The sequence below is a fragment of the uncultured Aquimarina sp. genome (assembly GCF_947495315.1).
Taxonomy (GTDB): domain Bacteria; phylum Bacteroidota; class Bacteroidia; order Flavobacteriales; family Flavobacteriaceae; genus Aquimarina.
In genome coordinates this window covers 115344-173014 of record NZ_CANLYD010000012.1, presented here as the reverse complement: position 1 = coordinate 173014, position 57671 = coordinate 115344, and the positions used below count along the sequence as shown (strand labels likewise).

The window sequence follows — 57671 nt, the reverse complement described above, 5'->3', positions numbered from 1 at the left end:
TAATTACCATACCACGAGAAATCTGAGTTTTCTCAATACCTCTTAATAAGATACCAGCATTATCTCCAGCTTCTCCTCTATCTAATATCTGACGGAACATCTCGATACCAGTAATAGTAGAAGTTAATTTCTCAGCTCCCATACCAATGATCTCTACAGGATCTCCAGTATTAGCAATACCAGTTTCGATACGTCCAGTTGCAACAGTACCACGACCAGTAATAGAGAATACATCTTCAATTGGCATTAAGAAATCTTTATCGATCTCACGTAATGGCTCTTCGATCCAAGCATCCACTTCCTTCATTAATTCTAAAACGGTATCAACCCATTTTTGCTCTCCATTTAGAGCTCCAAGTGCAGAACCAGAAATAACAGGTCCATTATCACCATCATACTCATAGAAAGAAAGAAGATCTCTAACTTCCATTTCTACTAATTCTAGTAATTCCTCATCATCAACCATATCCACTTTATTAAGGAATACAACGATTCTTGGAATACCAACCTGACGTCCTAATAAGATGTGCTCACGAGTTTGTGGCATAGGTCCATCTGTTGCAGCAACTACTAAAATTGCTCCATCCATTTGAGCCGCACCAGTTACCATATTCTTTACATAATCGGCGTGACCTGGACAGTCAACGTGCGCGTAGTGACGATTTTCTGTTTGGTATTCTACGTGAGACGTATTAATAGTAATACCTCTTTCCTTTTCTTCTGGAGCGTTATCAATAGTATCGAAATCCCTAGCCTCAGAAAGACCAGCATCCGATAATACCTTAGTAATCGCAGCCGTTAAAGTTGTTTTACCGTGATCAACGTGTCCAATAGTACCAATATTTAAGTGCGGTTTGGAACGATCAAAAGTTTCCTTTGCCATAATGAATTTATTTAATCTTAGTTATATATTAGTGTTCAATTAATGCTTCTGAACTAAGAGCCAATGACGAGATTTGAACTCGTGACCTCTTCCTTACCAAGGAAACGCTCTACCCCTGAGCTACACCGGCTTTTAAAAGTACACAATGATAAACCAGAGTCCTTCATTACATATCGAAAGAAAACCGATTCATCATTATTTTTGTTTTAAAAATCCAATGCTAATAATGCATCAAGATTAGCTCTGTATTTTTTAAGAGCGGGAGACCAGGTTCGAACTGGCGACATTCAGCTTGGAAGGCTGACGCTCTACCAACTGAGCTACTCCCGCGTTTACAATTTTGAAATCAAAATTGAAGGTTGTGGGGAGAGCAGGATTCGAACCTGCGAAGACGTAGTCAGCAGATTTACAGTCTGCCCTCGTTGGCCGCTTGAGTATCTCCCCAATTGAAATCATTATTTTAGAATGAACTTCTAAATTTTGAAAGCGCAAAAGTAATCAAATATTTTACAATTCAAAATTTTATAAAAAAAGGTTCTATTTTTTTTCAAAATCTTACCTTTTTAAGAGCCGATGGAGGGACTCGAACCCACGACCTGCTGATTACAAATCAGCTGCTCTAGCCAGCTGAGCTACATCGGCTTTTTGGTTACTTTTTTAAGCATAAAAAAGTCCGCTATTTCTAACGGACTGCAAATGTATAGAATTTATTTCTTACACAAAACAATTTTTAAAAAAAAATCATCAAACATGTGCATTTAATTTTTCCTTCCGTTTTCGCAATTGTCTTTCCAACGAACTAACACACTCATCCACACCTTCTTCAAAGCTTTTGTTTATTTTTTTTATTATAAACTCATCTCCAGGAACACTCAGTAAAATTTCGGTGATTTTATTTTCTTTACCACTTGTATTCATAACTTTCAAAAAAACATCAGCATGAATAATACGACTAAAATGATTTTCTAACTTATCCAATTTCGTCTGTGTAAAATCTACCAATTTCTGATCTACATTAAAATTAACGGATTGCAAGTTCACTTTCATAGGTGTTATTTTAATTGGTTAAACAAATATTTTAAAGTTCAAAAGACATAAGCACAACAATAAACACCTTACTTTTTACTCCTTGGGTGAGATTGCTTGTGCACTTTTGCTAATTGCGCAACACTATGATGCGTATATACCTCAGTAGAAGCTAAACTGGAATGACCAAGTAATTCTTTTACAGCGTTTAAGTTTGCACCTTCATTAAGCAGATGTGTCGCAAATGAATGTCTCAATATATGCGGGCTCCTTTTTACTTTAGAAGATGCCTCACTAAAATAACCATTTATGATTCGATACACAAGTGTTTCATAGATTTTAACTCCTTTTTCTGTTAACAATAAAAAAGGATTTTCAGACTCCACTACAACTTCTGGTCTTAATTCTAAATACCTTTTAATAGTAGCAAGAATTGACGGTATTAAAGGTATATACCTTTCTTTATTACGCTTCCCCAAAACCTTCACCTGCTTACCTAAGAGATCAATATTGCTTATCTTAAGATTAACTAATTCAATTCTACGCATTCCCGTCGCATAAAAAAGCTCAACAATTAACCTATCTCTAACACTTTTGAAATCCTCTCCATCTAACAATCCATTCAAAACCTTATCCACCTCAATATTTGAGAACGGAATTTGCAGTTTTTTCGAAACTTTTAATGCTTGATGTTTAGCTAAAGGGCTTTTGTTTATTTGCCCAGTTTTCAATAAAAATCTATAATACGCTTTAAGTGAAGATACTTTCCTATTAATCGACCTATTAGAAACTCCCTCATCAACCAAATTTACAATCCAGGAACGGATTTGAGCATAATTCGATCTTGAGATATCTTTTTCATCGTATTCTTTTTCATAAAACCTAGTATAAGATAGTAAATCTGTTTTATACGCGGTAACTGTATGAACTGAATACTTTCTTTCTAAAAGTAAATAATCTATAAATTCTTTAATAAACACAAAAAAACCATTAGAATACAAAAGTATAAAACTTTTGACATCTAATGGCTTAAAATTATATATACTGAAAAACGAAGTTTAATTCTTAAAAAAGAATTAAAACATACAACGTTTCAACATGTTGTTTTAAATTTCCTCTTGGTCTCTTAAGTGCTGAATGTATTGCGCTTTTTGAACCTGAGCTCTGCGCTCAACAGAAGGCTTTGTGAACGCCTGACGCTTACGCAGCTGACGCATAGTTCCTGTTCTATCGAATTTACGCTTAAAACGTTTTAACGCTCTATCTATATTTTCTCCGTCTTTAACTGGTATAATTAACATAGTGTTACCTCCTTTCTTTAAAAATTAGGGTGCAAAGATAACACAAAAGTATTATCTACAAAGCTTTTTTCAAATAACTTAATTATTATTTACTTATTTATTTTAAACCTCTTATAATCAAAGTAAAAAAAGACGGTTTTTATCTGCTTCAAAATGCTTTAACAGATAAAAAACCGTCTTATAAATTAAGAATAATCACTTCACTATTTTAGAGACCAAACAGTATATCCTTTTGGTGGTGCCTGAATTTTAACCCATTTCCCTCCTTGCGTAGTAGGCTCCCAACCAGAATTACCTGTATAATCTTTTATTGTTCTATTAGACCAATTAGTCTGAATCCATCTTTCTTTCCAAGAGTTAGAATTATTGATATACACAATCAGACCATTCTTTCCTCCACCACCATTTCTTCTGGCAATATACTCATCGTTATCTGTCCAAAGGTTCGATGTATTTCCTCCGGCAAGATTGTTATGAATCCAAATCAAGTTGTTCAACTTACTCTTACTTAACCATTCCTCATAATCTCTATAAAAAAGAGCAGGATACCCTTCGTGTGTTAAAATATACGCATACGCCAAAAGTTTATTTGTATAAATCTCATCAGTATCATGATTAGCTACAAACGTAACAGCCCTAGATGCGTTTCTTTTCCACAACATATCTCCACTAAGGGCATTAAGATTGTTTCCTACAAATGCATCTCTCATTTTATAATAACAAGCAAAATCAAATGCTGACATCTGAGCCTGATCTGTCCACCATTTTAATGTATTTGCGTTTCCATCCCAATATTCTCCAATACCAAATGCACCAGTAGATTGACGAAATTCTTTAGCAACCCAAGGAGCAAAACCTTTTACATAATCAAATCTATACCCATCAAATCCCATAGTATTCTTATAGTACTTAGCTACAGAGTTACTTCTTTTCCATAACCAATCCTGAACATATGCTTTATTATGACTTAAATCAGGAAACCCTCCAAAGAATCCACTGTCCGAATTATATGCTTCATTTGGATGAAAATCATATTTTGTCCTATCAAACTTATTAGATAGCGGATTAAACTTGGTATAGGTGTCTTTTCCTGCAAATTCATTTGGTTCTAAATCTCCTCCACTGTTGTGGTTGATTACGATATCTGCAATCACATTCAGCCCTTTATTATGAGCGCTAGAGATTAAAGATTCTAGTTCTGATTTGGACCCAAATCTTGTTTCAGTACTTCCCATTTGATTATACTGACCGAAATCGTAATAATCAAAAGGATCGTATCCCATAGAAAATGGCCCATTCTGAGCTTTACTTACTGGTGGTAACCAAATTGCATCAACACCTGCATTACTCCAGGAATTCACCTTTCCTTTTACCACATTCCACCAAGTACCACCAGCTGGAACATCCCAATAAAAGGCTTGCATCATTACTCCAGATCCTATAGATTTAAGACCTGCTCTAGTATAAATTAATTCTTCAGGCTTTACAGACTCCTGTTCTACGGAATCAAAAACCTCATCCTTACCGCACGATATCACTATAAACGATACCGCTAATAAAAAATAGATAAACTTAAAAGTTTTCATAAAAATAAGTGTTTGTGTGTTAAATTTCTTACAATGTAATATTTTTACTTACAACGAAAACGTTTGAATCAAAACTCAAACGTTTTCGTGTTGATAAAATTTTAGCATTTACACAAAAACAGTAATAAAAACCTGTTAATTCTTTACTTTTTTATGAGTTAATAAAAGAAATCCGCAAGACTTATTAGTTGCTTAACTATAAGCTGCGGATTTTATAAGGTTCTCAAAAAAAATCTTGTAAAATTAAGAAATTTTAGATAGCTGGTCTATATTCTTTATTGTCAATAACTATTTTAAATTACTCCTTAACAGCTGGTTTATACTCCTTCTTATCAATAACCATTTTGGCGAATTGAAAAAACAATTTTCGCCAAAATGCTATTTTAAATTATTCCTTAACAGCCGGTTTATATTCCTTCTTGTCAATAACTATTTTGGCGATAATCTCTCTTAAGATTTCAGAAGTTCCACCTCCTGTGAGTTCATTTTTCTTTTAGGGTCCAAAACTTAAATTCTTTATTTTACACTATTCATAATTGTAAAAAGGTAATTCCAACTTCCCAAAGAAAGTAAATCAGAAACCCCGAGGCAGAGCCATCGGGGAATCATAAATAGTAAACTTGGGGAAGGGATTTCAGGGCAATTACTATAGCTACTTACTGTAAATAAGTTCGATTGACTGGATCATGATACTCGAAAAACTATTATTTCAGTACTCTAATTCCGGAATAAATAGCTTCAAAATTATCAACCTCTCTAATTCTTCTATACACGTCTCTTCTTCTGGCATTCAAATCACTCAAATACATCATTAAATCGCCTTCTTCGTTAATGAGTAGGAGTTCTTCTTCACCTCCTAAAAAACGTATCACAGCCGCAGCCCTTATTTTATTAAAACTATCGTTACCTTCTTCTTTTAGTAATACTGATAAATTTTGTGTTGCTACATTACTCATAGCTGTACTACTGGAAAAAAGGTTTTGCATAAACTCAGGTGACCCACCAGAAAAAACAATAGAAGTCATTCTATTACCATCAGCTAAATTAGAAGGCAATCCTGCGGCTGCAAAAATACCCTCTGCCGAAAAGGGAAACGGAGAACTATTAGTACTCAAAATAGTCTCGATACTTTCAGTATTGGAAGCATAAACTCCAATCGGATTTGCATTATTTATATCAAAATTATCATTCACAAAAAACCTATGTGATCTAATCCCTCCTTTATCTGTAAGCACCACCGTATTTTCAGGAAATCCTTTATCAGTTTCAGTATGCTTGAAACCAGCTCCAACATTATCCAAATTACTAACTCCTAGAGGTCCGTCGGGATCATTATGATCAAATATCCCTAATACTTCTCCTAGTCCTGCATCATAAATAGCATATCTATCACCCGCATCATTATAGACACCTATTACTGCGCCATCTATATTAAAAGCGGCTCCTATACGATCCTCAGCACCGAAAATATCCACTAGATTTCGATAAGCTCTTAGCGGTAATTGTCCTTTTAACTCGCAAGTAGTTCTACCAAATTCTGTTGCTAGGTTTACACCTACGATTTGATCAGGACGTTCTACACTTCGTACTACATAAGAAATGGGCAATGCAAAACGTAAGTCAGAAGTTTGACCTAATGCTGAAGCAATATCTCGAATATTCGTTTCACCAATCAATTCAAAAGCACCACTAGAAGGGCCTCCATATGCAATAACTTTTATTTTTAAGTCGCTTAAGCTTTCAACAGAGGAAACATCTAAGCTTGCTGAAGCATTAACGGCCAGACCTGAAAAACTTGCATTGATACTTGCATCCATTTCCTGACGCGTAGAAGTCGATTCTATCAACATGTAAAAAACACGTCCAAAAGTTACAGAGGAAATAAATGTTGCCGGATTATCGGGCTGTACAAATGGCGCTAAATCTTCAGGAGTAACACTTTCGTCAAAAATTTGTCCGATATCTGTAGGCAAATCAAAACTCATCGTGTACATACTTTGGTCTAATTTAACTAGTGTACGATTAAATTCTTTTTCTGTACTAAAACTAAAATTGCTAGAAACATTTACTCTAAAGGCACGTACGTTAATACCTAACTCAACAGCCAGTTGTTCCTCAGACTCTACCTGTTCGATGTCTACTGTAAAATTTGCAGGTGCTTCTTCGCCAGAAGTACTGATAATTTGATTGATCGCATCTTGTATAGTACTTCGTTTTACCTCATCTACTTCTGCAGAGGATTGCAAATTTCCGTTATTAATATTTATAGAAATAGTTCCTCCTGCACGTTCAACCACAATCGGAGAAGGTGTAGGTTCTGACAATGTACTTCCTTGTAACAAATTTCCAGGAAATATGACTTCAGCATTCGTATCGAATAAATTAAACTTTCCTGTACCATCTCTTAAATTAACAGTTTCGGTAACACAAATAAATCTAGAAGTAGTACCATCTGCATTATCCTCATCTAAAGGTGCTTCTTCTACAGATACAATGTTTTCTATTCTTTCTTCATTAAAAGAAGGAATCTCATTTCCGATAGAAAACACATCATCATATGTTAAGGGCTCTCCTCCTACATTTGGGTCTTCGGGATTAACTGAATCATCATTACTACACCCCAAAGCGAGACATAATAAAATTAATACACTGAAATTGATAAAAGGTCTTGATAGCTTTTTCATAATACATTAATGAGTTTTAGATAAATGATTTATGGTGCAATACTACAAATGCAGTGAATGTTGAAAAAAAGAAATAAGATGAGGGCGAAAAAAAAGCGTTTAGAAGGAAAAAAAGCGGTTAAAAGGAATGCTTATTATTCCTTTAGATTTTGGGTTTATAGCACATATGTATCAGGTATACAATACATAACGAGTTTACCTGATTTGATTTACATTTCGAAATAAAAAGTGATCATCAACCTTTTTTTTGGATCAAAAAAGCTCGACAACTTCATATAGACACAAGATAATATGAAGAAAAAAAAGGTTTTTTGTTTGTCTTAAAACTATAGACAAACAAAAAACCTTTTAAAAATTCACAAGTCGGTAAGGTATCTTATTGATTATTCCTTAACAGCTGGTTTATATTCCTTCTTATCAATAACCATTTTGGCGAATTGAAAAAAACAATTTTCGCCAAAAAGCTATTTTTAATTATTCCTTAACAGCTGGCTTATATTCCTTCTTATCAATAACCATTTTGGCGAATTTAAAAAACAATTTTCGCCAAAAAGCTATTTTTGATTATTCCTTAACAGCTGGCTTATATTCCTTTTTATCAATAACCATTTTGGCGAATTGAAAAAACAATTTTCGCCAAAATGCTATTTCAAATTACTCCTTAACAGCTGGTTTATACTCCTTCTTATCAATAACCATTTTGGCGATAATCTCTCTTAAGATTTCAGAAGTTCCACCTCCTATCGGACCTAATCTACTATCTCTAAACAGTCTGGCAAGCGGATATTCCTCCATATAACCATACCCTCCTAATAATTGAAGACACTTATAAATTACCTCATCAGCTATTTTTGTAGAAAGCAATTTAGACATACTAGCTTCTTTTACTACATATTGTCCTTCATTCAATCTTTTGGCTACCGAGTAATTAAATTCTTTACACATTTCTAATTCACTCGCCATATCTGCTACCGTGTGTCTGAGCGCCTGAAACTTATCTATAGTTCTTCCGAAAGCCTCGCGCTCACCCATATATTTAATAACATACTCTAAAGCAAATTCTGTTCTCGCGTGTGCATTAATACCCATTATCAACCTTTCTAAGGCGAAATGTTGCATAATATAAGAGAATCCTTTGTTCTCTTCACCCATTAAATTTTCCAAAGGTATTTTTACATTATCAAAAGCTATTTCTCCTGTATCAGAAGCTTTCCAACCTAATTTATCTAATTTCGTTGCAGAAATCCCTGGCGTATCTCGATCCATAATAAAGATACTGATCCCCTTATTACCAAGTTCTGGAGTAGTTTTAGCTGCCACTACCAAATAGTCACTATATACTCCATTAGTTATAAATGTTTTAGAACCATTTATAAGATAAGAATCTCCTTCTTTTACAGCAGTAGTTCTCATACCGGCAACATCAGAACCTCCAAAAGGTTCAGAAATACATAAACATCCTATTTTTTCACCGGTGATACTTGTTTTAAGGTATTTTTCTTTAATTCTATGATCGCCTTCTTTATTTACATGAGTCATCGCCAGATACACATGTGCCCACATTGCTGCGGCAAAACCTCCTGAATTAATTTTCTGTAGTTCTTCTAAAAATATAACGGTATAAAAAAGGTCCAGGTCTAATCCACCATATTCCTCGGGATAAGAAATTCCGAAATATCCCATCTCTCCGAATTTCTCCCAAATGAAACGATCTATATCTCCAGTTTTCTCCCACTTTTCAATATGTGGAACTACCTCTTTTTGTAAAAAATCCTTAAGACTTTCTCTAAATAATTCGTGCTCTTCTGTAAAATACATGTTGTTTAGATGATAACTTTTAATTTATATATAGCAACATATTACTGTAAAGAAACAAACATCTTAAAACTTGAAATCAAATTTAAGTATTATCAATATTTACAGTAATTTTTTCCGATTTTTAATTTAATATCAAATATAACGCTATTCTATCTATTTTTTCTAAAGAAAAACCTTCAATTTTTCCTAATTCTTCAAAATCTGATATCCCGTTATTCTCTTCTATAAAATCCTTTATATCCAAAGCAGTTTCAAAATCAAAATAAGGAACCTCCATCAGTTCTTTTACCGAAGCCTTATTTATATTAACCCTTTCAATATCCTTCTTTGTTTTAACTGTGTATAAGGCCAGAATCTTATTTCGTTGATTCTCATAAAGCCCTATAATATCTTTAAGCTGAAGGTCACTTATGAATCCGCTCAAATTGTTTCTGTGTTTTATAATTCTTTCAGCAATAAAATCAGGAACTCCTATTGTCTCCTGAAGTTCAGCCGATGTTACCCTATTAAGATCTTCTTTCTGATCAAAAGATTTTACTGGGTATTTCCGTTTTTGGTAAGATTTAGAGTTCTTAGGGTTTTTAACCCAATCAGGGAATTTAAATAACGGAGAAATCACAGCCAATAGTGAATCAGAAACCTTAGTAATATTCTTAAACTCTGAAACAGAATTTATCCATTTATTTTCTTTCCTATGTATATAAAGTCTATCCAACTCTTCTGTCGACATTCCTAAAGTATATCCTTTATAATCAGTTATAAAATTAGGATTAAAAGGTCTTAGCTTATATGACTTTTTTTTCTTGATTGCTTCCTTTTTAAGAGAGTCAATTTGAGTTTGAAATCTTGCTAATTCTTCAAAGTTATTAGAACTATTTACAGAACCGGGATAGCAATACAAAGCTATAAGGAAAAGAAAAATCAATACTGCTAAAAGAAGAATCCCATTTCGGAAACGTCTGTGTATCTCGAAATGGGATTTTATAGATTTCATATAAGACGATAACTAATCTTAAATTTTAGAAGCTTTTATTGCATCAAAATACCTTACAAGTTGTTTTTTAACCACTGGGAACAAGAAGAACAGTCCAACCATATTAGGGAACACCATTGCAAAAATCATTGCATCAGAGAATGCCCAAATAGAGTTCATACTTGCTGCTGCACCAATAACAACAAAAGTTAAAAACAAAAGCTTATATACTAAATCTGCAGTCTTACCTCTACCAAATAAGAATTTCCATGACTGTAATCCGTAATATGACCAAGATATCATGGTAGACACTGCGAATAGCACAACAGCTATAGTCAAGAATATATTAGAGTATGGAATGAATTTACCAAACGCTTGTGCAGTAATTCCTGCTCCTTCATATGAAACTCCATCAATCAAAACAGCACCACTACCATCTCCTCCATACTGAAAAGCACCACCAGAATTAAAAATAATAATTACTAGTGCAGTCATTGTACAGATTACTACAGTATCAATGAATGGTTCTAGTAAAGCTACAAGCCCTTCTGAAGCTGAATATTTAGTTTTTACCGCAGAGTGAGCTATTGAAGCTGATCCCGCACCTGCTTCATTAGAAAATGCTGCTCTTTTAAACCCTACTAATAAAACTCCAATAAAACCTCCTACTCCTATTGCTTTTGGATTGAATGCTTCAGTAACAATCATACCAATAGCATCATCTATAAATGAGAAATTACTAAAAATTATATATAAACAAGCAATGATATACATCACTGCCATTAAAGGAACTACCTTTTCTGTAACAGAAGCAATTCTCTTAATCCCTCCAATGATAATAATTCCTACTAGAATTGCTAGTACAACACCAATAATCGTTCCTGCACCTGCACTTTCTAGCCCCATAAGCTCTTTTAACACAATCGTTGCCTGATTAGATTGAGCCGCGTTTCCACCACCAAAAGATCCTCCGATACAGAATATAGCAAAAATAACTGCTGCAATTTTACCAAGTGTAGCAAAACCTCTTTCTTTAAGTCCTTTACTTAAATAATACATTGGACCTCCATATACGGTTCCATCTTCTCCAACATCTCTGTATTGTACACCAAGTGTACATTCTACAAATTTGGTAGACATCCCCAATAATCCACAAATAATCATCCAGAAAGTTGCTCCAGGACCACCTAAAGCGATTGCCAACGCAACACCAGCAATATTACCATTACCTACAGTTCCGGAAACCGCAGTTGCCAAAGCCTGAAAGTGAGAAACTTCTCCTTCTTTACTTTCATCTCTAATTGTATCTCGTATATCGCCATCTACCGCAGCATCAGGATCACCTAAACCATGACCTTCTACATCGTCATACTTGCCTCTTACCACATTAATGGCTTTTGCAAAATATCGAATATTAGGAAATCCAAAATATAGAGTAAAGAAAATAGCACTTAACACCAATAAAATGATAACAAATGGTGCTCCGGAAAAAACTTCAAAAAAGATTACATTAGAGAAAAAATCGGAAACCGGTTGAAAAGCTTCATCTATTTTTTGATCCAGACCTTTTTCTGTGGTCTCTTGTGCGAATGTTATAAATGGAATTGTAAAAGCTAAAATTGAAAGAAGAATTCTCTTCATAATGTGTGAGTTAATTGAATTTAGTTTTTTAGAAGTGAGCAAGATGCTAAAAAAAACCATTGTTTACAATAATTTAACGGTTAAATCTTTTGTTATAGTCTAAATATTAAATTCTTTATTCAGTTGATTCACCTGTTCTGGACGACCTATGATTACTATCTTAGAACCCGGTTTTAAAAGTGTATCCGCTCCTGGATTAACGACATAATCTCCTTCTGGTGATTTGTACCCAATAATAGAACAACCTGTTTTGGATCGCATATCAATTGTTTTAATAGTTCTTTCTTTTTCATCATCAAACATATCTTCAAAAGAAACTTCTTCAATGTTTATGGATTTTTTTCCAACAATCGAAAGATTATCTAAGAACTCGATCAAATCCGGAACAACTACCAAAGAAGCCATATGATCACCTCCTATTCGGTCTGGCATAATTACGTTATCTGCTCCAGCCAATCTAATTTTCTTATAAGATGCATCTTGAGATGCTCTACTAATTATTTTTAAATTCTTATTAATTTGTCTTGCTGATAAAACTATAAACAAATTATCTGCATCCTCTGGTAATGTACAAATCAGAGTAGACGCCTTCTTAAGCCCCGCTTCAATCAACACATCATCTTCGGTAGCATTTCCTTTAAGGAATAGTAATGTTTCACTTTGGTATCGTTGAATAATCTCCTCATCTTTTTCAACGATAATGAACTTTTTATTATAGGCCGTTAATTTTGCTGCGGCTTGTTTACCATTGCGACCATATCCCACAATAATGATATGATTTTCTAGTTGATTTATCATTTTTTGTATTTTACGGTTTTGCATTCTCTTTGGATCATTTTTACTTACTATGTACTCTGTTATTACTGAAACCGAGTAAGCAAAAATGGCTACACTAGTTGATATCAAAAATATTGTAAATAACTTGCCGTTGTCATCCAGTGGTTGAACTTCTCCAAAACCCACGGTGGTCATTGTAATCACCGTCATATATAAGGCATCTACCCAGGTATAATCAGAGATATAATGAAACCCCAATACTCCTGTAGTTATAACAACAATCAGCAAAATCAGTGCTATATATATTCTTGGTCTCCCCCAACTATAAAGCTTTATCATAAATCAAAAACTGAAGTTCGTTTTGTATACACAAGATCCTTTAATTTCAACCAGAACGCCATATTAAGGTAAATAACAAAGCCTAATCCTGCTGTAGCAAAAGTCAAATAAATAAAAAACAAACGTACATTTTTAGCGCGCATTCCTAATCTATCTGCCAGCCTGCTAGAAACGTAAAATCCGTTCCGTTCTAAAAAATGTCTTAGATTATAAAGCATAATGCAAAATAATTATATTATCCCAAACTATCCTCTCTATTCAATAAATAATTACCAATCGAACATTTTAAACAAGCTTTTTGATCACAGTAGTTGTTCTTAAGCTGAATCATAGATTGAGAATGTAACGCATCTTCCATATTCACTCCTAAACTAATAAACTTATCTGATATCGCATTCTTTTCTACAGGCAACTGTGATATCAATCCGAAAATTTCTTCCGAAATATCTTTTCCTTGGCTTTTTGCATATAAAAATTTTACCGGAATGACTGTATTGATTAAGATCAAATGAATAAATGACTTTGTTACTCTTTTCTTTCTGGCAGAAGATTCTTTATCAAAAGTATAATGAGTTTTCCAAAAATCACTGGCACTTGTATCAAACAGTTCATAGAATTTTTCCAGGTCATTAATCGTAATAATCTTACTAAATAGCTGCTTATTTTTAAAATAAAGGTTTGCGAGCTGAGATATCCGAATCGTCGGGAAATTAGAAGGACGTAGCCTAAAAAACTGAAAAGGCAATACACCGCGATTTTTTAAAGTGAACTTATTTTTTAAAAATTGATAGTGCTTCAGCAACTCTTTAACATATAAAACATCCAAATCTGAATTCAGCAAACCGGCTTGTCCATAAAATAAAGCTTCTAACTGCTTTAGATTGTTACTACATTTTCTAAGAATTGAAAAATCAAACGAATTAGCCAAACTTAAAAAAGGATCGCTGTTAACTTTCAGTCCGAAATTCTTTGATAATAATTTAAAGAGAACTGTTTCCCAATCATTAGAAGACTTATCTAATAATTCTTCTATCAATTCTGATTTCTGTTCTAACCTCTCTAAATAGAGTCTTTCCTGCCAATTAAAAATTATAAAATCAGACACATCACAAAGCTCCTTTTCACATTGAATCCAACTAACATCTTTACTTTGAAAAAGTTTTTGATATTGAGACACTATATTTTTATCAATATAATCTTTAAGTTGTAAGGCAGGGATTCTAGAATTATCCTTTCTAAAAACTTCAACATCATTTTCCCATACCACATGTAATATAACATTGTCATAGGCAGGATCACTCTCGTGATGATGCACATACCAATCACTCGACTTGATATGAATTTCGACATTACCTGCCCATTTCTGATTATCGATTACCAATTGAGCATTAAAAAAATCCGGTCCGGAATTCATCTGATTATGCTCACCAACTCGTTGAAGTACAACCGGCAACAGGTTTGTAGTTTTTAGGTTTGAAAAATTAAATTTTTTATATTTCCATAGGTAGTGCAAAAACTCTTCCTTCATACTATCGTTAATTATTAATTTAAAGAAAACACCTTTGATTTCTATAGTTATGTGTAATCAATAATTAAAATGTTACCCTTTTTGATTCATTTAAATAGTAAAAAACCTTTTTGAGCCTATTAGAAAGAGATATTCTCCCTTAAAATCATACTATATAGAATCAAATAGTACTATTTTCTCTTTATAATTCTTAAAAAAGACTTAAATCTGTCAAAAATGTACTATTGGTAAGATTTTATGTATTAATGGAAATTGCTACAATTATTTGATTTCTTTAATTTGTTCTTAGAAATAGGGAAGATAATTTCAAGAAAACATAAAGATTACAAAATCCTAAGCTTAGTTGAGTTTGTGTTAGGTTATAGATGGTTGTCATTTTTTGACGACCATCTTTATTTTATATTATTTAGAATGTAATCAAATTTGGATATCCGGATAGATATCGAACTTATTAAAAAAAGCTTTTTTAAATTTTGAAGAATTAGAATAATTCAAATTATCCATTACCTCTTTAATAGACAACCCTTCAGCAAATATCATATTATAGGAGCTTTCTAATTTTTTATTATTAAAAAACTCTAAAGGTGTTTGATCATGAATCTCTTTAAACATGTTGAAGAAGTTGGTACGACTCATATGTGCCATAGACGCCAATTGATCAACACCGATAAAAGGTTCGTGTAAATTATGCTCTAAATAATTACTAACCTTATAAATGTTACCAACTTGCGAACTATTTATATTAAATGGATTACTCTCTGTTTCCCACATTAAAACATCTTTCCAGAACGTTTCTAACAGACGAATTCCTCTGGCTATGAAAAACAAATAATTTTCCACCTTACTAATATCAGGAGAAACAATCTGATCAAAGAGGACAGACTGTTTATATGAAAGATAAAATTTATTAATATGCTGATGCGAGTATCTAATATAACTATCTACCCTTTCTGCCATATCACTATTTTTAAGAAAATAGGGTTTTATATATTCACTTTTAAGTACAATCATAATCGATTTTACTTCAGCTCCTTTTGTAATATAAACTCTTTCACCCTGTTGTGCATCCATACATCTCATATTACCTGGAGTATAGCCATCAGAATATGAGCTTATAATTTCATTTTTCTTTATCTGATGGTCCAATGAATACTTCCTAAAATGTAAAATGATATCTTTTTCTGCAATAGGCTCCCTTACATACTCTATATCAACATGTGACTTATAATTATTAATAAAAAGAAAAACCTCTGGAGATATTTTATAATAACTTAGATACCCTTCTCCAATCTCAGGAGGGAAATAGATTCTATCTGTGGTTCCTTTCGGATCTAATTGAGATCTAAAATAGCCCCTTAGTTTATCTATATCAGAAAAGTCAAATGAATATTTTTGCATAGCCCTAAGATTTTATACGAATCTTTCTATATAGATTGACTTTTTACAATTAAGTTGCGTAAAACAACCTCTAAATTAAGATTAATGTATAAAAACAACCCCTATATTAGCTTGTTAAACTAATAAAGGGGGTTTCCTTACCTGTTATAAATATAATAATTTATTTTATATGACTGATAACATCATATTTGGTAATAATATGGTGTTTACCATTATCAAGAGCTACAAGAACTGCTGGATTACCATTTTTTATTAGTCCTGATATTTCATCCAATGATGTATTTGCATTAACTATAGGAAAAGGATCATTCATGATCTCTCTAATAGGTGTGTCTCCAGTATTTTTATCTTCAAGAAATGCAGTAAACAAAGCACTCTCATCTACAGAACCAACAAAGCCTTCACTGTCTAAAACTGGTATTTGAGAAATCTGAAATTTACGCATACGTTCTATTGCGTGAGAGACCAGCTCTTCGGTTTTCACCGTCACCAAAGGTTTTTCTATGTGATTTTTAACTAAATCGACCGCAGTAGACACTTCTTCTTCCAGAAAACCGCGTTCTCGCATCCAATCATCATTAAACATCTTACCTACGTAACGACTTCCATGGTCATGAAATAATACAACTACTACATCATCTTTTGTGAAATTATCTTTTAATTGTAATAATCCCTTAATCGCCGCTCCAGCACTATTACCCAGAAACATTCCTTCTTCTTTTGCAAGTCTCTGCGTATAAACTGCTGCATCTTTGTCCGTCACTTTAGTAAATCCATCAATAATAGAGAAATCTACATTCTCAGGCAAAATATCTTCTCCGATACCTTCTGTTATATAAGAATACACTTCATTTTCATCAAACACACCAGTTTCATGATATTTCTTAAAAACAGAACCATAAGTATCTATTCCCCAAATCTTAATATTAGGGTTTTTTTCTTTCAAATATTTTCCAACTCCAGAAATTGTTCCTCCGGTACCTACTCCTACAATGAAATGAGTAACCTTTCCATCCGTTTGTTCCCATATCTCAGGTCCGGTACTCTCGTAATGTGCTTTGGCATTAGATGGATTATCATATTGGTTTACATACCAGGAATTAGGAGTTTCTTCTGCTAATCTTTTAGAAACCGAATAATATGACCTTGGGTCATCAGGCTCCACATTTGTTGGACATACCATCACTTTGGCTCCAACTGCTCGTAGAATATCCATTTTTTCTTTGGATTGCTTATCTGCCATTACACAGATCAACTTATATCCTTTTACAATAGCCACGAGTGCTAATCCCATTCCGGTATTACCAGAAGTACCTTCGATAATAGTTCCTCCAGGTTTTAATCTTCCATCAGCCTCAGCATCTTCAATCATTTTTAGCGCCATTCGATCTTTAACCGAATTTCCGGGATTAAACGTCTCGTATTTTGCTAATACCAGCGCATCCACATCTTTTACTAAAGGATTCATTTTTACCATAGGTGTATCCCCAATGGTTTCTAATATATTATTTGCGTACTTCACAAGCTTACTAATTTATTACAGTCTCTTACAATTGTTTTTTATGCGGTGCAAAGATACAAATACAAAGTCATTAAGTAAGAGGAAGATGCCTTATTTACTACTACTGAAATCTTATTGCTTTAGAAGGCGATATTTTGGCAATTACATAAGATGGTATAAGGAGCATTGTTAAACATAATATCGTGGTTCCGATATTTAGCAAAATAATATAACCGATACTTATATAAACCGGAGCAGTACTTACATAATAAGTAGCAGGATTAAGACCTATAACTCCATAATGTTTCTGAATAAATAATAAACTTACACCAATTAGATTACCCCAAAACAAACCGAGAAGAATTAAATACCCTGCATTATACAAAAATACTTTTCGAATACTCCAATCATTAGTTCCCAAGGATTTTAAGATTCCTATCATTTGTATTCTTTCTAAAATCAAAACGAGTAATGCTGTAATCATATTGATTCCTGCTACCAATATGATGATACCGATAATCCCAATTATATTTAGATCAAAAAGTTTTAGCCACTCAAAAATACTACCATACTTCAAAGCAATCGTTTGTGCCTCTAAATCAGACGGAATACTCTCATAGACTTCTTTACCTTTTTTATCTATTTCATCAAAATCATCTATAAAAACCTCAAAACCTCCTACTTCGCCATCTTTCCATTTATTCATTTTTTGAATATGCCTTATATCCGCAAAAACAAATTTCTCATCGAACTCCTGAAAACCGGAATCATAAATCCCCACGATTTCGAAAGCACGAATATTAGCAGGAATATTAGAGCTAGAATTTTTCTTTAAAAAAACCGTATTTGCCTTATCTCCTACTCCCAAGCCTAATCGCGATGAAGTATAAGCCGATATTAATATCTGATTATTTCTGGGATCCGTAAAATCTGGTAAGACACCTTCTATTAAATACTCATTAAAATATGACCAGTTATAGTCATCTCCAATTCCTTTCACCACAATTCCTTCAAAATCATCTTCAGTTCTAATAAGGCCTCCTTTTGTAGCAAATCCCTGAACATGTTTAATGCCTTCTACATCAACAAAATCTGGATAAAAATGTTGTTCCTTTTTAATAGGGATCAAAGATTCTATACTATTATTGTTATCATAACTAGTAATGATAATATGTCCATTAAACGCGGCAACTTTTTCTCTGATTTTACGTTGTAAACCTATACCAGTAGCAACCGTTATTAACATCATAACCATACCGATTGCGATAGCAAAAATGGCTATTTTTATGATTGCAGAAGATATGCTACTTTTATGTTCCTTACCTTTGATAAGGCGTTTGGCAATAAAATATTCGAAATTCAAAGTTATCTATGGTTTTTATCAGAAATGCATCTACCTATTTCGCAGACAAGTTCAAAAATACGTTTTTATTCTTTTTTACACTGCTTATTTCTTGTGGAAGCGGAACAAAAACATCTTCTCAGACTACTCATGAAGGTGAAAAGCCCATTATTAACCAAAAAAGTGTCATTTCAGAAAGTCAAAAACAAGATTCTATTGATGTCTTAGAACCAATTATTGTTGGTGCTAATCAAACTGAACTCTATCTACCTATCTTAAAAGATAAAAAAGTAGCCATTGTTGGTAATCAGACTTCTGTTATTTTCAAATTTCCAAATCTAGGACCTCTCTTACAAAAAGAAGGAGTTACTCCAACTGCCTTAGAACAATATACGCATCTAGTAGATTCTCTGTTGTCTCGAAATATTAACATCCAAAAGGTTTTTGCACCAGAGCACGGTTTTAGAGGTAAAGCAGATGCTGGAGAATTGGTAGCAGATGAAAAAGATATTAAAACAGGGTTACCTATTGTTTCTTTGCACGGTAAAAACAAAAAACCTTCTGCTGAAGCTCTTTCCGATATAGAAATCATAGTTTTTGATATACAAGACGTTGGCGCAAGATTTTACACCTATATTTCTACATTACATTATGTAATGCAAGCCTGTGCAGAAAATAATATTCCTTTATTAATTTTAGATCGACCTAACCCAAATGGGCACTATATCGATGGGCCTACCTTAGAACCAGAACATTCTAGTTTTGTAGGAATGCATCCCATTCCGTTAGTTCACGGTATGACTATAGGAGAATATGCAAAAATGGTAAATGGTGAGGGTTGGTTAGGAGATGATCTGAAATGTGAAATCAAGATTATACCTATCCAGAATTACACACATCAAACACACTATAGTTTGTCTATAAGACCTTCTCCTAACTTACCGAATGACATATCGATAAATCTTTATCCAAGCCTTGGTTTTTTTGAAGGAACAACTATAAATGCCGGTCGCGGTACAGAAATGCAATTTCAGATTTTTGGTTCTCCGGATTTCCCAATTGATCAATATGATTTTGCATATACTCCACAACCCAATTTTGGATCCAAATATCCAAAACATAAAGGAGAAGTTTGTTATGGAAAAGATCTAAGAAAAACAGAACGACTTCATAGTATAAACTTGCAATGGCTGCTTGACGCCTATCTTAATTCTAAAAACAAAGAAGGTTTTTTTAATACCAAATCGTTTACAATACACGCAGGAACACAAAAATTACAAATACAAATAGAGCAAGGGTATACTGCCAGAGAAATCAAAAAAACCTGGAGAAAAGATCTTGAAAGTTTCAAAAAAATAAGAGCACAATACCTTCTCTACAATTAACATAAAAAGGGATCAGTAAGAACCCTGTTTTCAGGGATATCCAAACCTTTCGAAATTAATACCTTTGACCATGTTTAAAGGAGTATGTTAAGGAATTTTATATATATTTTGAAATTAATAGTTAGTTTTATTGCTAAAATAGATAATAACATAATTCCTATTCTATCCATAATGACTAATCATTAAAGTATATTAATATTCTGAAAAAACCATCTAATCATATCGCGCCAATTAGTTTAAAATTATTCGATTTCTCGAAACGAATAGTGATTATTTACACTATGCTCGTTTCTTGTAGTATTTGCGGCCAGATCGATGGTAATAACCTATCTCTGTCTCCTAAAAAATTGAATATTTATTCTGAAGAACAAAAACAGTTGGATGAAGCATACAAGCTTCTAGGAACAGAAAGAGAACTAGATGCCTATACGAATAGCCATCGTTTATTAAAAAAAACAAAACATAAAAAAAACAAAATCTATGCTAATATCATTATAGGCATTTATAACAATGACAGAAACTTAGCTGATTCCGCATTGTTTTATGGAAACGAAGTAATAAAACTAATCGGAAAGCAAAAGGACTCATTATCAATGCTCAGGCTATCATCCGCATATAATATTATTGCCAATGCATATGGAGACAAAAGCTTGTTAGAAGAAAGCAAAAAATGGCATCTCAAGGGTATCGAAATTGCTCAAAAGTATCAAACCAGAGGAAGATACTTTAGAAAAGTACACAATTTAGCTGCAACGTACATAAGGCTAGAGGATTATGATTATGCGATCAAACTTCTAGAATCTTGTCTCGAATATACTGAAAATACTAGGTTTACATTCACGGTATACATAAGTTTAGCAACTGCTTATTCTTATAAAGATGACTATGAGTTAGCTCTTTCTTATTTAAAAAAAACTCTTGAATATTTTAAAGACGACAAAGGTTCAAGAAACAAGATGGTAATATTACAAAATATCGGTGCTCAGTATCATCTGATGAAAAACTATGAAGAGGCATTGTCCTATTATAATCAAGCACTTGTTTTAGGAAAAGACAAGAAGTATTATAGACCTACATTAGATGCTATGACTAATATTGGATTGGTTTATCAGGATAAGGGGATACATGAAAAAGCAAAAAAAGCGTATCAGGAATCACTTCTGATTTGTGAAGAACTTGGCTTTCTTGACAAACAAATTGTCATATATAATCACCTTGAAGAAAGCTCAAAAACACAAGGAAACTATAAAGATGCGTATCTATACTTTGAGAAAAAAATCAAAATAAAAGACTCTATTAAAGAACTCCAAAAAGATAATGACATAAGAGAGCTTGAGATAAAATTTAGCACCTTACAAAAAGAAAAAGAAATTAAATTTTTACAAGTAGAAAACACTAACAAAAAACTTGAGCTAGCAAATCGCGAAGAAGCAATTAGAAATCTAATGCTTAAACAGGAGATTGAAAAGAAAGAGAGCGAAATACAGCAAAAAGAAAATGAAAACAAACTTCTATCTTTTCAGAATGCAAGGGAAAAAACATTAAACGAAAATATTCTTTTAAAGAAGAATGAAGAGATTAAGGATGCACAATTAGAAATACAACAAGCCGAAACAACTAGACAAAAAGGCTTTAAAAATATCATTTTATATTCTTTTTTAATACTTTTAATTCCGGTTATTGGTTTACTAGTTACCTATTATCAAAAAATAAAAGCTCAAAGTGAATTAACTAAAAAACAAGAGGAAGTAAACGAAGAAAAAATTTCATCCTTACTAAAAGATCAGGAATTGAAAGTTATTAAAGCCTCTATAGAAAGTCAGGATAAAGAAAGAAAACGTATTGCACAGGAATTACATGATAGTATCGGAGGAAATCTCGCTGCAATTAAACTTCAATTAAATAATTCTGAAAATAAAAACGAAGGTCTCCTGAAGGGGATCAATACTCAAATAGATGATACCTATGAGTTAGTTCGTGACCTTTCTCATAACTTGATTCCTAAAAAATTTAGTAAAAATAATTTTTGTGATATACTTGAGGAATATTTCAAAAACATTGGTGGAGCCAGCAGTCTTACTACTTTATGTAGCGTATATCCAAGAAAAGAAATTGATCTCTTGGATGAAAAATTACAAATAGAAACTTTTAAAATTATCCAAGAACTCATTACCAATAGTATCAAACACTCGAAAGCTTCTTCTATAGAATTACAACTTAATTTGGTAGAAAATGAATTAAGTATTTTATTCGAGGATGATGGTGTAGGTTTTGATACAAATAAAAATATAGAAGGAATTGGATTTAGAAATATAAGAAGTAGATTAAACAAGATTTCTGGAACTATAGACATCGATTCTAGAATCAAAAGAGGAACTATTATTAATATAGAAATTACCAACTTAACAACTACTATAAATGAAATACAACCTAATTATAGCTGATGACCATAAAATGTTTTTGGATGGTTTATTAAGTATCCTGAATTCTGAAAAAGATTATAATATTTTGTTGACTGCCAAAAACGGTAAACATATTGCGAAATATCTAGAGATCAATCCAGATGAAAAAATAGACTTGATTATCACTGATATCACAATGCCAGAAATGGATGGTATCGCTCTTAATAAGATTGTAAAACAAAGAAAATCAAATATTAAAACTTTGGTAGTGAGCATGCACAATAACCCAGATATGATTGACAACCTTATTGAGCACGATGTCGATGGTTATGTGCCTAAAAATGCCGAAAAAGAAGAACTTCTTAAAGCAATACAAACCATATTAAAAGGAGAAAAGTATTTTTCGCGTGAGATAAAGGACATCTACATGGAAAATAAGTTTTCTAAAAAAAAGGACGAAGAAGTAAAACTTACTCAAAGAGAAGTAGATGTAATTACACTAATCGCACAAGAATTCACAACTCAGGAAATCGCTGATAAATTATTCTTAAGTAAGCATACGATAGAAAGTTACCGAAAGAACCTAATTGCTAAACTTAATGTAAGAAATCTTGCCGGATTAACTAAGTATGCTTTAAAAATGAATTATATACAACACTAATTTCGTTTTCCCAACTTACAATAAAGAACATCTTTACGAGGTATTTTTGTTTTTGGTTATCCTTTATCATTAAAACCATCGCCAAAACGGTAACTAAGAATAATTCCGTGTGTATTATTAATAGGGTTACTTCTTAGTGTTTGGTTATAATTATATAGCAATCTCTAGCATTAGAAACCGATCTTCCGGATTGATCAGTAGGATCAATCCAACTAATTAAGAAGCCATTAGTCTTGTCCAATTCCGAAGTATTCAGGTTCAACCTATCGAGGATCTTGAACAATACTATTTATTGTATAAAAAACTATCATCAAGTGATTAATCAAAAAAGCATTATCCCCTTTTATCTTTCGTAGTTTAAGTAAATTAGCTATTTACAAAAGTATATGCATCTTCACTATAAAAATCACTAGAAAACGGGATATTATTTAAACTTAAATTCCCCCGTTTTCAGGTATGTTTTTTCGCATGAAAAAGTGTTTATTGTAACGGTTATATTTCACACTTTTATAAGGTAATTCTAAAACTAAACTGATTATTCTGTTTTTACTAGATAGAACTTACCATATTAAAAGATAAATATTAGAAAAGAATCATTTATGAGAGCTCTACAGATCATTGGTATTATCTTAGGAATTATCATTGGAATTATTTTCGTCTATTATACGGTAGTAATATTATTATTTTCCTGGGTTTCCTCTGCATCTACCAATGGAGCCGTAGCTATAAATAAAAATATAAGCAACCAATATTACTACAAAAAAAATGGAATTGTATATGTCAGCAATGCCAACTTTTTTAGTTTAGGAGCTAAAGAAATCGAGCAGGCAGATCCAGAATCTTTTGAAGTGTTAGCCTACAACTTAGCTAAAGACAAAAACCACGTGTATTATGATGAAATTATTCTTAAGGATGCCGATCCAAAAACATTTGAAATGATCCTTCATAAAGAGTCTGACGAAAAATATCAGTCTTATTACTATACTAAGGATGCTAAACAAGTTTTTTATTTCTACGATCCATTAAAAGAGGCAAATCCAACCACATTTCAATATTTGTGGGGAGATTTTTCGAAAGATGATAAAACACTTTTTTATAACAAGAGTAAAATCTTAACCATAGATGAAAAACCATTACCAATAAAAAATGATACTGAAGGAAATTATCTAAGAATAGGAAATGTTATTTATTACAAAGATCAACGTATAGAAGAGGTTCATACAGAAACTTTCAGAGTTATTAAAGAAACTTTTGCTACAGACACATATGCAATTTATTCTGAAAACAATATACTTAAGTACATTGATCCAGCTAGTTTTAAAATCCTTAATAAAGACTATCAATCCGATAAAAATCATCTCTATTACAAAACCAAAGTATTACCAAATAGTGACCCAGATAGCTATGAATTGATAAATACCCTGTTTTCTAAAGACAAGAACCATCTGTATTATATAGGAAGTATCGTAATGAATTCCAATGCAGTAGGTTATAGTAGCAAAAAGATAAATCAATTGGAAAATGATTTCAAGAAAACAACATTAATCTATGATGATAATCACACCATTTTTGTCTTAAAAAAAGAACTAAAAGAAATTTCACAAAGTCATACTATTTTTAAAGATGAAGTGTATTGTTTTCATAGAAGAATTATGGATGCGGACTATAAAAGTTTTGAGGTCTATGAAAACTGCGAAGATCAATATGCAAGGGATAAAAATCAAGTTTTTTATCTATCAATGGTAATTAAAGATGCTGATGTTACATCCTTTGAAATCATAAACTCTAGTTTCGCAAAAGATAAAAACTATGTCTACTATTTTGAAAAACGTTTGCTTGATGCAGATCCTGATACATTTGTATATCAAGAAGGAATGTATGGAGAAGTTATTGATCAATATACCTATAGATTAGCATACGACCCTATAGGATAACAAATTCGTATTGTTTCCTAGTGTACGATATTACTGTTTATAACGTTACATTTATATACTGAATACTAAGTATTTACCTATTATTACTATTCTCAAGACGCTTCTCTAAAAACCAAAATAAATAACCAATAATGAAAAAAAATCACCAAAACACTTCGTCACCCAAAAATACTAGCTACTTTTTTGGAAAGCAATTGCTGGTATCATTAGGGATTTTGTTCTTTTTCGCAATTAAATCTTTCGGACAATCTTCAGAAGTTCTATTATACTCATCGACTACTGGTCTTACATCTTTAAGCTATGTTAATAATGACTTATCGGGTATCACCTGGGTTCCTGAAAGCAATTCTTTTTTTATGATTCAGAATAGTGGTGGAAGAATTTGGGAAGTTGATAATAACTTCAATCTAGTGAGAACTATTTCCATGTCTGGATTTGGAGACTCTGAAGACATTGTGTATCTGGGTAATAATGAATTTGCGATCGTTAATGAAGCATCAAAGTTTTATATTGGTACTATAGGTTCTGGGACTACTTCTATTAGTGCAAATGATTTTCAGGAAATTACTTTTGACAGTCCAGCAGGTAATGTTGGTCCAGAAGGTATTGCTTATGACGCTGTCAATGAGATATTTTATATTGTTAAAGAAAAAACTCCTAGAAAAATATATAAAATCAATCGTCCAACTAATACCGGTAATATTACGGTAACGCCAGAAATTCCTTTTGATGCAGAAACCACATTTGGAGGTGGAATCATGAACGATTTATCTGCTATCTATTTTGATGATCTCACCAACAGATTATGGATATTAAGTCACCAAAGCCATAATATTGTGGATGTTGGAACAGATGGAACAATCTATGGAAAACTAGCTCTAGCTGATGGGAGTCAGCATGAAGGACTTACTTTAGATGGCAACGGTTCACTTTATGTTACTAGTGAAGCTAATAGCTACAGAGTGTATGAAAAAGGAACTTCTTCTGAAACGGATTATCACGTAGGTCCTGGACAAAGTCTTACAACAATTTCTGAAGTTCCTTGGGCAACTTTACAACCTGGAGATCGTGTATTTATTCATTGGAGAGATACTCCGTACAAAGAAAAATGGGTCATTAACAGACAAGGCACTGCAGATAAACGTATAGAAATTATTGGTATCAATGGACCGCAAGGACAACAAGCTGTTATCGATGGAAATGATGCCGTCACTGTTGCTGGAGTTAACTTTTGGAATGAAGAACGAGGAGTTATTAAAATTGGTGGATCTAATGTTCCTGTAGATGGCTTGCCAAATTATATTACCATAGAAAATCTCGAAATCAGATCAGGAAGATCACCCTATCAATTTACTAACGATAACGGCCAGACAAGTACCTATTCTGATAATGCTGCTAGCATCTATGTAGAAAAAGCCGCAAATCTTATTATCAGAAATTGCACAATGCATGACTCTGGGAATGGATTATTCATTGGTGCCAATGATGGAAACACGGAAAATGTTTTAATCGAAAAAAACTATTTTTATGACAATGGTATTGATGGTAGCATTTTTCAACATAATACCTATACCGCAGCTATTGGAATTACATATCAATTTAATCGATTCGGGCCCTTACGATCTGGAGCTAGAGGTAATAATCTAAAAGACAGATCGGCGGGATTAGTGGTTCGCAATAATTGGATCGAAGGAGGTAACAGACAATTAGATCTGGTTGATGCAGAAGATTCTCAAGTATTGGTGAATCACCCAAGTTATAATACTACTCACGTATATGCTAATATATTGATAGAACCAGATGGAGCAGGAAATTCTCAAATCGTTCATTATGGTGGAGATAGTGGTACACAAGCAGATTATCGAAAAGGTACGTTATACTTTTATAATAATACCGTGATTTCTACCAGAACAACAAATACCACCTTGATTTCATTATCCAGTAATGATGAAACTGCCAGTGTTTTTAATAATACAGTATACACCTCAGCAGCAGGAAGTAGCTTTGCTATGATCAGTAATAACGGAACATTTAATATGCATCATAATTGGTTAAAAACCGGATGGAAAGACTGTCATTGCACTCCTAATGGTGTTGTAAATGATACTGGTAATAACCTTGTAGGATCAGACCCTTTATTTGAAGATTTTGATGCTCAAAACTTCAAATTACAGCAAAACTCGCCTGTAATAAATCAGGGAGATGCGATCCCAGCAGCTTTATTGCCGGATTATAACATATCTCTGGAATATGTAACGCATCAAAACTCAATAAACAGAGCTGTTTCAGGAAATATAGACCTTGGTGCTTATGAATATGAATCAAGCTTATCTATCGTCGATCAAGAGTTTGATAACAATATTTTTATTTCACCAAATCCTGCTTCAGGAACTTTTAGGATTGATCTGAAGAATGGTGTTATAAAAAGTGTGATTGTTTATAATGGAATGGGGCAGCAAATAAAAGCAACCATTGCTAATGAAGTTGACATTTCTAATGTACCCAATGGTATCTATTTTGTAAAAATCACTGTACAAAGCGGAAAAACAGCTTTAAAAAAGGTCATTAAAAAGTAGAAAAATGTAATATAACACTATCAAACAATTCATCAAATGATTAAAAAGGGCCTATATATCTTTTTATTAATAAGTACTATTACGGTTACTTTTTTAGGTTGCAATCAATCGAAACACAAGTCAAAACACGGTTTAAAAGTTTCGTACACTGCCGACACTCTAAAAGTAGCCTACACGTATTGGTGGCCACAATCAGGACCATTTATTGGGATGTGCGGACAAAGATATGCTATGGTATTTACTGGTGTAATAACTAAAATCGATATTTCTGAAAAAGAACCTGAAGCGTTATATACATCTCAAAAAGGAATTATTGAAATCGAACAAATACTAACTGTACGCCATTTAGAAAAGAAAAAGTATGATAATCAACGATTCTTTTCATCTGATTGCTTTTATGAGCAAGGCCTGAAAGAAGGAGATAAAGTAGTCGTTTTTTGTTATGAATATGAAGATTATTATAGTATTCCAGGTAAAAAGTCGATTATAAAAATTAAAAACGATAATGATCCGATTATAAAGTCGATAAAAAAATATATTGAGACAGATCAAAACCCTTTAGCTATAAAAGATGATATCGAATTATGGAAGAAGTATGATCTTGACGAAAACTTAACTCAAATAATCCAATGTAAAGAAAATTAATACAGAGAAGTACCTGTTTATCGTTCACATTATTTAGACTCCCAAACATATTCACCACTCATATTTATATATCCTTTTTTGTCTTTTTCCTCTACATAGGCAAGCCCATTCTTAAAAGGAAGTGCCGTTTTAAACTTTGGAGAAATTACCATTTCTCCACTGGTGTTGATAAAACCTTCAGTGCGTATTCCTATTCTTTTTACACAAGCCAAGCCTTCTGTAAATCTTGAAGTCTTGCTAAATTGAGGTTTTATAATCCACTCCCCAGAGGTATTTATGAATCCCATACTTTCCGTTTCGGTATCATACATATCTGCAAGTCCTTCAGAAAAAGAGGTGGCAACTTGAGTCGTTTGCTCAAAAGGGATTTCTCCTTCTATATTCATAAAGTAATAATCATACCTATCCTTTATCATAGTAAAGCCTTCAGAAAAAGCATTGGCATAAAAAAACTGAGGGTCAAATACTATATCTCCATCTTTATTGATGTAACCATAATTATCTTCACTCTTCAAACCATCATCCCCTACATTAAATCGAACCATTGCCAGACCTTCTGAAAACCTACTATTGCGGCTGAAAGCTGTTTTGATACCATATTTACATTCAATAACCTCATTACCAGAATGATCTATGTACCCATATAACCCATTACGTGATACTAATGCTCGACCCTCAGAGAAAGGATGAGCCGATTCGTAAATTGCATCAGTTACCGAATCTCCTTGTTTATTGATAAACAACATCTTTCCGGTTTTTGATTGAATTGGAGCTAAACCCTCAGAAAAATAACTACTATCCAACATTGACCAACCATAACCTGAAAAATTGGGTTCAATTGCCCATTCTCCAGTTTCATTAATAAATCCTGCCGCCCATTTATCATCTTTCATAATAGCCGCCCAAGACAACCCTTCATTAAAATCAAATACTTTTTCAAATTTAGGAGATACAACCATATCTCCGTTTTCATTAATAAATCCGCATTTAGACTTCTCTTGTATTTTAAATAATACCATAGGTTCTTAAATTATTAGTAGCTCTAACCATTTTTGTGTTTTCACTATTTACCATGTATTCTGTTTTACTACTTTCAACCATTCTTTTTCTTCCTTAGAAAGGGTATTTAAGTTGAGACTATAGGAAGCGTTTGGCTTATACCAGATTTGTGATAAATAATAGTCTTGAATTATTTTTGTTTTAAAAACATAACCTCTTATGGCGAAAGGGAGGTTTCTTAGAATTTTGAAAGACGCTTCATCTATTGAATATGTACACGTATGAATTTCAGAATTTCTATGCTCTTTTGTATCTCGAATACTTATTTTATCAGGAAGGTCATGTTGTTTGTAATCAAAAACTTCATAATTGTCTTTCATATACCGCTGAGGAACATATAAATATAATTCTCCTCTTGGTTTGAAATTTTTCTTTTTAAAAGATATCCCTCCAGTATGAATAACAAATTTACTAACGGGCTCTTCGTCATATTGAGAATACGAATTTACACTCCTTCCATTATCAATTACCCAAGCATCTTTATCGTTAAAGAATGTATTTTGTATATAAAAACTTTCTGAATCTCCCATGTTAATGTTCAATGTAAAGTCATCAATTTGATGATTCCCCCATCTATTTGCTGCTGTCAATATATAATCAAAACTATATTCATTCATTATTGAACCAGACAAGGCAAACCTATATGTATGAATTATTTTATTTATTCCCTGTTTAAATTTTGCATCAAAATGATAGACATAATAGAAGTTTGGGTCGTTTGAATCAAAATCATCTCCAACAACCTCATTTTCAGTCTTTTCATTTATTTTATTGTTTATATAATAGGTTTCTTCGTTTACAATTGATGTTTTATGGTCTAATAATTGACCATTCATTGTTACATCAAATTTTGAAATATAAGGATGTCTACCTTTTATGGGATGTCCATTAACATCACCACTGGGCGAAGGTGCTTCAAAGCCAACTAAAATAGTTTTTTCAGCACTAGAATTAAAGAACGTGTAATTTACCGTTACATATGCATAATCCATTTTGGAATCATTCTCTTTATCGTATTCAGTTTTTTTTACGATACTGAGAATTTCTTTGGTAATACAAATATCAGTTTCATTAATTGGAATCAATTGATTTCCTGAAGCGTAATACGCTCCGTCATTTGAAAATATACATAGAGAAGAAAATAAAAATAATATAAGTAAACTGTTATTCATTTTTTAAGTACTGTTTTTAGTGAAACGTAATTTTTTAGTCAGAGTTATTAGTCATTATCTGTTTCGTACACCGTATCATCCAAACGATGTTTTTCTTGAACTCTTTTAACAAATATATTGTCGGATTCTGTTCCTAAAGCTCTTTCTGTTGGCGAAACTGATTCAAATAACCAAATCATTCTTTCTGATGCACCAGGAGCTTTTTGTTGGTTTTCTAATCGGAAAATGGACTCTAATAGTACCTCCGTTCTAATAGGATCAGTGATAGTTTTTAATTTTTCTTTGAGTAAAGGTATAGCAGCTTTACAATCAAGATCCGCAAAAAGAGCAACAATGTATTCGATATTTTCATCTATCTGCCCATTCTCGAAATATTCTAATGCAGCTTTTTGATTATTCTCCAGTAACCATTTAGCATACCTTGTTTGCAATACAAATTTATTCTTTTGATAGTGTTTTCCTGTTACCGTAATTGCATTTTCTAATATATTTATATCAATTGGTTCTGAAAATAATGTGAGATAAATGGCCATAAAACCAGAAACTTGATTAGAGGCATAGCTTCTATCATCATTAGAAAGGAATGTGTAAGCCTCAAATACTGTATTGCGAAGTTCATCTCTTACCTCAGGAGGTAAGAGCATTATTGCTTGGGTAATCGCTAAATAAATATCACTATTAAGATTATCTCCAGATCCGGATTCCTCCTTAATTCTTAAAGCGTATGATCGTGCTTCCTTATATGATCTTGAAAAAAAACTATTAATCTTGTATTGCTCTTTTTCAATCACATAACATTGAGCTAATGCAATAAGAGCATCTTTATTAACGGGATAATCTACTTCTGTTTTTAATGCTTGTTTTGCGTCTTCATAAATTACGCGATCATCCATTAAGCGAACAAGTATGTCGTATTTTTTTGGATTAAATCTTGTTGCAAATTCTGCTAATTCCCTCTTTAGCATGTATTCTTCGGTATTGGCAATTTCTTTAAAATAGAGTTCGATATAATCTGAATATACGGTTTCAATAAATCTTTTGTATTCATAAAAATCAGGATCAAAACGTTCTTTTATTCCGCCTTTTTTATGATAGAAATACCCAAAGTCATATTTCTTTATTCTTTCTAAAAGAAACATAGGGTCCTGTAAGTCATTTGTCTCTAGTCTTTTTAGATCCGCAAGTATTTCTTTTTTGTAATCACTCATATATGTTAATCTTTATGAATTAGGTAAAAATAGGCACAGCAAACTATCTTCATCACACTGTTTTCAGTGAAATTGTTCAAGGTGTCTTATCTTGATTTCACTTAATTTCATTTCGATCCATACAAGATATTACCAGTTATTTCTTTTTATAAGAAATCCTGCTAAACGAATTTTTAAGATATCGTAAGAGGTACTGGTAGTTCAATATTAAAGATCGTTCCTCTTCCTAATTGAGAATCAATATCCATAGTGCCTGATAAATTTTGTATTCGATTCTTCATATTTGATAAACCGATACCGTGTGTGGCTTCAGATGTGTCATATCCTTTGCCGTTATCCTCATAAATAATGCAAATACCATCGTTTATAAGATCAATTTGAATTTCAACATTATTGGCATTGGCGTGTTTCATCGTATTTGTAATAAGTTCCTGAAAAACCGAGAATAACTCATTATGAAACAAAGGATCTATTTCGTTAATTTTATGTTCCTGATAAGTGAAGATATTAATATCCAGTTTACCTGCTTTTCCAATGTTTTCCATGTATTCCTTTAGTAATTGTGTGAAATTACTATGCCTGAATTTTTCGGGAATAAGATCGTGAGAAAGTATTCTTACCTGTTTATAGGTATCATCAAGTTGTTTATAGATTACATCTAAATTTTCTGAGTCTTCTTTAACTGAACTAAACTGAAGCTTTATAGCGGCCAGATTTCCTCCTATTCTATCATGAAGTTCCTGAGCAATTCGTTTCCTTTCTTTATTCTGAACGCTAATCGATGTCCTGATTAATTTTAATTCCTGATCTTTTATTAAAGCGTCTATTTTTTGCTCACCAATTTCTTTTTGTTTTTTGTTAAGTAGATTTTGATTTTTTAGTTTTTGATAATAAAGAAAAAGTAAACCTATTAAGGGTATTAAAATCAGAATAAAGGCATATGTAAGTATGCTTTTTTGTGATTGTTGTCTTTCTATTTCTACAACTTTAAGTTCTTGGTTTTTTTTCAAAACCGTTATCTCTTTTTCTTTCTTTAATGTTTCATACTCTACTTCTAGCTTGGCAATCTCTTTATCTTTTTGCAGTGTATTTATAGAATCTTGCAATTGATTCTTACTCTCGGTATACCCTAGTGCTTCCTTATATTTTTTTTCTTCCAAAGCAATATCTTTCAGACATTGATAAACATATAATTGTTGTCTAAGAAATCCTGATTCTTGTGCCATAGCCAGCACATCTCTATATTGTTTTTTAGCCTTTTTAAATTCCCTCTTACTCTGATAAACCTCACTAATATTAATCAAGTTGTTGAGTTCTATTAAGGGATAGTTGTATTCTCTGGCTATAGGTAGTGATTTATTAAAATATGGCAAGGCTTCATCACCTTTTTGCATCTCCAGATACACTGCTCCGATATTCAATAAAGCGACTGCTATACTTCTCTTATGATCAATGGAATAATAATAATCTAATGCTTTTTTGTGATATAAAAGTGCTTTTGTATAGTTTTCTATGTCTATATAACAAAGAGCAATGCTTCCATAACGATCTGCATTTTTGTTTTCTTCTAGATTAGCTTCTAAAAGCTCTATAGCTTTATGGACATCCCCTAAACGTCTATAAGCAGCTGCTAAACTCACAATAAGCTTATCTAGCGTCTTAAGATCTCCGCATTTTTGTGCTGTTTCGATTCCTTTTAAAGCCCATTTTTTACTATCCTTAAGTAAACTTTTATCTCGAGAAGCATTGGAAAGAGCTAAATAAAAATAAGATAAGGATTTTAGTGATAATGAATCGTGCTTGTCTCCAATTAGCTGGACAGCTCTTTTAGCATAAAACAAAGCAGAATCAGTAGCATACTTATAATAATGATAAGATGCCAAAACCTTATGAGCAAAAACCTTATTCCTTTCATTGGAAGTTCTCTTTAACACGTCATGACCTATTGCAAAAGCTTTTTTTTGACCCGGGTTTTCTTCTTCTATATCACTCTGAGCTTGCTCCAGTAGCTCTCGATCAGTATCAATTATATTTAATGGAGTATTTAATTCTTTTTGGGCACCGACAATACCTGTTGTCATCAACAAAATGAATAGAATAATAAACTCTGAAAATAAGAAGTTGTTTGACTGGGGCATTTTCACGAAGACTTATAGTAATCGTAAAAATAGAAAAAAGCACGAGAATTTAGTACAAGACGAAATATAATTAATACCTAATAAATTAAATAGTTTGCCTTAATTCTTATGAAAAGCATCCCACTTTTGTAATAATAAGGTTTCTATTTTATTGATTTGGTTTTCTGTAAGAGCAGTTTTAAAGTTTTTTATATAGGATACGACATAGTCCAAATAATGTTTCTTATATCCATCCTTTAATCTAAACTCCACAGCTTTCCATTCTTGAAATTCTCTTACAACACTATTAAAAAACATGCTTTGATTTTCTTCTTTTTTTAGATATTCTTCAAGGCCTTCAGTCATCAAGCTGTCAAATTGTTCACTTCCACTTTGTCCACAACAACTTACATTTCTAGCAATCGCTAAACGACAAGTCAGTTCACACCAATTATATTTTTCAATGATCTCTTTTATATGCCACATTTGCTCAACTTCATGATCTAAATCATTAGTTCTTAAAAACTCAATATAATAACGTATCCACTTTTTATTTTGATTGACCAGTGCTAAAATAGCATAAGTACCTGCCGAATGAGATACATAACTATCATTTTCAGGAATCCAAACCCTTGTACCCTCTTCACCATCATCTGTTACCTGACAATAGTCTAAAATAAGTGGAGAAAGTGAATCATACTCAGCCACTTTATTAAAGAACGCCTCTTCTTCTAAACTATAGCCGTTTTTATCTTTTTCATTAATTTTTATTTGAAATTTAATCTGTTCCAGTCTATTGTCATTATGATATATCACATCAGTCTGTTCATCCGGATATAACCTTTTTATTTCTCTAATAGAAGCGATTATAGTATGCAGTATGTTTTTTAAATCAACTTCCGTCAATTGACTATCAACGAAGTCCTTATCTACTATTTTTTTCTGTTCGATCGCCTTTTCCTCATAATCACCAGCGTAACCTTTAGCACTTATTATTATTTTTATCGTGTTCATAGTTTGTTTTTTTTAGATCTTCAATATTTCTTTCTGGTATTAATTGATACTGTGGTTTTTCATCTCTTTCAGTTCCAATTGTATAGTACATATGATCTTTTTTTCATATACTTATTATAACCAGAAATCTACATAATCTTTAGGCATGTCTTTGTCTGGTAATTCAGAATCAGGGTCTAATCCAATGATTGTACCTGTAATGCGAATCAGTTCCTGGAATACCTTGTGATACTCAATAATTGTTTCTTTATCGTCACTAGCTGAAGCCCGATAACGCTCAGCACAGTATCCTAGTTGAATCTGTAAATTTTCAATTACCTGATGTCGCAACGTAAGATATGACTTAGGCAAGAGAGTTTCATCGATTTCATTTTCCTTACCTAATGCATAGGACCAGCCACTGCGAATAAGGTCATTTAATTGACGTAAATATTCATCCGTTAAAAGTTCTTTTTCCTGAAATTCTGCTTGTTTAATTTTTTTTGATAAATCAGCCAAATTCTTTAGCTTATCATTATAATTAGTGTTCTCTATGTCCTTAAATTTCATAAGTATAAAAGCTTGCGTTATAGGTGTCAAAACAATCCATAAATAATTCGATAATAATTCATATTGTTTTTATTGAATTATATTATCAGCTTCCCAATGGATCACCTCATCAATGTCATTGTCCACAATATATTTACCAACACTTCGGTGAAATAGTATCGTTGGCAAATGTTCTTGCAAACGAAATAATAATGCTCCATCTGCTTTCTCTGCGTCTATGGCGAGCTCACAACGGTTCCAATGTTTTGGGCCATTTTCCCTAAATATAGATTTAGGAAAAGTACCACAAGCAATCACATCTAAAAGGTTTACCGCAAAATAATCCTCCCATTCAGTTCCGTCTTTTTTACTTTTGATAATTATAGGAAAGGTTTGTAATGATTCCACACCAGTTCCTTTAAGCAACTCTATAAATCTTCTGGACATCACAGGGATTTTACCGTTATTAAAATCAAGTATCGTATCTCCGGCTTTTGCATTGGTAGTAAAAACCATTGGAGTATCTAGCGGTACCATAATTTTAGTACCTGACAAGAAATCTAGTTCACTAGATATATCTTTAGGAGCATTCATCTTTATTTCTGAATCTAAGGAAGCATCTTCTTTTAATATGAAATACATGTTTTTATCTTCGAGATGCATTTTTTTTAATTTCTTAAAATACATAGTCAATGCTTGTGCTTTGGAAGCATATAATCGTTCCTGAATTCTTCCTTCATCACCAATAGTTCCTGTTTCATAACTGAATTCATGCTCGTCATCTTCAAAAGAGAATGTTCCTGTATTGTAAAAGGCTTTTACGCTTAGTTTTTTAAAGGTGTTCGCCTCAGCATTCTCTTTATATTCTTCTAATTCTATAGTACTCTGATGGTCCAGATTTAGTATAAATAGAAATAATTCATCTGTATGATACGCAGCAAAATCGCCCTCGTTAAGGAAATCATCTTTAGTATATTTTCGTTCTAATGCATTTACGACAAATGGTAACATTTCATGTATATCATTTGCCAAGGCGTACATACAAGCGATATTAAAATTCATAACCCCTTTTTCATGCCTGGATTCCTCTACTTTACCAAAATATGGACTCAAGACTTCAATACCTTCTTTTAATTGATTACTGGCACAATAAGCAACAATAAGATTAGCTATGATGTTATCCGATAATGCTCTTTCGGGATTAAAATTTTCCTTATTTTTTAGAAATACATCAATGGTTTGCTGAGCCTTTCCTAATCTAATCAGGCTCATAAAAAGAATATTTAAGGACTTATTATTAACCTCTAATAATAATGTACGCTCTGCGTAATTAGCGGCTTTTGTATAATCTCTTCTAGAGAGATAATATGCTTGCGCCAAATTTAGATTAATCGTAAACTCATCAGGATATTCTAAAACAATCTCTTCCTCCATTTCCAAAAGCTGATCCCATTGTGCCTGAGAAACGCATCTCATAAATTTAATTTTAAGAAGCTCTTTTTCTGGAGCAGTTGCCTCAGCCTCGATCAATATATTAATCAATTCATCATTACTAGTTTGATGTGCAAGCATTAGAGGGTTTTTGCCATTCTCTGGCATAACATTTACATCTGCCGAAGCACTTATGAGCAATTTGGTAACATCAATAGCTTCGTTTTTTACCGCAAAATGAACTGGTATCATCCCTTTTCTCCAACCTTCTGCTGTTAAAGGAATATTAGGGTTTGCTTTATATTCTAAAAGTAATTTTACAACATCTACAGCATTTTGATTATCTCCTTTTAAAGATGCACATACTTTTCTTAAAATAGTGTCCCCAGTAGTATCTTTCCGGTTTATATCTACTCCTTTTTTTAGTAAAGCTTCTAGCAGAGCTTTATTTTCGGACACAAAAAACAACAGGTTTTTATTTGATTCTTTGTTGGTATAACTAACATCTATTGCATCTGATTCTATAGCTTCTGTTAATATTTCAACATGTCCCTTTGAGTATCGAAACAGCTCTTCTACATTAAATTGGATTCCTTTGTTTTTAAATAATTTGATGATGGATATATCATTCTTTTCTAAGGCGTCTTCAAGTACCTGTTCTATAAGGCGATCATCAAATTTAGCTCCTTCTTCTAGTAGCTCTTCAATCTTTATAGGATTGAGCTCTTCGATTGCTTTTAGTAATGCCTCTCTTTTCTGTTTATTTTCTTTTATGTTCTCAATCCCTTGAATTACATTGGCAGGAGCGGATGCTAATATTGCTTCTAATATACTATCAAAGTATTCCTCATCTGCATACCCTTCTTCTTCATATTCTTTCTTGTATGCTTCCAGAACATCCAGGATTTTTTGCTGAAGGTCGTAGTCCTTGGTATTGTGTAATGCAGGAGCAAAAAGAGCATCCATGCCATCACCTCCTTCATTATTGAGCATATCACCAGAAGCCTTTTCTAATAATTTCAGTAACGCTTCTGATTCAAATTCTGGAAAATAAGTATCAATTAATTCATCCTGATTAGTACTACTCCAGAATCGGTGACCTGCATCATAATATTCACAAGCTTCATAAAATTGATCTACAATAGTAAGTTGCGCCTCTTGATCTTTTCTTTTAATGATTTCTTGTACTGCAAAACTAGTAGCTTCAAAGTTAAAATAAATGTTCTGTAATGTCATCTTAATGACACTTACTAACGACTCTGACGAAACCTTATTAATGTGTTTTTGAAGATACTCATCCAGTATAGGAGTTGTAACCAATTCTTCATCTTCCATTTTTACTCCAAGAAATTGAACAAAAGGGTGTTCATCTCTAGTATAATAAGCATCTACTAATGTTTTTAGGACAAGGAGTCCATCTTCAAATTGTTCTACATCTTCCGTTTTTAATTGTTCCAAGGCTATAGAAAACACAGAAAGTTCCTCTGGTTGCGTGTCCTCTTTGTACCCTTGCTTTAATACAGAAAGAACAAGATCTTCTGTTTCTTTCTGCAAACTCTCTTGATTATCAAACTGTTTTACTTCTATCGTTGCTGTTTGTCCAGATATACCTTTAATGATAATACAAATGCTTCCCTTTGGAACAATAAGGTTATAATTAGTTTTTTTATCTTTTTTAAGGGTAAGGTATTTTTCAGGTCGCTTCATCAGAATGGATATTTTTTTATCGTTTCTACACTTTAATGATTTTTTTACGATTGCAAAATAGTGCTTTATCAAAAAACTTCTCTCACTGTTTTCAGGGTGATCATTTTCACCAGAAAGGGTGTCCCCTGTAGCTTAGATATATCACATCTTTGTACTGTAGTTTTTGATAAACAATACATCAAAGCTTACAGCATTAAACTAATTACTAACCCTATAAAACCATAAAGATATGATCTGGGGAATTTCATTAATTTTATTAAGTATTTTAGCAGTACCATCATTATTGCTTTCAAAAAAGCCTAACGCCAAAGAACTTTTAGAAAAAATCGAACCGTATCAAGGATGGTTCGGACTTATATTCTGTTTATCCGGAGTTTGGGGAATCATTACAGCAATCTTAAATCTAGGATGGCTTACTACAGATCCAATATGGTGGGCAACCTTATTAGCAGGTAACATTATTTCTGCAATATTAGGATTTATGTTAGGTTTTGGGCTTATCAATAAATTTTTCTTATCCAAAAATGAAGCAGCAAAAGAAAAGGCAAACGAGCTGAGAGCAAAATTAGCTCCTAAACAAGGTAAACTTGGATTCTTTGGGTTAATCGTTGGTGGATGGATGATCGTAGCGTCATTCCTTTTCCTTCCATAATATGTTAGTTAGTTGAAGAATGGAGAGAGAAAGAATTCTTCCAACAAGATGTAATTCTCTCTCCTATTCCTAACTCAAGCAAAGTTTCAAACTAAAAGAATATCTAACATACATTGATTTGCCATGATAATATTCGGAATAAGTTCTTCTACCATACATCCTGCAAAACTTGATGGAGGTTGCTGTCCTTTTTGTAAAACAAAAAATCAGATGTGGATTCAGGGGTATAGAAAATACTTTCATGTATTCTGGATTCCGTTTTTCCCACTGTGGAAAAAAATCTACTCAGTATGTAGTCACTGCAAAGGTGTTTTTGAAAAAAAAGAATTTAAAGACCAGGAATTGACCACTAGTTTCGAACACTTCGAAAACAATAAAATCAAAATTCCTTGGTATCACTTTACCGGTATTATCCTTCTATTATCATTGATTATGTTGATATCTATATTATCATTTTTAACTAAATAAACAATTTTAAATTACGCAAATCATCAAATTATGAGAACAAAAATTTTATTTCTATTAAGCATTATCGCACTTGGAACTTCAACAACATTACAAGCGCAAAAACTAAAAAAATTCGGTAGTTCAATCGAGAAAAAAATAGGTCCAAAAACTATCAAAGTACCTTATACAGACGTAGTATCTTATCTTGGATATGCAGCTCCAGGTAACGAAGATGAAGTAAAGGATGGAAAAAAATTCTACTACATCTATGTATGGGTACCACTTGCTGCTCCAGAATTGGGAGTGCGAATGATGTCTCCTGTAGGGAAAAACAAAATCAAAAAAGCTACGATGTCTAAGGCATACGAAGAGAATGCTAAATCTGCTGATTATTTTGACACCTATATTACATTAGAACGTTCAGATATTATTAGTACTGCTAATATCAGTCAAGACGCAGTAGATAGTGCCAACTGGACTATCCTAGAACGTAATGATGATAGTGGAGAGATGCCAAAACAACCAAGTGGTAGTACTTATAACTCTTTGTTAAGATATAAAAGTGACATTAATGATCCTTTAAAAGCATTAACTGTTGGGTTATATCGTATAGGTTTTACTACGTATAAAACCGGAGAAGTAAAAGGTACTTTCTTAGCAGAAGTTGCGGCTCCAATAAAAATACCAGGTGTAGTAATGGCTAAAACCATTAAAGACCTAAAAGCAGGACTTAGTAAATAATGTATTCCTAACAAACAAAAACTGGATAGTTATTCCTATGTTCAAAACACATAGGGATAACTTTCTTTCACTTCTTCTTTCTAAAACAACTACAACTAAATCACTTACGTTATGCAAGACAACGCGGAAAAAAAACAAAAAAAAGAAAAAAGTGTTCTCGATGATATATTAGGCAATGCTATTTCTTCTACCAAAAAACACGAAGAAACAAACGCAGGTCTTGAGACCAAAAAATGTAAAAGCTGTGGTGCTGCAAGACCTAGTGATACAGATCTTAAATACTGTGATTTCTGCGAAAACCAATTTTACTAAAACCTAATAAACCTATTGAGATGTCTTTTACAGCTACACAAAATAGATGGGATACTTTTCTTACCAAAATTGAAGATCGATTTCACGATGTACTAAGTAAAACAGAAGCTGCATTACCATTACTGTTTGAAGCTACTGATTTTGAAACTACAACGTTCCATAATGCTTGGCAAGGAATATACACACAAGCCTCCGATCTGATTTCTAAAATAGATTCGACCTGGTTTGACAAAGTAGAAGAAACCTTTTTAGATACCCATCTAGATGATGATTCTGTTCAATTCATCAAAGAACGAAATAAAGGGTTTCAACTTCAACATGACTTAGATCAAGAATTAAAATCATACGAAGTTCGGATTTTTTCGGAAGCAGCAAAAAAACTACTGGTTACAGTAAAAGAAACACTATCCAAAGACTTTTCTTGTACCCAATGTCAAGCAAAACTTCCCGTTAAAAATAATTTTTTCAGGTCTTATTATAGTACCTGCGATTATTGCCAAACCGTCAATACATTCGAGCCAGGAACTAAAGCAAGAAATATAGAACATTTTGCTATTAATGCATTAGGAGAAGAAGCTGCTCTCGAACATTATTTAAAATATGAACAGCTTAAATTTCAGAACTACCTAAAAGATCGAGATGTTTTCGGCAAAGACGAATTAGTAAATCAATATCGAAAATATATAGAAACCTTTCTCAAGAAAAGGATCGAAATCATTCCTGATTATCAAGATCGATATGAAAAAGATCTTACAGCTAAAATGTCTTTGATAATAGATTATTCATAAATCAAAAAAAAGAAAAAAATGTCTAATTCATTTAGTAATCAATTACGCTCAGTTATTGAGTGGCAAAACCCAAAATCAGATACTCTTTTTGAGAAATGGACTCAAAATGGTGATGAAATTAAAAATGCATCAAAACTGATCGTTGGACCAGGACAAGGATGTCTTTTTGTATATGAAGGTAAAGTAGAAGGTTTTTTTGAAGAAGAAGGACTCTATGATCTTAAGACTGGTAATATTCCTTTCTGGACGACCATCAAAAACATCATGTATAAGTTCGAGTCTGCTCATAAAGTAGGAATCTATTTTTACCGAAAAGCAGAAATGCAAAACATTCGCTGGGGCACCCCTTCTCCAATAACCTATAAAGATCCTGTCTATAACTTTCCGGTTGGATTAGGCGCTTTTGGTAACTTTTCATTTAAGATTACCAAAGCTATTGACTTTTTTACTAATGTAATTGCCGGTGAAGATTATTACCCTGTAAAGGCAATACAAAAAGTGATTTTATCAAGAATCACGCAACCTATAAGTGATTTTCTTGCCAAAGCATCCTTTAGCTATGTTGATATCGACAAACATCGCAATGAGATTGCTGAATTTTCTAAAACCTCATGTGAAAGTATCTTTAGCGAATTAGGTTTCGAACTTCTTGATTTTAGAATAGAAGGAACCAGTTTTGACGAAGAAACCAGAACAAGAATTGGCAGAATTGCTGATATGAGTGCTGAAGCCCAAGCGATAAAAGAACTTGGTGTAAGCTATCAAGATTATCAACAACTCGAAGCGCTTAAAAACATGGCAAAAAATGAAGGTGGTGGAAACCTAGGTATGCAGATGGGTGCTGGTCTTGGAATGGGGCAAATGATGGGAAATATGATGAACGGTCAGAATCAACAAGCACCTCCACAACAACAGCAAAATAATCCTCCACCAACACAACCAAACCCGGATGATCCTATGCAAAAGCTAGAAAAATTAAAAAAAATGTTTGATGCCGGGTTTATTGATGAGCAAGAATACAAACAGAAAAAACAAGAAATATTATCTCAATTTTAATAAAAAAAAATTATAAAACCAACATATCATGAGTAGCACAAATGAATTATATCAAAACGTTTCAGGGAAGCAAAAAGATGAATACAGAGATTATCTAACAGTACTAGATCGTATGGACTGGCGCAGTTATGACTATACAACTTGGCCTTGTGCTGATCTATCTTTTCCGGATATCGCAGAAGATGAAGCGTGTGATTTATGGCCTTTTAAACCTAATCTAAACGAACCTCATTGGGTAGATCTTAATAGCCAATTTAGGTTAGGAATCAGAAGATACGGATATGCTAACAGATTCGAAATGCCTGAACAAGTACAAGAACTTTCTCATAGTGTTGCCAAAGAACAACTTTCTGTTATTCAAGAGCTTCAACATAGTAATCCAGATGAATTTAATACTCAAATTAAACAATATGGATTTTCTGATGACAAACATTTTTCATGGGGGGTTTCTCTATTAGATTCTGCAGAAGAACAAGCACTAGATGCTTCTGATGATTTTCTGAAGGAACAAAAGGCAAAACTTGATGCACAAATGGATGCGCATATAGAAGCTGCTTCGGAAGGTGGATTACTAGATCCAATAAACGGAATCGATATGGAAACTTGGGCAGCCGCAAATGCAAAAATCGCTGGTGGTATGGATTTAGAAGATGTTCTGAAAGTAGTGGGTACAGAAAAACCTATTTGGGATGAAGTTTCTGCAGAGTGGACTGCTAGAATGTCTCAGGACACAACGTTTGCAATTTCAAAAGTATATGGTGATGCTTTTATGAATTCTGATATTGGTAAGTTCGCATCATCAGGAACTAATGAAATATCAGAAACAAATACTTCAACTGGTGGAAGTGCACTAGAAAAAGTCAGTGAAGATTTCGAACTATATATAAAAATTATGTGCCATCAAAATATGGGTGCTGCACAAGGAAAAGATGCAGTTTCTATACTAAATGAATATGGACTTAACGTTACCGATTGGAGTTCTGTCGGAGCGCAATGGTCCACAAAAATGGCAACTGATACACGTATGGCATTAAAAATGGGAGAATTAATGGAAAAATACAATGCTGAGTTTGCTACAGCAGGAGCTGGAGATGATATAGATTTCTAGGGTTATTGATTTCTAGATGACAATGACCCGAAATTAGTCAATAAATTCCATGACATTAGATATAGTTAACACTTGATGAAATCGGGTCATTTGTTTTATGAAATAATAGTATATTTCTAATTCATATGATCAACCCTAGAAAAAGCAAAACGATCAATACAACAAATTCAAAAAAAATGAAATCAATCCTTTTACTAATCATATTATGCATGCAAATGACATATTCTCAAAACACGAAACCAAACCAAGAAGTAAAAAGATTAATTGAATTAGGAAGAGATCATATTATTGATTTAGCGTTAAAAAAAATAAAAGAGCAAGAAACATCCCACGTCAAAAAAGATGATTTCCATTTCATTAAAGTAAAAGCTAGTGATCAAAGGATATTGGTAGAATTGGGATATAACGTATTGTACTTGCCAAAAAACACTAGTCATTATTCGGGTATTTTGGTAGAGTTCCCATCTAAATTCGTTTCTAAAAGTAGCGTAAGTAATGATGGAGAAAACACTACTTTTTATCAGCCAACATCAGAACATTTAAGAGTAATTAATTTCTTAATGAATCCTAACGGAACTAATACTGATATTTTTCATAAAGGAATAATGTATCCACCAACGATTATTTATGAAAAAGAAAAGCTTTATTTGGTAGAATTTTCATCGCGAGATCCCTATTTGGGTGGAAGCTTTTCTACGGAAGAAGTAGATAAAGAAACGGGGGAAATCCTTTCTACAATCAGTGGACATTATGCACCAGCTCCAAGAATACCTGGTGAGACTGAAGAGGAGTTTATTGAAATAAAAAACTAAGACATCAATTACTCATGAAATCACAACTTAAAACCAATAAACTCTTTATCCTCTTAATTTTAACTATAATGCTTTATGGATTTAACAGCTCTTCGTCTGGGAATACTAATCTATCCAAAAAGTCAGATAGTATTATGAATAAAAAATCTCAAAATAAGATTCTCTATGTTGAAGGTTCTGGAGAAGGCACTACTGCAGAAATTCGTCTAAATGATATTCCGATAGGACATCTCTCTTCAGGTGGAGACGCCGAAATGAAACATATACAAGTTGAACTAAATATCGTAACAGGAAAAAACACATTGTCCGTTTACCCTTCATCAAATAAAGGAAAAACTATAGTACGACTTGTTAGATATACAGAAGGAGACTGGGTAGATGGCGAAGGAGGAGAAACTTTGCTAGTAATTAGAACGGAACATGATGATTCTCCAATCCATGAGGATATAGAACTATCAAAAAAGAGACCAGATTGGTGCTGGCTAGATGCAGATATCGTAACAGATCGCAAAAGTCATAAGGAAGCTATTGCATTTGCTAAATCATTTTATAATGATTTAAAAGTAGTGAAAAATGTAAATAAAATCGTCACGGCATTCGATCCAATATTTGAAGATATGTCGGCTATTGATCCTGAAATCACTCTATCGATTAGAACCAAAGAATTAAAAGAAGGTCTTTTAAAAAATTCTAAAAAAGAAATCTGGCAGTTTGATGATATAGATACTTTATCATATACCGCTATTCCAGTAGCTAATGGAAGATTATATGATCTACGTCGTGAAGATGGTTCTCCATTAATTCGAACATCTCAAAATAGTAAATGGGATCGTATCACCTATAGAAATATCATTGGTCGTAAAAACGGAGTCTGGCAGTTTTATCGATAGCCATTTTTTATGTTAGACTTAAAAGCATAATAATAGAAAAACTGAAAAATTAAAGATTGATTGACAAAACATTACAAATATCTTTATGCACGCTTATTACTCTTATGCTCTAAAGACACTAATTCTTTCATCTTCTCTACTATATTATAAGCAGCTGGACAAACAGCTGTATTTTGCATCGTTAAGTCAGAAACTTGATGAAACTTTTTTAGATCAGTATGTGGGAATTCTTTATAGGACTTAGGTCTTACATCATAGATCAAAACAATAATTATCTGTAGCCAAAAAAGTACAATATGTTTCTTGTAACACAAAATCTACATCCTCATCTTTTTTCAGATATTAATCTTCAAACTGAATAGATTTCATTTTTAAATGCTTCGAAATTCTAATTGAAAACTATAATGACTGTCAAAAATATTTTCGAAAAAGTTATTAAAAAAATTTATGCAAAAAAAACGTTAAAAAAATGCAATTTATAATTAAAAAACATTCATATTTGATCTTCTTTTTAACAAAAAATAAGTGTGTTTAATTAATCAATTAATAACTTCAATAACTAAAAACATGAAAATCAAAATTTTACTTTTACTAAGTATATTTACATTAGGTAGTTCTGTTGACTCTCAAGCACAGAAACTAAAAAAATTCGGTAGTTCGATAGAAAAAAAGATTGGTCCAAAGACCATAAAAGTACCATACACAGAAGTTGTATCTTATCTTGGATATGCATCGCCTGGAAATGAAGATGAAGTAAAAGATGGTAAAAAGTTTTATTACATCTATATGTGGGTTCCTGCTGTGGCAACGGAACTTGGTGTAAGAATGAAATCACCTGTTGGAAAAACCAAAGTAAAAAATGCAACTAAGTCTAAAGCTTATGAAGAAAATGCAAGTTCAGACGAGTATTTTGACACTTATATTACTTTAGAGCGCTCAGATATTATTAGCAAAGATAAAATTAGTGAAGATGGTGTGAAGAATGCTAACTGGACTACACTAGATCGTAATGATGATAGTAGTGAAATGCCTAAACAACCTAGCGGAAGTAGTTACAATTCTTTGTTAAGATATAAAAGTGAAGTTGGTGACCCACTTAAGGCTTTAACGGTTGGCTTATATCGTATCGGATTTACAACGTATAAAAAAGGGGAAGTAAAAGGTACGTTTCTTGCAGAAGTTGCAGCTCCTATCAAACTACCAGGAGTAGCGATGGCAAAAACTATCGAAGAATTAAAAAAAGGATTATAAGATAAGTACTTAAGACACACTTATAAGTATCCCTGCATTTTAATAATAAAAGTGCAGGGATACTTGTTTTATCACATAATGATAAATTATTATGGAGTAATTATAGATTATGCACGTCTATTGCTTTTATGTTCTAAAGGCATCAATTCCTTCATCTTCTCTACGATATTATAAGCAGCTGGACAAACGGCTATATTTTTCATCGTTAAGTCAGAAATTTGATGAAACTTTTTTCGATCAGTATGAGGGAACTCTTTACATGCCCTTGGTCTTACATCATAAATCAAACAATAATTATCTGCAGCCAAAAAAGCACAAGGTGTTTCTTGTAATACAAAATCTCCATCCTCATCCTTTTTCAGATATTGATTTTCAAACTGAATAGATTTCATTTTTAAATGCTTCGAAATTCGATCTACATCAATATCCGTAAACAAAGGTCCAGTGGTTTTACAACAATTCGCACATTCCAAGCAATCCGTTTTCTGAAACTCTTTCGTATGCAAATCCTGCATAAACGTATCCAAATTCTTTGGCGGTTTCTTTTTAAGCTTTGCAAAATACTTTTTATTCTCGTTCTGTGTATCTTTGGCCAGTTTCGGTAATTGATCTATGAATTCTTGCATAGCACAAAATTACGAATTATGAATTACGAATTTCGAATTAAGAACTATAATGATTAACAAAGATATTTTCGGAGAAGCGATTAAAGATTTTTATTACAAAAAGTATAACGAAGATATTATAGTACAGGCTCCGGATTTTGATGACGATATCATACCGATCCCCTATTTATTTCGAACCTATTCCGAAATGCCAAAAATCGAGCAAAAAGCATTGGACCTTGCTTTTGGAGATGTTTTAGATGTAGGTTGTGGCGCCGGAAGTCATAGTTTATTTCTTCAGGAAGATAAAAAGCTAAATGTACACGCCATCGATATTTCTGAAGGAGCGATTGAAATTTGCAAAAAAAGAGGAGTAACCAACGCGACTGTTCAGGATATTTTTAATCTTAAAGAAGTACAGTATGATACCTTGTTGTTTTTAATGAACGGAAGCGGAATCATAGGGAAACTGGATAATATTGACATTTTTTTTTCCAACGTAAAAAAACTATTAAAGCCTAATGGTCAAATCCTGATTGACTCTTCCGATATCTCCTATTTGTTTGCAGAAGAAGATGGAAGTTTTTGGGTGGATGCGTCCGCTGGATATTACGGAGAGATGCAATATCAATTGAAATATAAAAAACTGCGGTCTGATTGGTTTGATTGGTTGTATATTGATTATGATACATTACAGAATGCAGCAAATGCCAATGGTTTTGTTTGTGAGTTATTGCTTCAAGGAGAAAACAATGATTATCTAGCCAAACTAATTTATAATATCTAATACCCTTTAGCCTTTAGTTTATTAATTGTTTCTGTATACAAATCCCTACTCCATAGTTCACTAACTTCTGCAACCATTGTCGTTAATGAATTGCTTTGACTTTGAACTTTTTTTCCTACTTCAGAATCATAAAACAGAGATAATTTATTTTTTTGATCATCACTGAGCTGAGTTCTATCTTTAACCATTTGCTGTCCCGTTTCGGATTCATAAAAAACGATAAGCTGTTTGATATCTTCATGCGTAAAATTACTGCGATACGCGGATACTAGTAATGATTTAATATTAGTCAATGCAGCCGTCTTATCTTCTTTTAATTCTTCCCAAACTTTATCAGGAATATTCTGTGTACTATGTTGTTGTTTTAACATAGTAAACATTTGATCTATTGCCGCATCATATTGCTGTTCAGTTCCGTTTAATTCAAAATATCGAATAGCGTCTTGATGGTACGATCTTTGTGACATACAAGCGGTACCTGTTAAAAATAAAGTTAAAGCAAAAACTATATCTCTCATAAATTCGTTTATTTACTAACCAATACCTCTGGAAAATCAATTTTTATGCAAATTACAAAATTCTTAAGTATACTTTTATTTACATCTTTACTATTGGTTGGATGTTCTGATGATGACGAAAATACTTTTGTACCAGATAGCCAGTCTTCTAACAAACAACCTTTAGGCAGTTCTGCCAATGACTTGCTAAGTGACACTAATTTTAAAGGGTTAACTGTAGAAATTGTTTCTGTCCAGGGGTTTGAACCTACAGCAACAGCCATAAATACATTTAGAAGTTTTCTGGAAGAGCGTCTTTTTAAACCAGATGGAATCACAATAAATCAACGTTCGGTTTCTTCTTCGGGATTGGCACCATTTACTATTGAAAAAGTAAAACAAATTGAAACTACTGCGAGAACCGAATTTAATGAAGGAGATGAAATAAAGGTATATATCTACTTTGCAGATGGAACTAATGATAGCGATGAAGGAGCTAGAGTAACCTTGGGTACTGCTTACTTAAATACTTCTATCGTTATTTATGAGAATACACTCCGTAATTTAAGCAGTAATCCCAATGGACCGATGTTGTCTACAGTTGAAGCTGCTGCATTGAATCACGAATTTGCACATCTATTAGGTCTGATAAATATTGGTACATCATTGCAATCTCAGCATGAAGATACGGAATCTAGAGGTCATTGCAATGTACAAAGCTGCTTAATGGAAGCCGCTATAGAATTCGAAACTGGAATGATGAGTATGTTGGACAACGGAGTTCCGGAACTAGATGCACTATGCATCGCCGATCTACAGGCTAATGGAGGAAGGTAATATATAGTACTGAGTAGTTAGTACAAAGTATGAAGTAGGTAGTGAGCAGTAGACAGTATTAAGAAGGAATCAGGGATTAAGAAGTTAAATCCTGAGAAAAAATGATACAACAAGAAGAAACGATGATACTCGAAAAAGCCGTTGATCAGCTAGATATAAAATACAGAACGGTCTATATATTAAGAGAAGTAGAAGGAATGAAGATTTCTGAAGTTTCTGATTGCTTAGAATTAACTAATTCTAATGTAAAAGTACGTTTACATCGTGCTAAAGAAATGATAAGAGAAGAACTTTACGAACTTTCTCTAGATACCAATATTTTCGAATTTAGGTTTAGTAAATGTGATAATTTAGTTGAAAAAGTGATGAAAAGAATCTAGCATAGTTTCTTTTGACTCAAGGCAAAAGCATTTAAGTTTTTTGATGTAAGCTCCTACTATAACATCCCTCTAAATCTCCTCGCCGCGGCGAGGAGACTTTTTTTAGCTTCCTTCCTTTGAAGGAAGGATTGAGGATGGATGTTTTATATACTGAGCTGTTATGGATTCCAGCCTACGCTGGAATGACAATCATATAACTAGACCTCAATCCTTAAACCACATCCTCTTTAACTCCTAATTTTCTTCTTACTACTCATTACTCTGTACTCATTACCTAATTACTAAACTAGTACACTTTCTCTCCACCAAGATAGGTAGCATTTACTTTGATATTCGGGATTTTATCTTCCTCGATTTCCATAATATTTTCTTCCAGAATTACAAAATCAGCAAATTTACCAGCGGTAATACTTCCTTTTTCGGTTTCTTCAAAATTACTATAGGCAGCCCAGATTGTCATTCCTTTTAGAGTTTCTTCTCTGGTTAACGCATCTTGTTTTTGGAAACCTCCTGCAGGATATTGTTTAAGATCTTTACGCGCTACTGCAGCATAAAATGTATAAAATGGACTTACATTTTCTACCGGATAATCCGTTCCTAAAGCAATTTTTCCTGTTTTTTCTAAGAGTTGTTTATAGGCATAGGCTCCCTTGATTCTTTCTTCTCCTAATCGCTCATCCGCCCAATACATATCACTAGTAGCATGCGTAGGTTGTACACTCATTACCAGATTGTCATTAAGAAGATCAAATTCTTCTGGAGATACTACTTGTGCATGTTCTACACGCCATCTTCTGTCTGACTTATCTTTTAATACATCATAATAGGTATTGATCACCACTGCATTCGCAGAATCACCAATGGCATGAGTATTCATCTGAAAAGGAGAACCTGCTAATCTTTTTGCTAATTCCTTAAATTCATCTACACCAATCACCATGGCTCCGTGATGATTCTCTTTATCCGAGTATGGTTTTTTAAGCACTGCTCCTCTGGATCCCAACGCACCATCTGCATACACCTTAAAAGAAGACACATTTAATTTATCGGTTTTATGAACTCCTTTTTTTAGATACTGATCCACATATGAAGGAACATTACTTACCATGGCATACATACGGATTTTTAACTGATCTGCTTTTTGTAAACTATCTATGACAGCAATAACTTCTGGACTTAATCCGGCATCATCTACCGTTGTTAATCCGTAACTAAAGTTAATTTTTTCTGCATCTTTTAGTGCCGCCACTTGCTCGGCAACTGTAGGTTGTGGGAAGATCGTTTCTACCATCTCCATTGGATTATCGATCAGTACTCCTGTCAATTCTCCATTCTTTTGTATAATCTCACCACCAGACACTTTAGTGTCTACCTTTATTTTAGCAAGATCAAGTGCTACTTGATTCGCTAGCATAGCGTGACCATCTACTCTAGTTACCGCAACCGGAGTTTCTGGAAATAGGCTATCTAACTTTTCTTTGGTCGGAAATTCTTTGATCTCCCAATCATTCTGATCCCAACCGCGACCAGTGATAAAAGAAACTTTCTTCTTTTTCTGAAAATCTACAATACGCGCAAGTACCTCATCATAACTAGTAGTACCGGTTAAGTCTACTTTTTGTTGCTGCAATCCTAATCCATAAAAATGGCAATGTGCATCAATCAAACCTGGTACAATGGTTTTTCCTTCTGCATTGACCGAATCTGTAAACGAATATGCTTTATTTAACTCTTCTAAACTACCAACTGCGATAAACTTATCATCCTTGACAGCAAAAGCTTCTGCTTTAGGTTGCGTATCATCTACGGTATATATGTTGGCATTAAAAACCAGAAGGTCCGCTGTTTCTTTAGGTTGCTGACAAGAAATAAACAAAAGTGTACTAATCGTACCTAGAAGTACTTTTTTCATGATGTGTTGAGTTTGATTTGTGTTTGCCCTAAAATTAAAGATAAAAATGATGATATCAGGTTTTTATCTTTTTCTTAACTTTTTGTGTGGATTGTTGGGGTCGGTTTTTGGGACGTTTAGTATAAAAGCAGAAGCGGATTAAAAGCAACGTCCTTTAGGATAGCAAGGTACAGAATTAAACGCAAAAACGGTTCGAGTTTGCACTGAACCGCTATTGCTTTTATACCTTGTGTCTGTTGCACAAGTTAGGAAAAAGGTAACATTAAAAATTATTTTTCTAGTTCCTATTCAACTATTTTGAAACCTGATTTGATAAATTTTACAATCGGATTATATGAAATCCAAATCGCAAGGCATAGAATTATAAAAGATGGCAATGTAAAGTGAAACGGTTCACTTATTCCATCAAATAGGTTGAACCAGCCAAAGGCAATATGTGAACCTACTGCTCCAATTAATAAAGGAATTACAATTAATCCACCAAAAAATCTGAAGGATGATTTTTTAACTCCAATTAGGTAAAGAATTCCACAAACAAATTCTATATAACCTATAGAGTTTAACATTAAATCTGGTAAAGGATATACATAGAAATGAACAGAAGGTCCGTAGTTCAGAATTTTAAATGACGCTGAGAGCATCATTAATATAAACATTGTATAACATCCAATTTGTTTCTTGTCAAGCAAACTCATAAATTATAGGTTTTTGTTATGACAAAGGAAGAATTAAAAAACTATAATATATTTTACATTTGTTAAAAAATTAGATTTCTGCTCTAATTCTACTTAACGTGACTTGAGTAATCCCAAGATATGCGGACAAGTCTTTTAGGCTAATAAATTTCATTAAATGCCCATTGGTGTTTAAAAAATTCAAATATCTTTCTTTAGCATCAGTCTCAAGTAACTCACGTATCCTACTCATCATTTTTTGTGAAGCCATTGATGGAATCCCAGATATTATTTTCCCGAAAGGTGGATGTTTAGATACTAGTTTTTTTAATCTTTCAAAATCAATTTCAATCAGATTAACACTTGTAAGTGCAGTAATTCTATAATTCGATGGTTTTCCTGTAGTTAAACTGTCAAGAACAGCACAAAATTCGTTTTCATAAAAAAACTTCATAACAAACTCTTTGTCCTCAGTAAAAAATGAGACTTTAACTAAACCCTTGTCTATGAAATATAATTTCCGATTAATTTTATTCGTGTTAAGGATGATATCACCTTTGCTGTAGGTATTAATTTCTAGAATCTTTGTCAATTCTGAAACTTCAATTTCATTCAGTTGGGTTAGTCTTTTTATATGCGTTAAAAATTCTTTCATTAAAGTATTTGGGTATTATGCACAACGTTATAAGTATGTGTCGTAGCAGAGCAAAATATTGCCTTTCCATCGACTTTTTCTGCGCTGATTTTATAATTTTTCTTTCTAAAATATTTGCGCCATTGCAAAAATACAAGAACCATTGGATCCATCACCAAAACCTGCTATGACATATACTTGGTGTTGGCAATAGTTTTTTTATAGATATATTCAATAAGTCAATTCAGTTCTTATTTCCTATAGACTATTCAATTCCGCTAATTTGTCGAGTAATAAACTTCTGTAATTTTCAAGATAATCAGGATATATAGCATTTCTAAAACGCCAAGATTTATGTAATCCATCATTATCTTGATATTCTAAATAAAAGCCTCCATTTTCATTTGTGCAATCAGTACAATCTAAATATCCATTTGGTTCATTAAATATTTCATTTGGTAGTTCAGATATCAATGATTCAAAATCTTGAAAATTTGCGTTGTTCATAAGTTGAAAATTACCCTCAAAAAATGTGTTTTCAGGGTAATTGAAATCGATGTCTCTATAAATATTTTCGCTATCTATTTTATAAATTGTAGAACAATCACCTGAACAGCTTGAATCAGCAAACCAGCCAAAAATAAGTGTTTCGTTTCTTTGAGTATTTTCATTTCCACTATCATCGTCAGAGTTGCATCCAAACAGAATTAAAAATAATGATAAGCTTAAAATAAAATTTATTTTTTTCATTGCGTAAAATTTGGTTTAAATAATTATTAACGTCTTGTATAAGAAACGTAGGACAGGTGATAAGCACTTTGTTTCTAACTAAATATAAATATTTGCGCTTTTATTTTTCTTTTAAACACCAAATTTTATAGTTGGCGACTTTGCAAATAAGCACAGACTTTTCGATTAAGCCCAAAAGCCCTATGTTTTCTTATACATTGTTGGCAAATCGTTTTTTATCTAGTAAACTCCTCGGATATGCTTTTGAACATTATTATGGTAAAACTCTTCTAAATCAATCATAAGTTTTTCAGATAAATGCGGCAAATTACTTGCTTTAGAGTTTCCAGAAATTTGCATAGTAGAACTTGCCCCAGGTATAATGGCAGATACCTCTTTATGATCTAGTATCCAACGAAGAGCCATTTCTACCATAGACATACTTTCTGGACAGAATGCTTTTAATTCGTCTGACAATTTTATTCCCGTTTCAAATGGAATTCCAGCAAAAGTTTCTCCCACATTAAAGAATTGTCCGTCACGATTAAAGTTTCGGTGGTCATTTTCTAGAAATTGTGTTTCGTTTGTAAATTTACCCGTTAGCAAACCACTAGCTAAAGGTAAACGAACTATAATTCCGACACCTTTTGCATGAGCTTGTGGTAATAATTCTTTAGTTAATTTTTGTCTGAAAATATTATAAATTACTTGAAGTGATTGAAGTTCTTCTTGTTCAATACATAATAAACCCTGTTCAACAGTTTCTACACTTGCTCCAAAGTGTGTTATTTTACCTTCCTTTTTTAAAATTCTTAACCAGTTAAAAACTTCGCCTTTTTTTAATACCTCTGTTGGTATACAATGTAATTGTAATAAATCAATACAATCTACATTTAAGCGCTCTCTAGAGGCATCTACACTATCTATTAATGCTTGTTGTGTATAATTATTAGGAAACAAATCTGATCCGCGTCCAAATTTTGTTGCAACTTTAATTTCAGCATTAGAATTTTTTAAAAATTCGCCTATCAATGCTTCACTTCTACCATCTCCATATACATCCGCAGTATCAAAAAAAGTAATTCCATTATTGACAGCTTCATTAAGAATTTCCAAAGCTTTTTTTTTGTCAATTTCGTTACCCCAATTAGCACCAATCTGCCAACAACCTAAACCAACTTCACTTATTTCAAATCCATTGTTTCCTAGATTTCTTTTTTTCATTTTGTTAAATATATGTTTTTTTAATGTTTGCCAACTACTGTATAACAGCCATTGTTGTTATTTCCGTTTGTAACTAATTACAATTAATTGTAAACGCATACAATTTTATTCTCTTCCTTTCCTTTTTACAAACACTTCTTAAAGAAACGTAAATTCCCCCAAATAAAAAAACCATCAAGATGTGTTTTGTTGGTTTTTGGTGTCTTAAATAGTGTTTATTTTAGTAAACCTTCCGCGAAAAAACCTGTTCTCGATACACTTCGCCCAAAAGCGCAGCACTCGAATCTACCTGCTAGCAGACAGGCTGACGGTTTTTTCCATTACGAGGACTGTACTTCGACAAGCTCAGCATTCGCGAAGTCGTCCGGTTAGTCACCCTTCGGCTACCACTTCGACAAGCTCAGTGTGACAGCTCAGGGTTCCATTATTCGAGGACTGAGCGGAGTCGAAGCCCGAAGCTATGGTTTGTGAGGTTCGATGAAACCCCACTCTATTTTAGCAGTAAATATTTTCTCAAATCTTTGAATGAATTCATCCTTAAAACAGACTTTTTTATGTGTAAATGGATGTATAAAACCCAACGAATACGCATGTAAATACAAACCCTTACCTCTTAAAACTAAATTCTCTATTCCATAGTCCTTATCTCCTAATATTGGATTAACTATACTAAGTAGGTGTCTACGTAATTGATGCCTTCTGCCCGTTTGAGGTTTCAATTTTACCAGGTTCAATTTCCCGAATCTCTTGGAGAAAACCGATTCGAGTACTTTATAATTCGATTGTGATTTCTTACCATCAATTTCTGAAGTGATTTCTCCTTCATCATTCATTTCACCAATAGTAATCGCATAATATGTTTTCTCGATCTTTTTATCTTCAAACATTTTGTTTAAAACGCGAATACTACTACTCGTTTTTCCAACTAATAAAATACCAGTTGTTGCATAGTCTAATCGATGAACAGGTTGTGGTTTTGTAGCGTCAGAAAGCGTACTTCGTTTAATGTTTTGAACTAAGGCATTGGCAATGGTTTTAAAACTATTACCACTTACCAAAATACCTGCAGGTTTATGAATCACTGCTAAATGATCATCTTCAAATAAAATCGTAAGTGGAAAAACTAATCTCTTATTAGAACCAACTTCATCCGGAATACATAAGCATATACATTCACCACCATGTATTAAAGTAGCCGAAGTAGCAATCACATCATTAACCTTAATGAAATTTTTCTTTAGTGCTTTTTTTAATGCTGATTTCGTTAACGCTGCAACAAAAATCCCAACACCATATTCTTGTAGTCGAATTGGAGAAGGTATAGTAGGAACAATATGAATTTCTGGTGAATTAATTATGTTTCATTTTTTATACACTCATATGTAAAGGTATAACTAAATGTAACGTATATGCTTGTTCTAAAAATATATTCTGAAGAAAGGTGAATCACCTTACCCTTCGAGAGCCTCAGGGTTCGGGTACCACTTTAACAAGCAATTAGTTTAGCATTCTATAATTTACAAGAAATGATGGCTACTACGGATTCGATTTTAGAAAAGTGATAAAAAACGGGGAATTTAATATGTTCGCTTTTTAAAATTTTGTAATTTAACTACTCATCAATCATGTATTATTATGTTCCGTTTTATTCTAATCTTATTCCTTTTTAGTCATACAATTTACACTCAAGAATTAGCTAGTACTAAAATTGATTCTGTTTTAAAACAGTTTTATACTAACAAGTCCGTAGCCCTTCATATTCATAGTAATAAAAGCACTTACATAAATGACGAAAAAATTTGGTTTAGTATTTATTCGTTCGAAAAAGAAAGTGCAAAAATCAATTTAAATAATTACAATATTGTTGTACAACTAACAGACTCAAACAACATCATTCTTTCAAAATCATTACTCTATTTAAGTAATGGTCAAGCAAATGGTAACTTTACTTTAAATCCTAAAACCGAAACCAATACGTATTACCTAAAAGCTTTCATTCCTAATAACTCAAAACCAAATTCTACATTTACTAAAGCTATAAAAATTATTAATCCTTCTGCGTATTCCAAATCCGAAAACATAGTAAACAATACCCAAAAATTAGATGTTCAAATTTTACCAGAAGGCGGTTATTTAATTTCGGACGTGATGAATAGTTGTGGTATTAAAATTTTAAACTCTAATGGAAAAGGTATTCAGCTTAAAAACTTAATTCTTGAAGACAACCAAGGCAATGTTTTAGAAAAGAATCTAACAACAAATTCCTTAGGAATGGGGAAATTTTCATTTATTCCAAAAAAAAATGCGACTTATTTTTTACGTTTTAAATACTCAAACTTTAAACAAAAACTACCAAAAGCGCACCAAGAAGGCATTGCCTTAAAACTAGAGCAAAACTATAAAACTGGTGAATTACAAATAGAACTTAATACCAACGAACAATCACTTTCTACGTATAGTAATCAAGACATTACTATAACCATTCACAAAGAAAGTTTAGCATACAGTTACACAACGCAATTTGAAGAAAACTTTCCGAAATTGGTTCTAAATATCCCGAGTCATAAACTATTTTCTGGAACAAATACGATTACAGTATTCGATAAAGATTTTAAGCCTTTAGTCGAACGCCTATTTTTTAATTTTGAAAGTATAAAAGAAAACAAGTCCTTTATTAATGAGGCTTCAAAAATTAACGA

50 protein-coding genes, 4 tRNA genes and 1 pseudogene (2 of these 55 cut by a window edge) are annotated in these 57671 nt (G+C 32.7%); 20 read left to right on the top strand and 35 right to left on the bottom strand.

The window, feature by feature from the left end; genetic code table 11:
• The 19 genes from tuf to Q0910_RS19680 all read right to left on the bottom strand — a co-directional run.
• On the bottom strand, positions 1 to 883 hold the 5' portion of the coding sequence (tuf, locus tag Q0910_RS19770; RefSeq protein ID WP_299220312.1) for an elongation factor Tu. The gene continues 305 nt to the left of window position 1, outside the view; the window shows 883 of its 1188 coding nt (coding positions 1–883); it begins with the start codon at positions 881 to 883; its stop codon lies beyond the left edge, outside the window.
• Between the two features lie 58 nt (positions 884 to 941).
• Positions 942 to 1013 (bottom strand) — tRNA-Thr (locus Q0910_RS19765).
• Positions 1014 to 1140: 127 nt separating this feature from the next.
• A tRNA-Gly gene (locus Q0910_RS19760) sits at positions 1141 to 1213 on the bottom strand.
• A gap of 32 nt (positions 1214 to 1245) precedes the next feature.
• A tRNA-Tyr gene (locus tag Q0910_RS19755) sits at positions 1246 to 1327 on the bottom strand.
• Positions 1328 to 1451: 124 nt separating this feature from the next.
• Positions 1452 to 1525 (bottom strand) — tRNA-Thr (locus tag Q0910_RS19750).
• 102 nt (positions 1526 to 1627) lie between these two features.
• A complete protein-coding gene (raiA, locus tag Q0910_RS19745; protein WP_118457944.1) occupies positions 1628 to 1930 on the bottom strand; it encodes a ribosome-associated translation inhibitor RaiA in 303 nt (100 codons plus the stop codon).
• Positions 1931 to 1998: 68 nt separating this feature from the next.
• Complete coding sequence (locus Q0910_RS19740; RefSeq protein WP_299220309.1) at positions 1999 to 2889, bottom strand: tyrosine-type recombinase/integrase; 891 nt, start codon at positions 2887 to 2889, stop codon at positions 1999 to 2001.
• 126 nt (positions 2890 to 3015) lie between these two features.
• Positions 3016 to 3210, bottom strand: coding sequence for a 30S ribosomal protein S21 (gene rpsU / locus Q0910_RS19735; RefSeq protein WP_025743950.1), 195 nt, complete (start codon positions 3208 to 3210; stop codon positions 3016 to 3018).
• Positions 3211 to 3413: 203 nt separating this feature from the next.
• Positions 3414 to 4796: an alpha-amylase gene (locus tag Q0910_RS19730; RefSeq protein WP_299220306.1), complete on the bottom strand. Its 1383-nt coding sequence runs from the start codon at positions 4794 to 4796 to the stop codon at positions 3414 to 3416.
• 704 nt (positions 4797 to 5500) lie between these two features.
• Positions 5501 to 7480 (bottom strand): thiol-activated cytolysin family protein, encoded by a 1980-nt coding sequence (locus Q0910_RS19725; protein WP_299220303.1) that lies wholly within the window; start codon positions 7478 to 7480, stop codon positions 5501 to 5503.
• Between the two features lie 654 nt (positions 7481 to 8134).
• On the bottom strand, positions 8135 to 9298 hold the full coding sequence (locus Q0910_RS19720; RefSeq protein WP_299220299.1) for an acyl-CoA dehydrogenase family protein: 1164 nt from the start codon (positions 9296 to 9298) through the stop codon (positions 8135 to 8137).
• Between the two features lie 121 nt (positions 9299 to 9419).
• A complete protein-coding gene (locus Q0910_RS19715; protein ID WP_299220295.1) occupies positions 9420 to 10292 on the bottom strand; it encodes a helix-hairpin-helix domain-containing protein in 873 nt (290 codons plus the stop codon).
• A gap of 18 nt (positions 10293 to 10310) precedes the next feature.
• Positions 10311 to 11912, bottom strand: coding sequence for an alanine/glycine:cation symporter family protein (locus tag Q0910_RS19710; RefSeq protein WP_299220291.1), 1602 nt, complete (start codon positions 11910 to 11912; stop codon positions 10311 to 10313).
• Positions 11913 to 12011: 99 nt separating this feature from the next.
• Positions 12012 to 13028 (bottom strand): potassium channel protein, encoded by a 1017-nt coding sequence (locus tag Q0910_RS19705; RefSeq protein ID WP_299220289.1) that lies wholly within the window; start codon positions 13026 to 13028, stop codon positions 12012 to 12014.
• The gene (locus Q0910_RS19700; RefSeq protein ID WP_035085698.1) at positions 13025 to 13246 is read right to left on the bottom strand and encodes a PspC family transcriptional regulator; all 222 of its coding nucleotides are present in this window, start codon (positions 13244 to 13246) and stop codon (positions 13025 to 13027) included. The genes Q0910_RS19705 and Q0910_RS19700 overlap by 4 nt, the downstream gene beginning before the upstream one ends.
• Positions 13247 to 13263: 17 nt before the next feature.
• On the bottom strand, positions 13264 to 14556 hold the full coding sequence (locus tag Q0910_RS19695) for a DUF2851 family protein (RefSeq protein WP_299220286.1): 1293 nt from the start codon (positions 14554 to 14556) through the stop codon (positions 13264 to 13266).
• A 417-nt stretch (positions 14557 to 14973) separates the two neighbouring features.
• A complete protein-coding gene (locus tag Q0910_RS19690) occupies positions 14974 to 15954 on the bottom strand; it encodes an AraC family transcriptional regulator (protein WP_299220283.1) in 981 nt (326 codons plus the stop codon).
• Positions 15955 to 16114: 160 nt separating this feature from the next.
• The gene (locus Q0910_RS19685) at positions 16115 to 17476 is read right to left on the bottom strand and encodes a pyridoxal-phosphate dependent enzyme (RefSeq protein WP_299220280.1); all 1362 of its coding nucleotides are present in this window, start codon (positions 17474 to 17476) and stop codon (positions 16115 to 16117) included.
• A 100-nt stretch (positions 17477 to 17576) separates the two neighbouring features.
• Positions 17577 to 18818: an FtsX-like permease family protein gene (locus Q0910_RS19680; RefSeq protein ID WP_299220277.1), complete on the bottom strand. Its 1242-nt coding sequence runs from the start codon at positions 18816 to 18818 to the stop codon at positions 17577 to 17579.
• A gap of 8 nt (positions 18819 to 18826) precedes the next feature.
• Between Q0910_RS19680 and Q0910_RS19675 the strand changes: the two genes are divergently transcribed.
• The 6 genes from Q0910_RS19675 (at position 18827) to Q0910_RS19650 (ending at position 28400) form a co-directional block, all read left to right on the top strand.
• Entirely contained in the window at positions 18827 to 20182 is a 1356-nt protein-coding gene (locus tag Q0910_RS19675; protein WP_299220274.1) for a DUF1343 domain-containing protein, read from the top strand.
• A 347-nt stretch (positions 20183 to 20529) separates the two neighbouring features.
• Entirely contained in the window at positions 20530 to 22626 is a 2097-nt protein-coding gene (locus tag Q0910_RS19670) for a tetratricopeptide repeat-containing sensor histidine kinase (protein ID WP_299220271.1), read from the top strand.
• The gene (locus Q0910_RS19665; RefSeq protein ID WP_299220269.1) at positions 22601 to 23245 is read left to right on the top strand and encodes a response regulator transcription factor; all 645 of its coding nucleotides are present in this window, start codon (positions 22601 to 22603) and stop codon (positions 23243 to 23245) included. Before Q0910_RS19670 ends, Q0910_RS19665 begins: the two co-directional genes overlap by 26 nt.
• Positions 23246 to 23844: 599 nt before the next feature.
• Entirely contained in the window at positions 23845 to 25179 is a 1335-nt protein-coding gene (locus tag Q0910_RS19660) for a DKNYY domain-containing protein (RefSeq protein WP_299220265.1), read from the top strand.
• 131 nt (positions 25180 to 25310) lie between these two features.
• Complete coding sequence (locus Q0910_RS19655) at positions 25311 to 27755, top strand: SdiA-regulated domain-containing protein (RefSeq protein WP_299220262.1); 2445 nt, start codon at positions 25311 to 25313, stop codon at positions 27753 to 27755.
• Between the two features lie 36 nt (positions 27756 to 27791).
• Positions 27792 to 28400: a hypothetical protein gene (locus Q0910_RS19650; RefSeq protein WP_299220259.1), complete on the top strand. Its 609-nt coding sequence runs from the start codon at positions 27792 to 27794 to the stop codon at positions 28398 to 28400.
• Between the two features lie 29 nt (positions 28401 to 28429).
• Here Q0910_RS19650 and Q0910_RS19645 read toward each other — a convergent pair whose 3' ends face one another.
• The 7 genes from Q0910_RS19645 to Q0910_RS19615 all read right to left on the bottom strand — a co-directional run bounded on the left by Q0910_RS19645 (position 28430) and on the right by Q0910_RS19615 (position 38636).
• Positions 28430 to 29419 (bottom strand): WG repeat-containing protein, encoded by a 990-nt coding sequence (locus Q0910_RS19645; RefSeq protein WP_299220255.1) that lies wholly within the window; start codon positions 29417 to 29419, stop codon positions 28430 to 28432.
• Between the two features lie 48 nt (positions 29420 to 29467).
• Positions 29468 to 30631 carry a YARHG domain-containing protein gene (locus Q0910_RS19640; RefSeq protein WP_299220250.1) on the bottom strand — a complete coding sequence of 388 codons (1164 nt, stop codon included), beginning with the start codon at positions 30629 to 30631 and terminating at the stop codon, positions 29468 to 29470.
• 47 nt (positions 30632 to 30678) lie between these two features.
• Positions 30679 to 31839, bottom strand: coding sequence for a hypothetical protein (locus tag Q0910_RS19635; protein ID WP_299220247.1), 1161 nt, complete (start codon positions 31837 to 31839; stop codon positions 30679 to 30681).
• 173 nt (positions 31840 to 32012) lie between these two features.
• Positions 32013 to 33977, bottom strand: a complete 1965-nt coding sequence (locus tag Q0910_RS19630; RefSeq protein WP_299220244.1) for a tetratricopeptide repeat protein — start codon at positions 33975 to 33977, stop codon at positions 32013 to 32015.
• Positions 33978 to 34076: 99 nt separating this feature from the next.
• A complete protein-coding gene (locus Q0910_RS19625; protein ID WP_299220241.1) occupies positions 34077 to 34970 on the bottom strand; it encodes a hypothetical protein in 894 nt (297 codons plus the stop codon).
• A 114-nt stretch (positions 34971 to 35084) separates the two neighbouring features.
• The gene (locus Q0910_RS19620; RefSeq protein ID WP_299220238.1) at positions 35085 to 35519 is read right to left on the bottom strand and encodes a hypothetical protein; all 435 of its coding nucleotides are present in this window, start codon (positions 35517 to 35519) and stop codon (positions 35085 to 35087) included.
• A 69-nt stretch (positions 35520 to 35588) separates the two neighbouring features.
• On the bottom strand, positions 35589 to 38636 hold the full coding sequence (locus Q0910_RS19615; RefSeq protein ID WP_299220235.1) for an ankyrin repeat domain-containing protein: 3048 nt from the start codon (positions 38634 to 38636) through the stop codon (positions 35589 to 35591).
• A gap of 229 nt (positions 38637 to 38865) precedes the next feature.
• Between Q0910_RS19615 and Q0910_RS19610 the strand changes: the two genes are divergently transcribed.
• From Q0910_RS19610 to Q0910_RS19570, 9 genes are all read left to right on the top strand, one after another.
• A complete protein-coding gene (locus tag Q0910_RS19610) occupies positions 38866 to 39288 on the top strand; it encodes a hypothetical protein (RefSeq protein WP_299220231.1) in 423 nt (140 codons plus the stop codon).
• Between the two features lie 123 nt (positions 39289 to 39411).
• Positions 39412 to 39756, top strand: coding sequence for a zinc-ribbon domain-containing protein (locus tag Q0910_RS19605; protein ID WP_299220228.1), 345 nt, complete (start codon positions 39412 to 39414; stop codon positions 39754 to 39756).
• Positions 39757 to 39786: 30 nt separating this feature from the next.
• Positions 39787 to 40476 (top strand): Lipl32 family lipoprotein, encoded by a 690-nt coding sequence (locus Q0910_RS19600; RefSeq protein ID WP_299220225.1) that lies wholly within the window; start codon positions 39787 to 39789, stop codon positions 40474 to 40476.
• 111 nt (positions 40477 to 40587) lie between these two features.
• Positions 40588 to 40788, top strand: coding sequence for a hypothetical protein (locus tag Q0910_RS19595; RefSeq protein ID WP_299220222.1), 201 nt, complete (start codon positions 40588 to 40590; stop codon positions 40786 to 40788).
• A 20-nt stretch (positions 40789 to 40808) separates the two neighbouring features.
• Positions 40809 to 41576 (top strand): hypothetical protein, encoded by a 768-nt coding sequence (locus Q0910_RS19590; protein ID WP_299220217.1) that lies wholly within the window; start codon positions 40809 to 40811, stop codon positions 41574 to 41576.
• 18 nt (positions 41577 to 41594) lie between these two features.
• On the top strand, positions 41595 to 42632 hold the full coding sequence (locus tag Q0910_RS19585; protein ID WP_299220212.1) for an SPFH domain-containing protein: 1038 nt from the start codon (positions 41595 to 41597) through the stop codon (positions 42630 to 42632).
• Between the two features lie 28 nt (positions 42633 to 42660).
• Positions 42661 to 43740, top strand: a complete 1080-nt coding sequence (locus tag Q0910_RS19580) for a DUF6620 family protein (protein WP_299220206.1) — start codon at positions 42661 to 42663, stop codon at positions 43738 to 43740.
• A 176-nt stretch (positions 43741 to 43916) separates the two neighbouring features.
• Positions 43917 to 44552 carry a hypothetical protein gene (locus Q0910_RS19575; protein WP_299220200.1) on the top strand — a complete coding sequence of 212 codons (636 nt, stop codon included), beginning with the start codon at positions 43917 to 43919 and terminating at the stop codon, positions 44550 to 44552.
• Between the two features lie 134 nt (positions 44553 to 44686).
• Complete coding sequence (locus tag Q0910_RS19570; protein ID WP_299220195.1) at positions 44687 to 45442, top strand: hypothetical protein; 756 nt, start codon at positions 44687 to 44689, stop codon at positions 45440 to 45442.
• A gap of 83 nt (positions 45443 to 45525) precedes the next feature.
• Here the strand turns inward: Q0910_RS19570 and Q0910_RS19565 are convergent.
• A pseudogene (locus Q0910_RS19565) lies at positions 45526 to 45832 on the bottom strand (YkgJ family cysteine cluster protein); the annotation flags it as partial.
• 177 nt (positions 45833 to 46009) lie between these two features.
• Between Q0910_RS19565 and Q0910_RS19560 the strand changes: the two are divergent.
• Complete coding sequence (locus tag Q0910_RS19560; RefSeq protein WP_299220190.1) at positions 46010 to 46693, top strand: Lipl32 family lipoprotein; 684 nt, start codon at positions 46010 to 46012, stop codon at positions 46691 to 46693.
• Between the two features lie 107 nt (positions 46694 to 46800).
• Here the strand turns inward: Q0910_RS19560 and Q0910_RS19555 are convergent, their stop codons facing one another.
• Complete coding sequence (locus Q0910_RS19555) at positions 46801 to 47319, bottom strand: YkgJ family cysteine cluster protein (RefSeq protein ID WP_299220184.1); 519 nt, start codon at positions 47317 to 47319, stop codon at positions 46801 to 46803.
• Positions 47320 to 47368: 49 nt separating this feature from the next.
• Here Q0910_RS19555 and Q0910_RS19550 point away from each other — a divergent pair, with 49 nt between their 5' ends.
• Complete coding sequence (locus Q0910_RS19550) at positions 47369 to 48085, top strand: class I SAM-dependent methyltransferase (RefSeq protein ID WP_299220180.1); 717 nt, start codon at positions 47369 to 47371, stop codon at positions 48083 to 48085.
• Here the strand turns inward: Q0910_RS19550 and Q0910_RS19545 are convergent.
• Positions 48082 to 48603 carry a DUF2059 domain-containing protein gene (locus Q0910_RS19545; protein WP_299220175.1) on the bottom strand — a complete coding sequence of 174 codons (522 nt, stop codon included), beginning with the start codon at positions 48601 to 48603 and terminating at the stop codon, positions 48082 to 48084. The genes Q0910_RS19550 and Q0910_RS19545 overlap by 4 nt on opposite strands.
• A gap of 45 nt (positions 48604 to 48648) precedes the next feature.
• Between Q0910_RS19545 and Q0910_RS19540 the strand changes: the two genes are divergently transcribed.
• Complete coding sequence (locus Q0910_RS19540; RefSeq protein WP_299220172.1) at positions 48649 to 49419, top strand: hypothetical protein; 771 nt, start codon at positions 48649 to 48651, stop codon at positions 49417 to 49419.
• Positions 49420 to 49520: 101 nt separating this feature from the next.
• The gene (locus Q0910_RS19535) at positions 49521 to 49799 is read left to right on the top strand and encodes a sigma factor-like helix-turn-helix DNA-binding protein (protein ID WP_299220169.1); all 279 of its coding nucleotides are present in this window, start codon (positions 49521 to 49523) and stop codon (positions 49797 to 49799) included.
• A gap of 286 nt (positions 49800 to 50085) precedes the next feature.
• Here the strand turns inward: Q0910_RS19535 and Q0910_RS19530 are convergent, their stop codons facing one another.
• From Q0910_RS19530 to Q0910_RS19505, 6 genes are all read right to left on the bottom strand, one after another.
• Positions 50086 to 51711, bottom strand: coding sequence for an amidohydrolase (locus Q0910_RS19530; protein WP_299220166.1), 1626 nt, complete (start codon positions 51709 to 51711; stop codon positions 50086 to 50088).
• A gap of 284 nt (positions 51712 to 51995) precedes the next feature.
• Positions 51996 to 52406 (bottom strand): hypothetical protein, encoded by a 411-nt coding sequence (locus tag Q0910_RS19525; RefSeq protein ID WP_299220164.1) that lies wholly within the window; start codon positions 52404 to 52406, stop codon positions 51996 to 51998.
• 70 nt (positions 52407 to 52476) lie between these two features.
• Positions 52477 to 53040, bottom strand: a complete 564-nt coding sequence (locus Q0910_RS19520) for a Crp/Fnr family transcriptional regulator (protein ID WP_299220160.1) — start codon at positions 53038 to 53040, stop codon at positions 52477 to 52479.
• A gap of 237 nt (positions 53041 to 53277) precedes the next feature.
• A complete protein-coding gene (locus Q0910_RS19515; protein WP_299220155.1) occupies positions 53278 to 53769 on the bottom strand; it encodes a hypothetical protein in 492 nt (163 codons plus the stop codon).
• Positions 53770 to 53988: 219 nt separating this feature from the next.
• Positions 53989 to 54972, bottom strand: coding sequence for an aldo/keto reductase (locus Q0910_RS19510; protein WP_299220152.1), 984 nt, complete (start codon positions 54970 to 54972; stop codon positions 53989 to 53991).
• A gap of 458 nt (positions 54973 to 55430) precedes the next feature.
• Positions 55431 to 56327 (bottom strand): RluA family pseudouridine synthase, encoded by an 897-nt coding sequence (locus Q0910_RS19505; protein ID WP_299220344.1) that lies wholly within the window; start codon positions 56325 to 56327, stop codon positions 55431 to 55433.
• A gap of 280 nt (positions 56328 to 56607) precedes the next feature.
• Between Q0910_RS19505 and Q0910_RS19500 the strand changes: the two genes are divergently transcribed.
• Positions 56608 to 57671 carry the 5' portion of a hypothetical protein gene (locus Q0910_RS19500; RefSeq protein ID WP_299220149.1) on the top strand. The gene runs 1273 nt beyond the window's last position, so 1064 of the gene's 2337 nt are visible here — the first part of the coding sequence; it begins with the start codon at positions 56608 to 56610; its stop codon lies off the right edge, out of view.

What these genes read in the sequence shown, in the direction of transcription:
- raiA (WP_118457944.1), bottom strand. Translation starts at nt 1,930, where the DNA reads ATGAAAGTGAACTTGCAATCCGTTAATTTTAATGTAGATCAGAAATTG.
- rpsU (WP_025743950.1), bottom strand. Translation starts at nt 3,210, where the DNA reads ATGTTAATTATACCAGTTAAAGACGGAGAAAATATAGATAGAGCGTTA.
- Q0910_RS19730 (WP_299220306.1), bottom strand. Translation starts at nt 4,796, where the DNA reads ATGAAAACTTTTAAGTTTATCTATTTTTTATTAGCGGTATCGTTTATA.
- Q0910_RS19725 (WP_299220303.1), bottom strand. Translation starts at nt 7,480, where the DNA reads ATGAAAAAGCTATCAAGACCTTTTATCAATTTCAGTGTATTAATTTTA.
- Q0910_RS19720 (WP_299220299.1), bottom strand. Translation starts at nt 9,298, where the DNA reads ATGTATTTTACAGAAGAGCACGAATTATTTAGAGAAAGTCTTAAGGAT.
- Q0910_RS19715 (WP_299220295.1), bottom strand. Translation starts at nt 10,292, where the DNA reads ATGAAATCTATAAAATCCCATTTCGAGATACACAGACGTTTCCGAAAT.
- Q0910_RS19710 (WP_299220291.1), bottom strand. Translation starts at nt 11,912, where the DNA reads ATGAAGAGAATTCTTCTTTCAATTTTAGCTTTTACAATTCCATTTATA.
- Q0910_RS19705 (WP_299220289.1), bottom strand. Translation starts at nt 13,028, where the DNA reads ATGATAAAGCTTTATAGTTGGGGGAGACCAAGAATATATATAGCACTG.
- Q0910_RS19700 (WP_035085698.1), bottom strand. Translation starts at nt 13,246, where the DNA reads ATGCTTTATAATCTAAGACATTTTTTAGAACGGAACGGATTTTACGTT.
- Q0910_RS19695 (WP_299220286.1), bottom strand. Translation starts at nt 14,556, where the DNA reads ATGAAGGAAGAGTTTTTGCACTACCTATGGAAATATAAAAAATTTAAT.
- Q0910_RS19690 (WP_299220283.1), bottom strand. Translation starts at nt 15,954, where the DNA reads ATGCAAAAATATTCATTTGACTTTTCTGATATAGATAAACTAAGGGGC.
- Q0910_RS19675 (WP_299220274.1), top strand. Translation starts at nt 18,827, where the DNA reads ATGGTTTTTATCAGAAATGCATCTACCTATTTCGCAGACAAGTTCAAA.
- Q0910_RS19665 (WP_299220269.1), top strand. Translation starts at nt 22,601, where the DNA reads ATGAAATACAACCTAATTATAGCTGATGACCATAAAATGTTTTTGGAT.
- Q0910_RS19660 (WP_299220265.1), top strand. Translation starts at nt 23,845, where the DNA reads ATGAGAGCTCTACAGATCATTGGTATTATCTTAGGAATTATCATTGGA.
- Q0910_RS19655 (WP_299220262.1), top strand. Translation starts at nt 25,311, where the DNA reads ATGAAAAAAAATCACCAAAACACTTCGTCACCCAAAAATACTAGCTAC.
- Q0910_RS19650 (WP_299220259.1), top strand. Translation starts at nt 27,792, where the DNA reads ATGATTAAAAAGGGCCTATATATCTTTTTATTAATAAGTACTATTACG.
- Q0910_RS19645 (WP_299220255.1), bottom strand. Translation starts at nt 29,419, where the DNA reads ATGGTATTATTTAAAATACAAGAGAAGTCTAAATGCGGATTTATTAAT.
- Q0910_RS19640 (WP_299220250.1), bottom strand. Translation starts at nt 30,631, where the DNA reads ATGAATAACAGTTTACTTATATTATTTTTATTTTCTTCTCTATGTATA.
- Q0910_RS19635 (WP_299220247.1), bottom strand. Translation starts at nt 31,839, where the DNA reads ATGAGTGATTACAAAAAAGAAATACTTGCGGATCTAAAAAGACTAGAG.
- Q0910_RS19630 (WP_299220244.1), bottom strand. Translation starts at nt 33,977, where the DNA reads ATGCCCCAGTCAAACAACTTCTTATTTTCAGAGTTTATTATTCTATTC.
- Q0910_RS19625 (WP_299220241.1), bottom strand. Translation starts at nt 34,970, where the DNA reads ATGAACACGATAAAAATAATAATAAGTGCTAAAGGTTACGCTGGTGAT.
- Q0910_RS19620 (WP_299220238.1), bottom strand. Translation starts at nt 35,519, where the DNA reads ATGAAATTTAAGGACATAGAGAACACTAATTATAATGATAAGCTAAAG.
- Q0910_RS19615 (WP_299220235.1), bottom strand. Translation starts at nt 38,636, where the DNA reads ATGAAGCGACCTGAAAAATACCTTACCCTTAAAAAAGATAAAAAAACT.
- Q0910_RS19610 (WP_299220231.1), top strand. Translation starts at nt 38,866, where the DNA reads ATGATCTGGGGAATTTCATTAATTTTATTAAGTATTTTAGCAGTACCA.
- Q0910_RS19605 (WP_299220228.1), top strand. Translation starts at nt 39,412, where the DNA reads ATGATAATATTCGGAATAAGTTCTTCTACCATACATCCTGCAAAACTT.
- Q0910_RS19600 (WP_299220225.1), top strand. Translation starts at nt 39,787, where the DNA reads ATGAGAACAAAAATTTTATTTCTATTAAGCATTATCGCACTTGGAACT.
- Q0910_RS19595 (WP_299220222.1), top strand. Translation starts at nt 40,588, where the DNA reads ATGCAAGACAACGCGGAAAAAAAACAAAAAAAAGAAAAAAGTGTTCTC.
- Q0910_RS19590 (WP_299220217.1), top strand. Translation starts at nt 40,809, where the DNA reads ATGTCTTTTACAGCTACACAAAATAGATGGGATACTTTTCTTACCAAA.
- Q0910_RS19585 (WP_299220212.1), top strand. Translation starts at nt 41,595, where the DNA reads ATGTCTAATTCATTTAGTAATCAATTACGCTCAGTTATTGAGTGGCAA.
- Q0910_RS19580 (WP_299220206.1), top strand. Translation starts at nt 42,661, where the DNA reads ATGAGTAGCACAAATGAATTATATCAAAACGTTTCAGGGAAGCAAAAA.
- Q0910_RS19575 (WP_299220200.1), top strand. Translation starts at nt 43,917, where the DNA reads ATGAAATCAATCCTTTTACTAATCATATTATGCATGCAAATGACATAT.
- Q0910_RS19570 (WP_299220195.1), top strand. Translation starts at nt 44,687, where the DNA reads ATGAATAAAAAATCTCAAAATAAGATTCTCTATGTTGAAGGTTCTGGA.
- Q0910_RS19560 (WP_299220190.1), top strand. Translation starts at nt 46,010, where the DNA reads ATGAAAATCAAAATTTTACTTTTACTAAGTATATTTACATTAGGTAGT.
- Q0910_RS19555 (WP_299220184.1), bottom strand. Translation starts at nt 47,319, where the DNA reads ATGCAAGAATTCATAGATCAATTACCGAAACTGGCCAAAGATACACAG.
- Q0910_RS19550 (WP_299220180.1), top strand. Translation starts at nt 47,369, where the DNA reads ATGATTAACAAAGATATTTTCGGAGAAGCGATTAAAGATTTTTATTAC.
- Q0910_RS19545 (WP_299220175.1), bottom strand. Translation starts at nt 48,603, where the DNA reads ATGAGAGATATAGTTTTTGCTTTAACTTTATTTTTAACAGGTACCGCT.
- Q0910_RS19540 (WP_299220172.1), top strand. Translation starts at nt 48,649, where the DNA reads ATGCAAATTACAAAATTCTTAAGTATACTTTTATTTACATCTTTACTA.
- Q0910_RS19535 (WP_299220169.1), top strand. Translation starts at nt 49,521, where the DNA reads ATGATACAACAAGAAGAAACGATGATACTCGAAAAAGCCGTTGATCAG.
- Q0910_RS19530 (WP_299220166.1), bottom strand. Translation starts at nt 51,711, where the DNA reads ATGAAAAAAGTACTTCTAGGTACGATTAGTACACTTTTGTTTATTTCT.
- Q0910_RS19525 (WP_299220164.1), bottom strand. Translation starts at nt 52,406, where the DNA reads ATGAGTTTGCTTGACAAGAAACAAATTGGATGTTATACAATGTTTATA.
- Q0910_RS19520 (WP_299220160.1), bottom strand. Translation starts at nt 53,040, where the DNA reads ATGAAAGAATTTTTAACGCATATAAAAAGACTAACCCAACTGAATGAA.
- Q0910_RS19515 (WP_299220155.1), bottom strand. Translation starts at nt 53,769, where the DNA reads ATGAAAAAAATAAATTTTATTTTAAGCTTATCATTATTTTTAATTCTG.
- Q0910_RS19510 (WP_299220152.1), bottom strand. Translation starts at nt 54,972, where the DNA reads ATGAAAAAAAGAAATCTAGGAAACAATGGATTTGAAATAAGTGAAGTT.